Below are 56,319 nucleotides of genomic sequence, written 5' to 3' on the forward strand. Positions count from 1 at the left end.
GCCACCGCATGCATGACCTCCTGCTCCCTGGGTGTCAGGCTGTCGGCAAGCGCCTGGACGCGTTTCAATTCCTCATTCGACTTGCGGCGTTCGTCATCTATCCTGATGGCGTGATCCACGGCGTCGAGAAGAACCTGGTTGATGAAGGGTTTCGTGATGAAGTCGGTCGCGCCCGCCTTCATTGCCCTTACACTGGTCGGAACATCAGCGTGGGCCGTGAGGAATATGAGCGGCAGTTTACTGCCGAGCGCCAGAAGCTGGCTTTGAAGATCAAGCCCCGAGCCCCCTGGCATTCGCATGTCGACGACGATGCAGCCAGGCGCATTGACATCGGCCCCTTTGAGAAATTCCAGACCGTTTGGGAAAGCTGATGTGCGCTTGTTCGTGACCGTGAAAAGATCCACGAGGGCACTGCGCATCTCCGCGTCATCGTCGATGACGTAAACGACCGGCTCGGCGCTCTTGTCCGTTTTCACCTGAGCGTTTTGCATCGAATTACCTCTCTGGCATCTGAGAGATTCCGACCCTTGAATGCGCCCGTATCCCTCTGCTTTACCCTTTGTCGGCTCTCAGTTACCAAACATGCCAGCCGCCAGATCAAAACAGGCTACAGCCGGCCGGCATGATGCGAGCCTGCTCAATGAGACGCCAATCGATAGCATAGGATATGCGCCGGCGGACGATACACCTTGGTTTACCATCGCCCGTTACGGGCATGCGTCGTCGTCAAAGCGAAACAAAACCGGCGGCAAACTCTGCCGGTCTTGCCTGCTCGACGACATAAGCCGGATGGGTTGGACGCTCGGCTGCCATTTCGTTGGCCGCAGGAAGAAACCGGAAAAAGCCCTGCGTTCATCATCCCCATCGTGCCCGGTTAACACGGCTCACGGATACTCAGATACTGCCCGATGCCATGCCAGGCATCCCTAACATTGGTTTGCCAAACCTTGGTTCGGCTTCGGATCTTACGCCGGGTAAATGACATTAATCGCGGGAACATGGGGTTCGAGCGAACACCCGTCGCCCCTGCTTCCGGTCAACCCAAAACTTCGTTTTATCGATCCGCCCCCGGAAACGGCTATCCTTTCAGCATGTGGGTCACTATCCCGAGGGTGTGAGATGAAGATTTTGGTTGTTGGTGCGAGCGGGATGATGGGATCCAAGATCGTTCGCGAATTGGAACGAGCGGGTCAAACCGTCAGTGGCGTGTCGACCAGTACCGGCGTCGACGCCTATTCCGGCCAAGGGCTGAGGGCGGCGCTTGTCGACGCGGACGTGCTGATCGATGTCACCAATTACGGATCATTCGGTGATTCAAACGCGCTCGGCTTCTTCAAGCAGGCAGGCAAGAATCTGCTGGCGGCAGCGAAGGATGCTGGCATCGGGCACTATCTTGCCCTGTCCGTAGTCGCCACGGACCGGCTGGTGGAAAACGACTATTTCCGCGCAAAGATGGTGCAGGAAAATCTCATACGGGCCTCTGGGCTACCTCATACCATTATCAGGTCCGCCCAGTTCTTCGAATTCTTCAACGGCATCATCGATTTGGCAGCCGATGGGAATGGTTTCCGGCTGCCACCCTCTCTGGTCAGACCGATTGCGGCGGACGAGGCTTCGACCTTGATATCGAGGATCATGATCGGCACGCCCCGCAATGACATCATCGAGATCGCCGGCCCGGACCCTGTACAACTGGACCAATTGGCGCGCGAGATCCTGACGGCGACGGAAGATCCACGCTCGATTGCGATCGATCCGACAGCGCCGTTCTTCGGTGTGGAACTTGCCGAAACGACACTCCTTCCGAGAGCCGATGCCCTTGCCGGAACCCTGACGTTCCACGACTGGCTTTCCCGATCGATGATGGCGGCTTAGCGCTTACGCAGATGCTAACCGTCGCAGACGAAAGAAGGAGGCGCCGCAAAGCGCCTCCTTTTTTATGGGTTGAGCACCCGCGCTCTATGCCCGAATGCCTGCAACTCCTTGCCGGCTCGCGGAGGCTGTGGCCTGCTGAATTGCCCAAAGTGTTGCAATGATCCCGAAGATCGCGGGCAGGCTCACCGCCGGGAAGTCGCGCAGGATCACCGACGAAGAGCAGATGCCGACAGCGACTTCCCAAAGATGAAACGTTGCATGGGCGATGAGCCAGAGGGTCGCCCCGGCCCACATCTCGACCCGCCGGCCAGGCTTCCAGGCCCCAAAGGCAAATGCAAGCGCTATGAAGCCCTGGATGATGCCGATATCGCGAATGAAGTGCTGGTTGTACATCCCTGTATCGGTGACGCCGGGAATAAAATAATACCAGCTTTCGGGATCGTAGAGCATGTACAGCGCCAGCCAGCCGGCAAGCAATATGTTGAAGCCGACCATCGCGTAGACAATGAATTTCGTGACCTGCATCGCAACCTCCTTGGATAAGCGGGCCTCAAAATTACCATCCAAACCTGAGGCTTACCTCCCAAACCAAGGTTGGGGAGCCGAACGCGAAAGCGACTGGAACGCAGCCGACGACCTCTTGAGACAGGAGAGAAACTACCTGCTGGCAATCAGCTTGCAGAAAAAGGCCATTCATCATCATCTGCCGGCGATGCACAATTTCAGATTGTTTAGAACTTCGCCCCTACCGCAATAACATCTGGGCTCCGCCGACGAGGACGGAGCCCATTCAGGAGCAAGTCGAAGTTTGAGCGTTACTTGGCGGAAGCCGCCTCTTCGATGATCTTCGCAACCTTGTCAGGATGAGAAACCATTACGACATGGGATGCACCCTTCACGACGACGGTTTCCTTGGAATGGGCACGCTCAGCCATCCAGCCAAGAGCCTTGGCAGGAATATTCTTGTCCGCGTCGCCGTAGATGAACCAGGACGGAATGGTCTGCCACGCCGCGCCGGGGGCTCCCTCCGTCAAGGCCGCCTCGGTGATCGGACGCTGAGTTGCTGCCATCAGCTTGGCGGTCTTTGCCGGCACATCGGCAGCGAACTGCTCATGAAACTTGTCCTGCTGGATATACAGATCCTTTCCGCCATTTTCCAATGCAACGGGCTCGGCAAGCGTCGGTGCCAGGGTACTGCCTGGGAACTTGCCCGAGAGGTCGGCAGCAGACTCGCCCTTCTCGGGGGCGAAGGCAGCGACATAGACCAGTGCCTCGACATTTTTCGCCTCTGTCGCGGCCTCGCTGATGACCGAACCGCCATAGGAATGACCGACGAGAACGACCGGCGTCTTTATTCCTGCGACAACACGACCGACATAATCACCATCCGACTTCACACTGCGCAGCGGATTGGCGACCGCGACAACCGGATAACCATCCTTTTCGAGGCGAGCGATAACATCGTTCCAGCTCGAAGCATCGGCAAACGCGCCGTGCACGAGCACCACCGTCGGCTTTGCAGATTCAGCGGCAGCAGGGACGGCAAGAGCTGCCAGTGCGCCGAGTGCGAATACGGATTTCAGGATTTTATGCATAAGTGGCTTCCTCTTTTTGATTGTGCACAATTTAATATGGCGCAATTATTCAGGTGTCGAGTCTTTTTTGTTCAACTAATCGCGAGCAAATGGATGGGAAAATGGTCGGATGCCACCGGGCGCTGCAATAGCCGACGTGAGCGGCGCTATCATTGTATTGGCCGCGCTCCGCAGCAATCCAAACCTCCGTTCTAGGGCTTTTCGTGCGGTAACGACTGAAGAGTCGCCCACGGGTCGCCCTCAAAACCGGTTTGCCTGGGAGCTACCGGCATTGTGAGGCCCGATCCTGACCGCGTCGGCCATACAGCCCTCGTTCGATAAATCCGACCAATGTCTGATTTTGCGTCGGAGCGCACGTTGTCCTCCACCGCGGGCCGCAGGCGTAACGGGACTAATCCGAGCGAACGCTCGCGCGGCCGGCACGCGATCCGGCCACACGAAATCTCACGCGCCAGTGTCAGGCCACGCACATGCCTCCATCGACGTGAAGTTCGATTCCGTTCACGAAGGTACCAGCCGAAGCGAGGAAGAGCGCGGCCTGAGCCAGTTCTTCGGGGCGCCCGAGACGTCCTGCCGGTATCAGGTCAGCCATCTGCTGCTTGAATTGCGGACGGTTGCTTTCACTGACGCCGAGTTTTCCCAGGATCTCGGTTTCGACCGGACCGGGGCTAAGAATGTTGACACGGATCCGGCGCGATTTGAATTCAATCGCCCAATTGCGGGCAAATGCGGCGAGCGCAGCCTTGGTGCCGGCATAGACAGTGTGGTTCGGCAGAACCTTTGTCCCGGCCAGAGAACTCGTGACGATAATATTTCCGCCATCGCGCATATGCGGAGCGATGGTCTGAACACCGAAGAAGACGCCGCGCGTATTGACCGCAAAGTGCTGGTCGTATTCGGCCTCACTGACCGCCTCTGACGCCGCGAGATTGATAATGCCGGCATTGGCCATATAGATATCGACTACGCCAAAGCGCTCCGCAACCTCAGTCGCGAGCCGGCGATGGAAATCGATGCTGGCAACATCGCCACAAATTCCGATCGCTCCATGGCCAATCTCGCGAACCGCGTCGTCAATAACATCCTGACGACGTCCGGTGATGACGACTTTCGCTCCCTCCTTGGCGAAAAGGAGCGCCGTCGCCTTGCCAATCCCGCTATTGCCGCCGGTGATGACAGCCACTTTATCCTTTAGATCTAGCATCCTAATTCTCCTTGTTGAGACCCAGGAAATAAGCTGTCGCATCGGTCTCCATTAGCCGTGCGCAAGGACAAGGAACTGTGCCCAGAATAGACAAATGAACAGCGCGGGCGGTCATCTGTCTTGAAACCCGGCTGCAGATGAGAGCGCCCACTCGTCATCGACGGGACAACCATTGGGCGGATCGAAGCGATCTGATGCCAAGATACGTTCGCGTATGAATTGCTTCCGTCTTCCACTGTATCGTGGGATAAATCCTGTGCAGGGCATTTCAGCCTGTTGAGACGCGAATGTGTCGCCGGGAGCGGGGGATGATCGTCAGCCGGAGCGCCAGGGCATTGCGCAAACGAGAACGGGCGCTTGCCGAACTCGTCGATAGGGTGCCATCTCACATCTGGCGGCTAACGGCAGACGGCGAGCCAATCTTTTTTAACAAGCAGATGATCGATTACCTCGGCCGGGATATCGCCGATATCCAAAAGCCAGGCATGAGCCGGCTCGAAGCAATGATCGAGATGGCGATCCATCCCGATGATGCCACGGGCTTCAGGGATGCGCTCCGATATTGCTTCGCCACCGGCAAAAGCTTTTCCACGCGATACCGCCTGCGCCGCCATGATGGCGTCTATCACTGGATGTCGAGCCGCGCGGATTCGATACATGACCGGCATGGGCGCATCAGCCAGTGGTATGGCCTTTGCCATGATATCGACGATCAGGTCCACGCCGAAGAGGCGCTGCAGCGAAGTGAACGGCATCTTCAACGGCTCATCGATGCCTTGCCGGTACACATCTGCAGTTGGACGCCTGCGGGAGAGCTCTCCTATGTCAGCAGACGCTACATGCAGGAACTCGGACTTTTCAAAGCAAATTTCGAGGAGTTTGCACGGGCAGCGCAGGAGCTTCTCCATCCCGAGGATGGGCCGGAAGTGAAGCGCAGGATCAGGCATTGCATCCAGGCTGGCGAGGCTTTCATGATGCGATACAGACGGCGCGGGCCGGACGGTACGTTCCATTGGACGGAAGGCCGCTTCGAGCCCCTTCGCGATAAGAACGGCGCAGTCGTGGAATGGTACGGCCTGTCGATCGATGTCGAGGATCAGGTTCGCGTGCAGGAGGCCTTGAGCCTTGCCCAGCTGAACCTTGCGCGTGCAAGCCAGGCAGCAAGCCTGGCCGAGCTTTCCGCTTCGATCGCTCATGAGATCAGCCAGCCTCTCGCGGCCGTCATATCAAGCTCGGATGTCGGCCAGCGCTGGCTCTCAGCGGAACCACCCAATATAGAACGGGCGCAGAAAGCGGTCGAACGTATCTCGGCAAGCGCTCATTCCGCCGTCGAAGTCGTCGGCCGCATCCGTGCTTTATTCAAACGCTCGGAAACATCGAGAGATTATACCGCACTCGATAGCGTGGTCAGAGAAGCGCGCGACCTCATGGCCGAGGAGGCGATGCGGCGGCGCGTGCGCATGGATCTCGAGTTCGAGCGAGACCTTCCGCCGATCGCCTTCGATCGGGTTCAGGTTCAACAGGTCCTGATCAATCTGATCCGCAACGGCCTGGAGGCCATGGATTCTGCCGGCAACGACCGCGTCCTGCGCATTCGCGCCTGCCGCGCCATGGATGCAGTGCAGATCGAGATCAGCGATCGCGGCCCGGGCGTCGAATTCCCCGATAGAATATTCGAACCCTTTTTCACGACGAAAGGACAGGGGATGGGAATGGGGCTGGCGATCAGCCGCTCCATCATCGAATCTCACGGTGGACGGTTGAGCGTGGAGCAGGCCGATCCACACGGAGCGAAGTTCGTTTTTACCCTGCCGTTTGAGATGGAACAGGCCGCTCACGCGTGACAACGCAATTCCGAATGCAGGACCTGCGCACTTCTGCAGGGTATTTTAGCCTCCGCGATAATCCCTGATCGCGCGCTCCAGCCACGACATCAGCAAATCGGCATTGACGGGTTTCTTGAGAAAGGCAACAGCACCTGCCTGAGAGACGGCGGCTTCGACCTCCTTGTCCCCGTGTGCCGTCATGATGATGACAGGCGGATGGGATGGCAGTCTGCCTAATGCCTGGAGCATCTCTACGCCTGACATTCCCGGCATTCTGACATCGGCAAGAATGCAATCAGCAAGCGAATAGCCTTTTTCGCTCAGGAATGTCTCGGCTGACTCATAGAGCTCGCATTCATAACCGGCCGCCTCGAGCAAATCCTTGAGGGATTCCCTGAGATAGCGATGGTCATCAATGACGGCGACTGTCTTGTTGGGGGAACTTGCCATTGCGTAAGTACAATTCTTCTTTTTCGGGCAATGAGCCAGGCGCCACGCAGGTTACTGATACAGTTTGAGATCCGGTTTCAACATGTCAAATTTGCGAACGAGCTCCGCGAGGGAGCCGGCCTGCATCTTTTTCATCATTCGTCCCCGGTGCAGTTTCACCATGATTTCGCTGATCTGCATTTCATGTGCAATCTGCTTGTTCATCAATCCGGCTGCGACATAATGCAAGACTTCCCGCTCGCGCGGAGTAAGCCTGGCCTCGCAAATTTGCAACTGGGCGCGGATAGCAGCCTCTTTCCGGTTCTCGGCATCTCGCCTGATTGCTTCGCCAACGGCGGCGATCACGGCGCTGCCTGCAAACGGCTTGATCAGGAAATCCGTCGCTCCTGCCTTCATTGCCTTTACGGTCAGCGGAACACTTCCGTGACCTGACATGAAGATAATGGGCATGGTGTTGCCGGCGGCGGCGAGCTGGTCCTGAAAGTCCAGGCCACTGATGCCGGGCATCCGCACGTCGAGGAGAATGCAGCCGGCCTGCCTCATATCGCAGCGCTCCAGAAAATCCGAAGCGCTCTCGAATGCGATGGCCTTCATCGCCACCGACTCGAAAAGGTCCACGAGAGAAGCCCTGACAGTGCCCTCGTCGTCGACGATACAGACAACCGGCTCGTCGCTCGTGCTGACTTGATCGATCATCATGGCTTTCCGCGCCTCCAAACGACTGCTTTGCAGAACTCCCCTACCGCCGGACAGCGATCAAGTCTGACACTGCTCCGGTGTGCCGCGTTCACGAAGGGGTTCCCGTCAGCTGAGAGCCACGCCGAAATTTCACCTGGCGACGTGGTCATGTGGCCGCAATAATACCATGCGGCCCTGTTCGCCAAAATACGCCAGGGGGCTAGGTTCGGCTGCAAGATTAATCCGCAAGTCGGTCAAATTCTCTCATCATTGCAAACAGGTAGTCCGCCCATTGCGTCAGGTAAGCCGCGCGGATGCACCCGCGCAGAACCATCGCAAGGCACACCTTCGTTGCCCCCGTCGCACACCTTCGTATAACTGCTTAGCCCGCTAGCCGCCTGTAAGCTGATCACGACCAAGATCGATCAAAGGCGGCTATGATGAGATATGACCCAAGCTCTCGGTACAAGCCTCTCGAGACGCCCAGGCTTCCGCTCCTGATCATCGGCGGCCTGATAATCGCGATACTTGCATATCTCGGCTATGGAGCTACATCGGCGCCCAAGGCGTCCGCAAAAATCTATGTGCCGCTCGCGACATCCTCGTCGTCGCAAGCCGAACCGAATGTCGCATATTTCATCGTGAATGGCGAAACGCTCGCCATGCCACTCGAGCATCGTCCGACGGCGCTCAAGGTTGCGTCCCGCTAGCCGGAGGCGGGCGCATTCCTGCATAGCACCATGCTGGGCCGCAAGAACCCAGACATATAAAAATGTGCTCCGCAATATATACTTGGTTTAGTTGCCCCCTCCTTCAATTTTCTCATCGATGACGGTATTCTCACGCAGTTCGGGGAAGCGGCATGTCTGCTGGCAGTTGGAGGATCATGCATGGGGGTGGCCACCTCCAAGGGGTCGAAAAGTCCGGTCGCGATTTTGGTTGACGACGATGAGACCGTTTGCGCGGCTCTGGAGAACCTGCTGAATTCGGTCGGCATCGACGCAATGACGTTTTTATCGGGCCGGGAATTTCTCGAAGCGAAGCTGCCCGACCGCCCGAGTTGCGTCGTCCTGGATGTTCGTATGCCCGGCATCAGTGGTCTGGACCTGCAGCATCATTTGACCCGTAATGGCGTCACCACGCCCGTGCTTTTTCTGACGGCACACGGGGATATTGCAATGAGCGTGCAGGCAATGAAGGCCGGAGCGCAGGATTTCCTGACCAAACCCGTACGGGACCAGACCTTTCTCGATGCCGTGTCCAGCGCCATCGCAACAGATATCAGCCGCAGGAACGCCTTGTCTGCAGCCGATCGATACGTCTCCCTTTTTGAAACCCTCACGGTACGCGAACGCCAGGTTCTGAAGCTGGTCGTATCCGGCGAAGTCAACAAACAGATAGCCTTCTCCCTCGGGATCAGCGAATTTACGGTGAAGCTTCACCGCAGCAATATGATGAAAAAAATGCAGGTCAGTTCGGTGGCGCAGCTTTTCAATGTCTGGCAGGCGCTGCCGTCGCATGTCCGGATGAACGATGGCTGAAATTATCCACCAGCGTCAGGTCGGGGAAAAGACAACGACAGCGAAGCAAAGAGGACTCCCATGCAGTTGACATCGTCAAAAGTACGGATCGTCACGGCCATGGCTATTGGCGGCAGCGGCATCCTGCTGGCAGGGCTTTTCGCAGACACCTCCGGCATTCTCGTCGCAATGGTCGCCATCTGGCTCTATACAAGCTGGCGCACAGGTCTGGCCGTGCTGCTCATCGGCTGTTTGTTGACGGCGACCATCATTCTCTCCCCCGCCAATTTCGGCGATGATGAACCCGTGCGGGTCGTCATGTTCGCCTGCTCGGCCACTGCGCTCTGGTTTTTCATCAACGTCTTCAAGCCGCAGAGCCTGTTCGACCGCGTTTACAAGAATATCCAGCCCAATATCGAAGACATTCCGGGCTTTGGCTGGTCGGCCTATCCTGACGGCCGCCTGCGCTTCCTGAATCCGAAGGCGCTCGACTTTGTCGGCGTGACTGCCGAGGAAATGAGCAGGATCGCCAAGCTAGACAATCATTCATGGTGGAGCCTCTTCGTGCATCCCGACGATGTCGAGGGATGCAAGCAGCGATGGGAACACAGCCTCAGGACAGGCGAGCCGATCTTCGAAGAGCAGCGTGTGCGACGCGCCGACGGGACCTACCGATGGCTTCGCGATTCCGCCATCGCCTCGCGTGACGAACACGGCCACATTACGGCGTGGTTCGCGACATCGGTCGATATCGACGATCAGCGAAAGGCGGAAGCTGCTCTGCGGGAAAGCCGGGAGCAGCTGCAGCAGATGATCGACACAGTCCCGGCTCTCATCTGGTGCGCCAGCCCGGCCGGCGAAACCTCCTATATCAACAAGCCCCTAATGCACTGGACCGGGATTTCGCTGCAGGGCAATGATCCCGTGGATACAAGGAGGTTCGCGACAGCGATCATCGACACTATCCACCCCGAAGACCAGACGCTGTTTCAGGAGAGCCTTTCACGGGCTTTCAAAACCGGCGAACGCTTCGCCCTGAAATATCGGCAGCGGCGCTGCGATGGCGTCTATCGCTGGATCGACGGGAAAGCCGAGCCGCTTCGCGATGCCGATGGCCAGATCATTCAGTGGTACGGTGTCTGCCTCGACATCCATGACGAGATGGAAGCGCATGAAGCAGCGCGCCAGCGGGAGGCGGAACTGCGCCTCATCGTCGATACGGTACCGTCTCTGATCTGGCTCATGACCCCCGAAGGACTTCCCTGCTATCTCAACAAGCGCTTCTCCGAATGGGCAGGGCTCAACGAAGGCGATATTCATTCGAGGACGACGGAAGAGGTCGCTGCCGAAGCAGAACTTGTCCATCCCGAGGATCGCGCCGCAGTGACGGAGGCGTTCAGACATGCCATTGCGACGGGTCAGCCCATCAATCACAAGGGCCGGCTTCGCCATAAGGACGGGCAGTATCGATGGATGGATTCACGCGTCGAACCCCTGCGCGACGAGAATGGCAAGATCATTCGCTGGTACGGCGTCAATCTCGACATCGACGATGAGGTCCGTGCGCAGGAGGCGCTGCGCCAATCCGACGAGAGATTGGCAAGGGCCCTGCGCGCCGCCAGCATGTCGGAACTTTCCGTCTCGATTGCGCATGAACTCAATCAACCGCTGCAGGCGGTGGTGGCCAATGCGAATGCATTCCGCCGTTGGCTGAGCGCGGAACCGCCGAATCTCGAACGCGCCCTGCGGTCCGCCGACTGGATCGTGCGCGATGCCGATGCGGCCGCCGAAGTGGTCAGCCGCATCAGGGCGCTGTTCGGCAAGACCGCCTACCCCAGAACCACAGTCGATCTGAACAATCTGATCAACGATGCCTGCGAACTGATCGCCGACAGGCTCGCCTCCAACAAGGTGAAGCTCGATGTCAATCTCGATCCTTATCTGCCTTCGACCAGCGCGGACCATGTGCAAATGGAACAGGTGATCCTCAACCTCATCCGCAACGGCATCGAAGCGATGCAGGATATCGAGCCCAGAGCCCGTACACTGAAAATCGAGTCCAGGCTGCGGGACGGCGACACCGTCGAAGTGGAAGTGAGCGACCTGGGCACCGGGATCGGCGACACCGAGAAGATATTCGAGGCGTTCTACACGACGAAGCAGGATGGGATGGGCATGGGCCTTGCGATCTGCCGGTCCATCATCGAATCCCACGGCGGACGACTGTGGGCCGAGAATGGGCTTCGCGGCGGTGCATCGATCACATTCAGCCTGCCGGTGCGCGACCTTCACGCCAAGCCGCCGCCGCGTGAAATCCACATCAGGCCGTCAGTCAAAGAACTCGAGGCCCTGTCAGCATGACTAGCGGCGACAAACGCACCACGCTGGCTCTCGCCATCAGTTGATCATGGCGGGGGCGTAATCCGGCTTAACGGATACCATCTTGAACGGCGCTTTGCGCCGCAAGATCTTGGCGCCATTGGCTGGGTGTCGTTCCGACGAAACGCCGGAACAACCGGCTGAAATGCGCATGATCCGACAAGCCGCAAGCAAAGGCGATATCACCCATTTCATGCTCGGAGGCGAGCAGCAATGTCCGGGCACGCTCGATCCGCTGCTGCATGACAAAAGCATAGGGTGACATGCCGAAGCTGATCGAAAAGGCGCGGCGGAAATGGCCAGGGCTCAGCTTTGCCGCAGCCGCCAGATCCTCAACACGAACCGGCCCTTCCAGTCTCGCATCGACATAGTCGGTGACGCGTTTGACCTGCCAGTTGCTGAGCCCGGTCCTGCGGCGGACATTTGTCTCTGAGACCTGCGACCGATCACGGGACTCGGAGGAACCATCGTAACGGGGCACCGCCAAAACGCCTTCCTTCAACCTGATCTCGTCATCCATCAGACCGCCCCATGCCACAACGGGATCGCCATATCCAGATGAACTCTGATCGCGGCGGAAATCCATAGGGTTGAGGTCTAGCGAACTAGGCCGGAGGGATAGGTTTCGAGAATGCTACAGCTCGATACGCGGATCGGCGAGCGTCTGCAAAATTTCGACGACGATGTTCACGAGGATGTAGAAGGTTCCAAGAACAACTGTGACTCCTAGCACGGCTGGAAGATCGGCGCTGCTCAGGGACTGAACCATATAAAGCCCAAGGCCCGGCCACCCGAACACGAGTTCGACGATCAGCAGGTTGCCGAACAGAAGCCGGATCTGCAGACCAACCATCGCCAATGCCGGAGATGCAGCGTTGCGAAGACCATGGCGCAAGACGACCGCCGCCTCCCGAAGACCCTTTCCCCGCGCAGTTCCGATGTAGGGCTGCTGCATAACTTCGCGCAGCGCACTGTCGAGACTTCGTCCCACAGCCACGGCAATGGGCAGCGCCAGAGCCAGAGCCGGCAGGAGCAGATGTCTGGCGGCATCCAGGCTGAGGTCGCCCCTACCGCCGATCAACGCGTCGATCATGTTGAAGCCAGTCGGGCCGCCTATATCGTCCTCGCTCATCCGGCCCGAACCCGGCAACCAGCCAAGACGGAACCAGAGAAAATAGACCAAAAGCAAGGCCGACATGAACGTCGGAACCGAGCCGGCCGCGATCAAGAGGAATCTCAACCCTCCAGAGCCGCCCAGGATACGGGGCATCACCGCAATGACAGCTGCCAGTACAAGGCCAATGCAGAGAGCCGCTAGTGACAGTTCGAGTGAAGCGGGCAGATATTCTCTTATGTCGGCGGCCACGGGCTGACGGGTTCTGGTCGACGTCCCGAGATCACCTTCAGCGAGGCGCGAGAGAAACCGGCCATACTGGACGATAATAGGATCATCGAGGCCAAGTTGCTGGCGAAGAGCGTTCACACTCGAAAGCGGCGTGAGCGGTCCGGCGATAGCGCGCGCGGGATCTGCCGGAATGATGCTTTGCAGGCAGAACACGGCAAAGCTCATTGCCAAGAGAACGACCACGAGACCCGATAGGCGCCTTAGAAAGTAGACCAGCATATCCTAGGTTCCTCGCAACGCCGTGCGAAGGCCGTCTCCCGCGAGATTGGCGAGAAGACAGATGAGAAAAATGGCCGCCGCCGGCAATATTGGCAGCCACCAATAAATGGACAGACTATCAAGCGCCCTTGATGTCATCGCCCCGAGCTCAGGCGCCGGGGCCGGTTGGCCGAGCCCGATGAAGGACATGAGCGACATCGTCATAATGGCCGTTGCGACATCCAGTGTCGCCGCCACGAGCAGGGCCGGAAGCGCGCCCGGAAGGAGGTAGCGCAGCAGCAGGCGCGGGCCGCTGATACCGGCAATTCTTGCAGCCTCGACATGTGGACGAGCGTTCAGCCGCCGAAGCTCGTCGCGGGATATGCGCGCATACCAGGGCCACCACGCGATACCCATCGCAATCATCGTATTAGTAAGTCCTCCGCCCAGGGTGGCGATTATCGCCAGCGCCACCAGCGTCGATGGCATGACCAGGAAGAACTCGGCTACCCATTGCGCCAGCATGTCGAGCCTGCGGCTGATGAGACGGGGTATCATGCCGACGCATGTGCCGACGACGAGGCTGATGAGGACAAGGGCAAGCGCGGGCAGCCATGTATATTGGATACCGATGACGATACGCGAGAAGAGATCACGCCCAATCTCGTCTGTCCCGAACCAGTGCTCGGCGGAAGGCGGCAGATAGGCCGCCGCGACACGGAGCTGCGGGTCGAATGGCGTGAGCCATGCGGCGAACAACGCGATGATCGTTACGGCAATGACGCCAAAAAGCCCAATCCGGTCGATCCAGCTGGTGCGGCCGAGAACAACGGGCCAGCGCACGAAGCGTTCCTCGGGAAGGAACTCGGGAACGTTCATAGGTCCGGTCCGCTTGTGCTCGCTTGGGTTCTCGGCATCGCTGCGAGAACGGAGCCCATCGATGGTACATTAAAACCGTCAGTGATCTTGTCTGGATCACCCTGCTGCACCACCCGACCTTCATCCAGCACAGCGATACGATCGGCGATTATTCTTGCGGCAGCCAGATCATGGGTAACGAAAAGCACGGCCATGTCTAGGCGGCGCCTGATCTCGCCGAGAAGGTTCAACGTGGTGGCAGCAAGCGATACATCGAGCGCGCTGATCGGCTCGTCGCAGAGCAGAAGTTTCGGCGGCACGATGATCGCGCGGGCGATGACGGCACGCTGGCATTGACCGATGGACAGACCGGCCGGCAGTGAAGACATGAGGCTCTCATCAAGACCGACCATTTCAAGCGCCCTGCCAACCTTTTGAAGGCGCTCTGCCTTGCTAAGACCGAGATACCGTAACCGATCACCGATCTGTTCGCCGACGGAAAGCCAAGGCGTGAGGGATGCCGCAGCATCCTGAAAGACAATTTGTGGCGCATTGTCGATACGGAAAATCTCTCCACCATCAGGCAGCAGAAGTCCGGCCGCGAGCCTGATAATCGTCGATTTGCCGGCACCGCTTTTCCCAAGCAGGGCCACGCACTCACCAAGCGCGACCGAAAGATTGACCGATTCCAGCACCTGCTGAGATCTGCGGCGACCAAAGGGGCCGGTGGATGTGAAGCTCTTCCTGACATTAGACAGCCGCAGCGCTTCCACGGGCTTCGCCGCTGTGACCATCGGCCAGACTTCCGTAGAACGAAGTTGATCTGCGCTGGATTTGACCAGGTCGGTGAAGAAGCACGCCGCGGTGTGGCCGCTGACAGAAAGCTGTGTTGGTTGGGGCCGGCTGTTTAAGCACTTGTCCCGGACGATGAGGCAACGGGAGGCATAACAACAAACGTTTTCCGGATCAGCAAGCCTCATCCGCTCGACCGGCAGAGTAGGCAGAAGGTGCATGCGATCCGTGTCAAAATCGAATCGAGTGGCAAGCAGACCGGCGAGATAAGGATGGCCGGGATTTGTCAAAACATCTGCCGTTCTACCCAATTCCAGAATCCGCCCGCCATAGATTACAAGCACGCGATCCGCGAGCGATGCAGCTGCGACAAGATTATGGGTGATGAAAAGAATTGTAGTCTGCTGCTCCCGAGCGATCTTGCGTAGCAGTTCGAGAACCTTACTTCGCAAGGTTAAGTCGAGTGAGGTAATTGACTCATCGGCAATCAGAACTTTTGGCTGTGCCATCAATGCCATCGCGATCAGGACGCGCTGGCGCTGCCCACCAGACAGGCGATGCGGAAATGTGTCGAGTATGGCTTTCGTGTTCTCGAGTCCGACCCTGCCAAGCCAATCCCCGATGAAGCTGTCGTCTCCATCGGCCGATTCCCGGAGTTGATGGCGGATCGTCATCGTCGGGTTGAGGGCACCCATCGGATCCTGGGGAATGGCACGCACAAGCGAGTGACGTGCCGCACGAAGAACCCGCGGCTCTGCCCCCACTATCTCCAAACCGGCAAGATCGATCGAGCCGCTGACCTTCGGCTCGCTAGAGGCCGGCAGAAGACCCTGAATTGTTGCTCCAAGCGTAGATTTGCCCGAGCCGCTCTCTCCGACGACCGCAATGATCTCACCCGGGAGCGCCTCGAAATTGATCCCATCGAGCACAAGGTGATCACGATCGCTTCGCCGCAGGACGACACTGAGATTGGCGATGGAGAGGACTGCCTTGCTCACAGCCATCATGCCTCACAGGCTGAGTTAGAGCCACGAACTCCATCTGAGGCCGGCACCCCGGCCATCAGCGTCTCACGCTCGAAAAATCGATGCTGCCTCTTGGAAAGACCGGCCGCAGACCCAGATCCTTCAGCCCCGTGCGATGAACTACAACGTCGTCGACATCGACGAGCGGGATGAAATGGCCTGCATCGAAATACATCTGGCCGGCTTTTTCATAAAGCGCGTTGCGCGCGCCGATATCCGCTTTGGACGCGCCTTCCGCGACAAGCGCATCCGCATCCGGAAGCGCCCTGCCGTAAAGATTGAGCGGCGCATCCTTGGTGAAGAAGGCCTTCGCCTGATTGTCGGGATGAGCCGCGTCCGGTGAAGCGATGATCAGCAGCATGTCCGGAGCTGCAGGGTCGCCCTTCATGGCATAGGCCGCCCCCGGCGGCATGATATGGGAGGTGGCCTGGACACCGATGAGAGATAGCCCGGCGATCATCAGGTCGGCAATACGCCCGTAGCTCGGATTGGCGCTGTAGAGTCCGATGCTGAGGGTGACCGCTCCGTGCCTGGCGATGGCAGATTTCGCTGCCTCGATATCCGCCGGAAACTGTACTGGCTGACCCGGATCCAGCATGATGTTCGGATAGAGCGATTTCGAAACATGCGCATATTGCCCGAAAGCATCGCTCGCCCACAAATTCGGGTTGATCGCGGTCAGAACCGCCTTGCGAACCTCGGCATCGTCGAGCGGCGATCCCGGCTTAATGAAGGCCTCGTATTGTGTCATGCTGGGAGCCGACGTTATTTGCAGATCGGCTGGCAGGCTACTGAGCTGCGCGAACGGGAAATTGGCAGGTACGGCATCGATCTCACCGGCTTTCAATTTGAGAATCTGCTGGCCGATATCAGGAATGACCAAGAACTCCACCTTGCCGAAAAAAGTTTTTGCCCCCCAATAGTTTGCGTTCCGCTCGAGCACATATCGCTCACCTCGCTTGAATTCGGCGAGCTTGAAGGGCCCGGTTCCAACCGCATGATCGGTCAGCCATCCCGTGGCAAGGTCGCCCTTGGCATGATCGGAAAGGGCTCCCGGGCTGATGACTTTCGGTCCCCACGGGCTTGCGAGACTATCCATGAAGGAAGGCTGTGTATGGTGCAGCGTGATGACGACGGTGGAAGCATCCGGTGCTGCGATATCTGCCATGTTGGCGAGCGTATAGTTCTGGACAAGACCGCCGTCGCGACGGCGCTTGAATGAGGTGACAACCGCATCCGCGTTCAAGTCCGTACCGTCATGAAACTTGACGCCGTCGACAAGGTGAAACGTATAGGCCAGACCGTCCCCCGATACCTCCCAGCTCTTTGCCAGCAAGCCGGCGATCTTCGTTGAGCCGGCTTCATATTTGACGAGACCCTCGTAGACGCTGTCGAGCGTCGTCAATCCGGCAACCTCAAAACCGTTGTCGGGGTCGAGACTGCCTATATCGGACGAATAGGGAATGCGCAGGACATCTTCAGCATGACCCGTAACAACGAAAATCAGCAGTCCAAGTGAAAGGGCAAGCAGGCGAAGACCGATAGCTCGGCTGGTGCGTGCGAATATCGAAGCGAACAGGAATTTCGGCATGAGTGATCCGTTATTGTGTCATACCGGTCGCAGGCGACGGAAGCACAAGGCGGCCAAATGCCCGATGCGCAACCGTTGCCAACGCCGTTGTCATCACAATCATAGCGGCACGTTGCTGAAAATCCTTGAAGATTCCGCGCCATAAATATTTGCGGATTCGCTGCCGGACATATCGCGGAAGCATGTTTCAATGCGTTACCGTTGCACCTGCCTGCAATCCGACAGACCGAAGATAGGTTTCCAATGCTGCCACTTCGGGCTGCGATACGATCGCGCCGATATAACCATCGGGACGGACAAGGATCCACTCGCCCGACGCGATGTCATAGGTTTCGCGGAACCGGTTTTCGCTGTCCATGAGATCGCCGCCTTGTCCAATCCTATGAATATGCAGGCCCTTGCGCGGCTGAATGGAAATGACTGCCGCCTCAAATCCAAGAAGTGTCCAATGCGGACCTTTGAAGAGCTCAAACAGCCGGGTAGCCTGACCTGCGGCACCCTTCAGCAGCGCGTCGGGAGCGCGGTCCCCGGCGAGGATACGAGCCTGACGCAGCGGATCGTCGAGCGACAGGCTGGATCCGCCATAGCCGATGTCAAGCTGGTGAACCTCGCGGCCACGCCGTATCTCGCCGCGTTTCGCTTCGTCGAGCAGCCTGGTGGCGAGCCCTAGCATACCGGCTGCGATCGGACGGCGTTCTTCCTCATAGGTGTCAAGCAGCCCCTCTGGAGCACCCGACAGGACGGCGGCCAGTTTCCAGCCAAGATTATAGGCGTCCTGAACGCTGGTGTTCAGGCCCTGGCCACCTGTCGGCGGGTGGATATGGGCTGCGTCGCCGGCGAGAAAGACACGGCCAACGCGATAGCTGTCGGCAAGCCGGGCGTTCATATTGAATGCCGAAGCCCAGGAAACCGATCGAATATTGATATCGGTGCGGCCTGTGCGCTCAACCGTGAGGGCCGAAAGCCCCTCGGCGGAGAGATCGATTTCACCCTCAAGGGGTATCGGCCCCTGCATCTGGAAAAGGCCTGTCTCGGCCAAGGGGCAAAAGGAGATCTGCGTTTCCATTGATCCCTCGTTGAATCGATGCCAGACGTCACTGCTCAAACCTGCCAGCGTCACATCGGCGACGATCGCGCGAACGCCGAGCGTCTTTCCCGGAAAGTTGATGGAAAGTGCATGGCGGACGAAGCTTCGACCACCGTCGGTGCCAACGAGGTAAAGCGCCCGCACAATTTGCTCCTCCCCATCCTTAGCGATCCTTGCGGTGACACCTTGCCGGTCCTGTTCGAAGGCAATCAGTGTGCAACCGAATTCCGGAGAATGACCGAGTTCTGCGAGGCGTTCGCGCATTGCTGCCTCCGTTAGAAATTGGGGGACGAGAAGCGGCGTGCCGTAGGGCTCGGCCGGGATCGGTTCACCGACCTCGAAAAGCGCAACATCCTTCACGCTACCGTCGCCATGATATTCGCGCTGGTGCGGATAGAGGCTGCCGGAAGCGGCAATCCTGTCGACGATACCGAGATCCTCAAAGACTTCCAGGGTTCGCGGCTGGAGGCCCTTGCCGCGTGAGCCGCGAAACGGATCATCCATTTTCTCGATCAGCCGGAAGGATATGCCGCGCCGCGCCAGATCGATCGCCAGTGTCAGGCCGGCAGCGCCGGCGCCACAAATCAAAACATCGATTGCATCTTCATCTGTCATTGCCGTAGCTCCTCATTTATGTGTATTATGCACATAATAGGAGAATAGGAATGCCGTCAACAAAAAATGTGCAAAATACACATATCTCAAACTGTATCCGTGACCTTCATGGATCACTCCTTGAAATCGTCAGCGTCATGAACCGTCCGCAACGGGACGAAGCAATGGTCAGGGAGGCTGGAATTTCGCTCGACCGTGCGCTCTTTCCCCTGCTGGTGGGTATCGAGAGACTGGGGCCAATCGGCGTGGTCGAGCTGGCCGACCGTGCCGGCCGTGACTACACGACGGTCAGCCGTCAGGTCGCCAAGCTGGAGAGCCTCGGCCTAATCCAACGTCAGGCCAGCGCGACGGACCGGCGCGTCAGCGAAGCAATCGTGACCCCGCAAGGCAAATCGATGACGGATCGTGTCGATGCCGCGCGCGAGCGCATGGGGATCGAGATATTCAAGACCTGGGATCCCGATGATCTCGACAATCTGGTCCGCCTGATGCGCAAGTTCGCCGATGCCGTGAGGGACGACCCGGCTCGGAGTTGAACCTGATGGAATGCAGGCGCCTGCGGACACAGCGCCTGCGAACTATATTGCATCTACCAGCAGGTGAAACCTGCGTCGACGCTGACGATTGCACCCGTCATCAGGCTTGCTGCACCGGATGCAAGGAAGAGAACGGCGCTGGCAACCTCCTCCGGCGTGCCCATTCGTCCCATCGGCGTATCGTTGAGCCAGATCGGAATCCGTTCACGATTGGCTTCGACTGCCGCCACCATCGGCGTTTCGATGTAAGTCGGCGCGACGGCATTGACCCTGACGCCGTGCTGGGCCCACTCGGCGGCCATCGAGCGCGTTATGTGATGCACAGCCGCCTTCGAAACATTATAAGGCGTCTGCGCCTGCGGCCGGTTGCAGATGATGCCCGACATCGAACCGAGATTGACGATTGCACCGCGTTTCATCGCAACCATGTGACGGCCGAAGGAACGCGAGCACCAGAAGACGCCATTGACATTGACGTCCATCATCCGCAGCCAGTCGGCGTCGGTGACGTCCTCCGACGGGATGCCGTTCTTGCCGATCCCTGCATTGTTCACCAGGATCGATGCCGGCCGGCCACCATCGGCAAGCTCATTGGCAATGGCCTCCATGCGCGCGGAATCAGTGACGTCACCCAACCGTACCTCGATGTCATATCCCTTGCCCCGAAGCGCCAGCGCTTCCTCTGCGTCGGCTTCGTTACGCTCGATCACGATGACGGCGGCACCAGCCTCGGCGAGCGCATGGGCGCAGCAAAGTCCAATGGCGCGTCCGCCGCCGGTAACGACAGCCCGTTCGCCGTCGAGGCGGAATTTTTCCTGATAGCTCATAGCTCGGCTCCTCAGATGTCGAATGCGCTTGGTAGAACGACGATGTCGCGGATCGTGACGTTACGCGGACGCGTCAGCATGAACATGATGGCGTCAGCCACCTCCTTGGGTTCGATCAGGGCCCCAGCTTCCTTCGCCTTGCGGAGGTTTTCCTCCGGCCAGTCGGCAAGCAGCGCGCTGATGACAGGACCGGGCGAGACGGAGCCGACACGAATACCGCTTTTCAGAAGCTGGCGGCGCATGGTCTGGACGAAGCAATGCATCGCCCATTTCGACGGCGAATAGACCGGCTCCCAGGGAACGGGCGCATGGCCCGCGACGGAGCTTGTGACGACGATGTCGCCGGTGCCACGTTCGATCATGTGCGGAATGACGGTCCGGACGTTCTTGATGACGACATTGACGTTCAGGTTCAGCATCCGGTCGATGGCATCGAGATTGGCGTCCGCGAGGTCACCGCCGATATAGGTGCCGGCATTGGCATGAAAGATATCGAGCTGGCTTACCTTGGACAGCACGCGATCGAGAAGCCCGGCGCATGCCTCGGGATCCAGGAGATCCAAAGCGAGAGGTATCGCCTGTGCACCGAGGCGCTCGCAGGCAGACTTCAACGCTTTCTCGTCACGGTCAACAAGAACGACCGTGGCACCCGCCGCGATCATCGCCTCCGTCGACGCCATACCGATACCGGAGGCCGCGCCCGTGATCGCAGCAACCTTCCCTTTCAACTCGTTCATTCCTTCCTCCTCTGTTGGGCGGCCTCATCTCGCTCCGCCGCATGCTGCATGATATTCGGCAAGGCTTTTCGTCACCCGCCAGACCAACACCTCTTCCGGATCGAGTGGCGCATCGGAAAACAGTGCGGCTGCCGGCATGTGCTGCCAGAAAAGCGGCAGTGGCACGGCTTTCCCTGCAAGCGCACCGTAAAGGCGCGCGACCGCGGATTGAGCCGGCTCAGACGTCCAATAGTATCGGATGCGATCAGACAGCGAATAATGACGAAGCCAGCGCTGCTCGTCCTCCGTACCATGATAGTGACGGCTCCAGTTTTCCGGATGCGCCAGCATCAGAGCCTCCATCGCAGCGTATAGCGGACGTTCGCCATAATCAGGCCCGAGGTCGGATGCGATCAGATCCAGCCCGTAGAGGGCCTCGCGCAGGACAAAGGTCAGTTCCGGTCCAACCTTGAGGATCGGAAAACCGTCTTCGACGAGTGCAGTCAGCGGACGAGTGCCCTGATAATCGGTGGAATGCGCTTCGAACACGAATTGCGGCTCGTCCTCGAGCACCTGCTTCAACGCGTCGATCCTGCCGCGATCATAGCTGATGACATTATGGTTGCCGAACTCGACGCCCGGCTGCACTACGAGGCCGATGGCACGCGCAAACGCCTCAGCAAGGCCGGCCTCTGCGAAGATACGACGATGGATATCGATCGTCCGTCTGGCGGCCGAAGCCTCGGTCGGCTCGATCGTGGTCAGCGCGTGATCGGCGCCACCGGGAGGAGGAACCTCCGTGCCGATTACATAGACGGGCATGGCGCCTCCTGCCCGCCTTGCCGCGGTCTCCGCGACGGCGGCAAGCCGTGCAGCGCGATAAGCGGTCGTCTCGTCGTCCAATGCGGCGGGTTCGCCCAGGCAGCCCATCGACGCGTCCAGATGGATCTTGCGGAAGCCGGCATCGACATAGGCCGCGACCATCCTCTCGGCTTCCACCATGGCCTCTTCGGCCGCACGATCCCGCCAGGGATTTGGCCCGAGATGATCGCCTCCCAGCACGATGAGATTCTCTGGGCACCCCTCCTCTTTGGCGACGCGCAGGACGAGGGCCGCAAAGTCCGCAGGGGTCATGCCTGTATAGCCGCCCAGGTGGTTGACCTGATTGCAGGTGGCCTCGATCAGAACCGTGCTCGAATGATCCCGCCCATGACGCAACGCCGCTCTCAAGACGATCGGATGGGCCGAGCAGACAGAGGTGACACCAAGGGGATGACCCTCAGCTCTGAGCGTGGCCAGTTGATTGAGCGCAATCTGCATCAGGAACGCCTTTCCGTTGAGGCGATGAACGCGTCGAGCTCCTGACGTGTGCCGGCACCCTCCATCGGGCCACGGATCGCAACATTACGCGCACCTGCAGCCGAACCATATGTGAGAGCCTCGCCCGGAGACATTCCGAGCCGCCGGCAGGTGAGGTAAGCGCCGCCGAAGCAATCGCCGGCACCGGTCGGATCGACCTCGTCGACAAGGAACGCAGGGGCATCGATACGGCCTCCATCCTTGCCGAAATAGGTCGCGCCTTCGGCACCGCGCTTCAGCACGATCTCCTTCACGCCAATTTCGAAAAGGCGGCGGATCGCTTCGGCTTCGCCTGGCACACCTGCCGCCCTCTCAAGCTCCTCACCCGACGGCAAGAGAAGATCGGCGGCAACGACGAGCCGGGAAAATCGGCGCTCGGTGTCCTCATCGAGCTGCAATTCCTTGCGGATGTTCGGATCGACCGACAGCGTACCGCCCCGCGCCTTCACGATGTCGACCGCCTTGTCGATCACCTCCCGAGCACTCCGGACGGAAAGTGCCGAACCCATCACGTGAAGATGCCCGCTGCGGCTGATGAGATCGCTGACATCCTGAGACCAGCCGAAGCGTGCGGCCGCGGACCTTGCGATATTATAGACGAAGTCGCGGGAACCGTCGTTGCGGTAGCGGACGAAGGCGCTTCCCGTCGGATAGTCAGGATCGACGGCAATGGTAGAGACATCGACGCCGTCACGCCTGAGGCGGTCAACGTTGACACGACCGAAATCGTCATTGCCGACGGCTCCCACCATCGCCGCCGAGCCGCCGAGCCGGCCGCATTGCGAGATGAAGATCGCCGGCGCCCCGCTGGCGAACGGGCCGACAAGAGACTGAGCCTCAAGGAATCCGTCTCCGACGGTCGTGGCGACGATCTCCACGAGGATCTCACCGACGCAAACCGTGGGACCAAGACTGTCCGGAGCCAGCACTGAAGTCATTGCAATCCTGCTTTCGATAGGTGTCGCTAAGTCGCTGTTGATCGTTGTAAGGCACCGTCTTCACCGCCGAATTCCTCGTTTTCGAGAGAGAGGAAGCGCTGGTGCAGCATGCACGCCGCGCCGAAGGCGGACCCGAATTCCGCATCGTCATCAACGACGATCTCGGGTGTCGGAAAAGGAATGTTCTGGCCCTCCGCCATGTGGACTGCCACACGGGCAGCCACCATCGGATAGAGTGAGGCCACGGAGCCGCCGAGGACAATCCGGATCGGATCGAGCAGACGGCAGGCCTGCAGCAACGCATAGGCAAGATGCCGCGACCACATCTCCGCTATGTTCACCGCGTCCGGAACACGGTCGCGAACGTCGGTGAGGAAATCCTGCAGATCGACGTCGGTACGGCCGGTCGCTTCCCGGTACTGCCGGATCAGCACCTCGCGGCCGATCAGCTGCTCGAATTTCTGTCCGCCGCTTCCCGGTACGAGGGTATGGCCGATTTCGCCCGCAAGGCCATGACCGCCACGAAACAGCTTCCCGTCGATCATGATCCCTCCACCGACGCCGGTCTCCATGAGCAGGAAGAGCGTCACCCCGGAAATCCCGCGGCGATAGCTGTCACCGATGGCGAAGGCGTTGGCATCGTTCTCCACCGAAATCGGCACCTCGGCCGGAAAGGCGCTGCGGCCGATCTCCCTCAATGGCACCTCTCGCCAGCCGATGATCGGCGCAAGCGTGACAATTCCTTCCGGCCGAATATGCGCCGGCGCGGATATGCCGAGCCCCCTGCAGCGCTCAACCATTTCCTTCGACATGGCGTTCATGAGGAGCTCGACGCCCCGCGCCACAGCTTCCTCCACGGTCGAGGACTGCGCCTGGAAGGCCAGCCTGCGACAGGCACGGACGTCTGCCGAAAGATCCACGACGACAGCAGATATGTGCTCGACACCAAGTTCGAGCCCGGCGAAGAATGCCGCATCCGGCACCAGTTCGAGCATGATCCCCGGCCGGCCGGCGCGCGATTGCTCCGAACGCTGCTTGCTGTTCTCCTCCGACTCCTGGACCAACCCGCTTTCCGTCAACTCGGCAACGATCTCGCCCGACGACGAGCGGTTCATTCCAAGCTTCCGCGCCAGATCGGCCCGACTCAGGCGGCGATGGCCGTAGATCGTCTGCAGGGCAGCGACGATGTTGTTCTGCCTGATCCTGCGTGGCGAGCTTCCGATGGAGACGGTGTCGTTCATCTTCATTTCTCTTCAAATCGACTGCTCCAGCCTACACTTTCGAAGCAGATCGGCAGAAGGATTATCAAGGGCGCGCGTTCGTGACGCGGCGGCGTTTCGCTTCTTCATATTTCAGCTCGATATAGCGCTTGGCATGTGCCGCCAGCGGGTCATTTTCGGTCCAGGTGTCACGCCAGATAGCGCAGGCGAGCGAGAGGCCTTCGTCGACGACGGCGGTTGAAAAGCTCTCGAACACGATGTCGCGCTTGTAGTCGATATCGAGCAACGCATCGAAGATCAGGTCGAAGTTGATCACGCCGTCACCGAGATAGCCGCGGTTGCTTTCGCCGATATGGAAGTAGCCGATCTTGTCGCCGGCGAGCCGGATCGCAGCCGCCGGATTTGCTTCCTCGATATTCATGTGGAAGGTATCGAGATGCAGGCGGACATGGTCCGATCCAGTCTCGGAAATGAACTTCAGTCCCTGGGCCGTCGTATTCAAAAGGTTCGTTTCGAAGCGGTTCACAACCTCAAGGACGAGATCGACGCCGGCATCCCTTGCAATACCCGCAGTCGCAGCGATCGCGGCGACGCTGTTGTCCCAGCCCTTCTTCGTGGGCTGTCGATTATATTTGGTATGGGCAGAATAGAGGATGCCACCGAGCTTGTTGCCGCCGATGTCGCGCACGGCATGCACTGCATCGGCCAGCATCTGCCTGCCGGCGGCGATGGCCGCCGCATCCTCGCTTGAGATATCCTTGTCGACGGGCAGGCCCATCGTCACGCCGATCTCGAGGCCGAGAGATTGCGCGAGCTTCGCCAGACGATCGAGATTGAATTTCTCCGGGCGCAGATAGGCGAATTCGATCGTGCGATATCCGTGCTCGGCCGACTTGTTGAGGGCCATTTCGAGGCCCTCCTGGGTTTGGCCGCCTGTCCATACAAATGAATGGATACCCAATCGACGCATGGCCATTTTCCTCCGCTGGATGCCTGCCTTCGCGCAACAGCTATGTTATTTAGTATGGCAAAGCAACAAATAAATTCGAGGATCGTAATTTTGCCTTTGCGAGGTAAATCGTTGCGATGCAGCAATGTTATTCCGGCATCCTATCTTCATCTCTCTCTCGTAAATTACTTTCTACCGAAAACAATAACATAGCCTGCATATTTGCAGGTTTAGACAACAAATATTGCGCAGACGGCATTTTTCCTCTACACAAAGGTCCGGCGACATGATCTCGCTGCTATCTGGGAGGATTGAAATGAACTACGCTTTGAAGGCCAGCGCGCTCGCGCTGACGCTCAGTCTCGCCACCGCTGCCTCGCCGGCCTGGGCAGATTTCTGGTCCGACGCCGGCGCCAAATTCAAGGGCGTGACGCTGCACGGAGTGACCGAAAGCACGCCGCCGTCCAACTACATCAAGGATGTGCTGGCGCCGGAATTCGAGAAGAAGACGGGCATCAAGGTCGAGATCGAGACGACGTCCTGGGATCAGATGTACGACAAGGCCATCAAGGACATGGAGGCCAAGACCGGCATCTATGACATGGTCTATATCGAACAGGACATCATCTATTCGTATCTGTCCCGGGATTTCCTCGTCGACATTACGCAGACGCTGAAGGATCAGGCGGATCTGAAGGCGCCGACCTACGACGACGCAAACTTCACCAGCTTTGCCGACTACTTCAAGGACAAGAAGGGCGATCTCTTTGGCGTGCCGATGGAAGCCTTCCTGAAGACCTACCTCTATCGCAAGGACCTTTTCGACGATCCGAAGATCAAGGAAGCCTTCAAGAAGGAGACTGGCAAGGACCTGAAGCCGGCGACCACGCATGAGGACTACACGCAGATCGCCGAGTTCTTCACCAAATACGGCAAGGATAACGGCATTGAACTCTGGGGCACCACTGCGCAGGCCCATACAGGCCACGCCGCGTCCTGGTATGAATATTTCGAATCCATCGCTCCGACCTTCGGTGTCTACAACTGGGGCATCGACGCCAGCAACAACTATGCTGCAACCGTCGAACATGGCGGCGCAATGAACAGCGACAAGGCGAAAGCCGCGCTGAAATACTGGCTGCATCTGCGCGACATCGCCCCGCCGGAATCGACCCAGTCCACGTGGACGGAAACCGCCACGACCTTCGCTGCCGGCCGTGTCGCTCAAGGATTGATCTACGGTGAGAACGCCGCATGGATCGCGAGTGATCCTGCACAGTCGAAGGTCGTCGACAAAGTGGGCTTTGCCCTGCCGCCGCTGGAACCGGGCGTTCTGGAAGACGCGAAAACCGGAAAGGGCTATATCGGCTATTATGACGGCGGCGCCTTCGGCCTGCCGGTTACATCCAAGAACAAGGAAGCAGCCCTGCTCTTCCTCCAATTCATGGGTCAGAACGACGTGCAGCCCGATTGGGCGATCGCGGCACCCCGCATTACCAACAAGGCGACCTTCGACGATCCGAAGGTCAAGGCGATGGATGTCAAACTCGGCGGTTTCTACACGATGCTGAAGGATGAGGGCAAACTCTTCGCCGGCGCCCCTCCGTATCCGTTCCATGCCCAGCTGCGTGAAGCAACCCTGCCGATCTTCTTCGACATCCTGACCGGCAAGATCGCGCCCGACGAAGGGCTCGACCAGATGGCGGCCAAGACGGAAGAAGAGCTCACGTCGCTCGGCTATCGCAAATAGGTCATCCTCCCCAACTTGGCGGGTCGTCTTCGCTTGGCGACCCGCTCCTTTCTTGACTTGAGAGGCCGCCCCCGTTGGGTGCCGAAGAGGATGAGGCGATGCATTCACAAAAACTTGGATGGCTGCTGCTGTCACCGACGATCCTGATCCTCGGGCTCTTCGGCATCTTTCCTTTCATCTACGTTGTCTGGGTTTCGTTTCACCAGTGGAACCCTTTCGCCGCAAATCCGCTGATGGTCTTCAACTGGGCTTCGAACTACCGGACCCTCGTTTTCGACAAGCAGTTCCTTGCTTCGCTCGGCATCACCATCGCCTTCGTGTTCTTCGCAGTCGTTTCCGAACTGATCCTCGGATACATACTCGCGCAGGCGCTGATGAAGGACTTTCCGGGAAAAGCGTTCTTCCGCACCATCCACACCCTTCCTCTGATAATGGCGCCCATCATTGTCGGATCGGTCTGGAAGCTGATGACGACACCGTCGATCGGCATCATCCCATATCTGCTGCGAAGCTGGTTCGGTTACGATCTGAACATCGGCCAGAGTGCGCTCGCGGCATTCACTATCACCGTCATCATGGACGTCTGGCACTGGACGCCGCTGGTCACCCTGTCCCTGATTGCTGCCTTGGTCTCGCTTCCGCCAGATCCCTTCGAGCAGGCGCAGATCGATGGCGCCGGCAAGAGCCAAATCTTCTGGCATATCACGCTCCCTCTGATCCGCCCTGCCCTGCTGGCCACGGTGTTCATCAGACTCATGGACGCGCTGCGCACGGTCGACGAAGTCCTGATGCTGACCGGAGGCGGTCCCGGGTCGTCGACACGCTATATCGGCGTTCACATCTTCAGAGAGGTTTTTCCGAAAACGAACTACGGCTACGGCTCAGCGATCTCGGTCGTCGTGCTTTATCTCACCATCGTCGTCTGCTGGCTGCTCTATGTTGGCCTGATTGCTCCCCGCGCGAAGAAAGGCTGAAGCGATGAGAAGACAGAACCCCTGGCTTTCGGTTCTCTTGTGGACGCTGATAAGCTTCGCAACTCTCTTCCCGATCTACTGGCTCTTCGTCATCTCGCTGAAGCAGCCCTTTGACCTGTTTTCCACGCCTGACGTCGTCCTTCGGAGCTTCTTCTGGAAGAACTACCAGGACGTGCTGACGAACGAGACCTTGCGGCGATACATGATCAACTCGCTGGTCATTTCGTCGGGGAACGCGATCCTGGTGACGACCCTCGGCTTTCTTGCCTGCTACGCGCTGACGCGTTTCGATCTCGCAGGCAAGGAAAGCATCTTCTTCTGGACGATCACCAACCGCATGGCGCCACCGGCGGTCTTCCTGCTGCCGCTCTTCCTGCTGCTGACGCAAGTCTACAGGATCGGCGACTTTTCGCTGGCTGATACCAGGCTCGGCATGATCCTGGTCTACTGCTCCTTCAACCTCCCTTTTGCCATCTGGACACTGCGTCCGACCGTAGAGAGCATTCCGAAGGAACTGGACGAGGCCGCCTATATGGACGGTGCAAGCCCGTGGATGGTGCTCTACGACATCGTCTTTCCCTTAGCGCGTCCGGGCCTTGCAGTGACGCTCATCCTCACCTGGGTGTTCGCGTGGAACGAATATCTGCTCGCCGCGACGCTCACCAACTTCAACGCCCGGACGCTGACAACGGGACTGTCGGAATACGTGACGACCACCGGGACAGCCTGGGGCATCATGGCAGCGATCTCGATGCTGACCTTGATCCCGGCCCTCATCGTCTTTTCGGTGGTGCAGCGTCACATCGTTGCCGGGCTGACCTTCGGCGCAGTGAAAGGATAGCGGGATGGCCTCGAATTCTCGGAACAATGAAAGACAGCCAGGCTTCCTGCCGATCGAGACGAACTGGTTCGACAGGCTGTTCATTTCGGTCGTAATCTGGGTCGCTCTCTCCCTGCTCTGGATGCGGTTCATCGAACCGTTCGGGCTTTCGGTGTGGTTTGCGGCAGCAATTTCTGCCGTGCTCGGCGCCTACATCATCTGGAAGGGGTGAGCCGATGAATTATTTGCACATTACCAAGACGCAAGCCGAGCTGGATTAGGGAGAAACGACTTTGGCAAACGTACAGGTCAGCGACGTCACCAAGAGATATGGCGCGCTTCAGGTCATGCACGGCGTCAGCGTCGATATCGAGGATGGTGAATTCGTCGTTCTGGTCGGCCCCTCCGGTTGCGGTAAATCCACGCTGCTGCGCATGATCGCCGGTCTGGAGACCGTCAGCAGCGGCGACATCAGGATCGGCGGGCGGGTGGTCACCAATGCTCCGCCGAAGGAACGCGACATTGCCATGGTCTTCCAGAGCTACGCGCTCTATCCTCACAAGACAGTCGCCGAGAACATGGGCTTTCCGCTGAAAATGGCGAAGCGTCCGAAATCGGAAATCGCCGAGAAGGTCGGCAAGGCGGCCGAGATCCTTGATCTGACGCGTTATCTGGACCGTTATCCGAAGCAGCTGTCGGGCGGTCAGCGACAGCGCGTCGCCATGGGCCGGGCGATCGTCCGCGACCCTCAGGTCTTTCTGTTCGATGAACCGCTTTCCAACCTCGATGCCAAGCTTCGCGTTACCATGCGCGTCGAAATCAAGGAGCTGCACCAGCGCCTGAAGACGACGACCGTCTATGTGACGCATGACCAGATCGAAGCGATGACCATGGCGAACAAGATCGTCGTCATGCGCGACGGAAGGGTGGAGCAGGTCGGCAAGCCACTCGATCTCTATGACTTTCCGGCCAATCTCTTCGTAGCCGGTTTCATCGGCAGCCCGTCAATGAACTTTCTTCAAGGCAAGGTCGCAACCCGGGAAGGCAAACAGGTCGTCGTCACCGATCAGGGCGTTGTCCTTCCCGTCGGAAGCCTAAATGCCGAAGATGGAAAGCCCGTAACCTATGGCATTCGTCCCGAGCACATCACCATCGCCGAAGACGGTATTCCGGTTGAGGTGTCGGTCTACGAGCCAACAGGTTCCGAAACGCTGATCTTCGGCCGCGTCGGCGGAGTACCGATCGATGCCCTCATCCGCGAGCGTATCGAAGTCACACCCGGCAAGGTGCTGCATTTTCATATTGATCCCCGCCGCGTTCACATCTTTGATCAGGCAACGGGACAGCGATTGTAAGGCGAGGAGCATATGAATTTCGAAGGTAAGAAAGTAATCGTCACCGGCGCCGGCAAGGGTATCGGCCGCGTTGTCGCAGAGATATTGGTCAAACGCGGCGCCAAGGTCGCGGCACTGACAAGAAGTGCTGATGACGTCGTTTCGCTCCGTGAGGACTTAGGCTGCCAGGCCATTCAGGTTGATCTTGCCGACGCAAACGCCACTCGGGAGGCGGCGCGCGCCGCACTTCCAGCGGACTTCCTCATCAGTTGCGCGGGAACGACCGAACTGCAGTCCTTCCTCGAAACCACAGTCGAGGCGTTTGACCACCTGATTGCAGTCAACACACGCGCTCCAATGATCGTGGCACAGGAATATGCACGATCCTTGATCGAAGACGGTCGCCACGGCGCCATCGTCAACGTGTCCTCCGTCGCGGCCTTCGTCGGCATCCCCGATCATGCGGCCTATTGCGCTTCGAAGGGCGGCCTGGACGGCCTGACGCGTGTCATGGCCAAGGAGCTTGCGCCACAAGGGATCCGGGTAAATGGCGTGCACCCCACGGTGACCTTGACGCCAATGGCGATCAAGGCCTGGAGCGATCCCGAAAAGGCGGCGGGAATGCAACAGCGCATCCCGGTCGGCAGGTTCGCGGAGCCCGAGGACGTGGCCGAGGTGATCCTGTTCCTACTGTCGGACGAAGCCGCGATGGTCAACGGCATCTCGATGCCTATCGATGGCGGTTACATGATCGCCTAACGCCGATATTGCGTGGCCGAGCGCGGGCTGGGCAATAAGCCGGCAACGTCTAACGATATGCAACATGCCAACTCCGTTGGGGTTTCGGAGGGTCAACCGGCGGAAGCAATCTTCCTGGCCGCGTTGATCGCCCTGCGCGCACCGGATCGCAATTGAGCGGTTTCCGCTCCGGCGATGACGAAGGCGAAGCCGAATTTCAGAAGCTCGCCTGCACGCTCGCCGTCACCGGCAAAAGCGCAGGCGAATTTTCCATGCGCGCGGCAACGCGCAACTGCGTGCTGCATGGCGCTGTCGATCTCAGCCGCATTCGGTGCGACCTGATCGCCATGGGAGAGCGCGATGGAAAGGTCCGAGGGACCGATGAAGATGCCGTCGACGCCGGCGACGCCGAGGATATCATCGATTGCATCCAGCGCCGCGCGCGTCTCGATCATGGCGATTGCGACCGTCAGGTCATTGGCGTTCTTGAGATAGTCGTCCGCCGAGAGGCCGGTATGATTGAGCGCCAAAGAGGGACCCCAGCTGCGCTCGCCGGCCGGCGGGTATTTTGTGGTCTTAACGAAGGCCTTCGCATCCTCGGCCGAATTGATCATCGGCGCGATGATGCCGGACGCGCCGGCATCGAGCAGGCGCGAGGCAGAGGCGAAATCGCCGACCGGAATACGGGCGAGCGCCGGCTTGCCGGCAATACGCACATGGCTGACTGCAGCCGCTGCAGACGGCAGGTCCCACATGCCGTGCTGCATGTCGAGGACGACGGCATCGAAGGCTTCCTGTGCCAGGTGATTGACCAGCAGCGGATCGGGAATGCCCACCCAGGCGGAGATCATCCGGCTTTCATGGTTCCGGATCCGGGCTGCAAAGCCTTCGATGTCAGCTGCACTCATGGCATTCTCCTCAGTTCGCCAGACCACCAATAGCCGTATATTTGACTTCGAGGAACTCTTCGACGCCGCATTTCGAACTTTCCCGGTGGATGCCGGACTGCTTCACGTCGCCGAAAGGAGCGACCGCCATCGAAATGAGTCCCTCATCGATACCGATGAATGCCGAATTCGAGAGCCACGGCAACCCGGAAGATGCGGCCGACGCGGATCAGACGGTCGGGATAGTCTCGTCACCAGGGGCGAAATTCGATCCTCGCACAGCCTCGCAAACGGCGCGTGTCACATCCGCCGTGGTGGCCCTGCCACCGAGGTCTGGTGTGAGAATGCCAGCGGCACAGACCTGTTCCACCGCCGAGATCAGTATCTTTGCCGCGGCCGCTTCGCCGAGATGTTCCAGCATCAGCGATGCCGTCCAGAAACTTCCGACCGGATTGGCGATACCCTTGCCGGTAATATCGAAAGCCGAACCGTGAATCGGCTCGAACATCGACGGAAAGCGGCGCTCGGGATCGACATTGCCGGTCGGTGCGATACCAAGCGAGCCGGCAAGTGCGGCCGCAAGGTCGGATAAGATGTCGGCATGCAGGTTGGTTGCAACGACTGTGTCGATGCTCTTTGGTTTTGCGACCATGCGGAAGGTCATGGCATCAACCAGTTCCTTATCCCAGGTCACGTCGGGAAAGTCCCCGGCTACCTCGGCGGCGATCTCATCCCACAGCACCAAACCGTGACGCTGGGCGTTTGACTTTGTGACGACGGTCAGAAGCTTGCGCGGACGCTTCTGCGCCTCGCCGAAGGCAAAACGCATGATGCGCTCGACGCCCCGGCGCGTGAAAATCGAGGTTTCGGTCGCCACTTCCTCCGGCAGGCCGATATGCGCACGGCCGCCATGGCCGGAATATTCCCCCTCGGAATTTTCGCGCACGATCAGCCAGTCGAGATCGCCTTCCTCCACGCCCCTCAGCGGGCTTTTCACGCCCGGAAAGATGCGCGTCGGGCGGATATTGGCATATTGGTCCAGACGCTGGCAGATTGGCAGGCGCAAACCCCAGAGCGTGATGTGGTCCGGCACGTCGGGTGCGCCGACGGCGCCGAAATAAATCGCGTCAGTCTCTTTCAACAGAGACAAAGCATTGTCCGGCATGAACGCGCCGGTCCTGCGATAGCGTTCGCTGCCCCAGTCATGGTGATCGACGTCGAGCGCAAAGGCACCGCTGCGGGCGGCCAGCACTTCAAGCACTTCAAGGCCGGCAGCGATGACTTCGGGGCCGATACCGTCGCCGGGAACGGAGGCGATGCGATAGCGTCGTAGCTGCGTATTGGTATCGGCGTTCATGCGACCCCCATTAATCGTCAAATCGGGCCAGCAGCATCTGCTTGGCAATCATCCGGGTTGCAGCTTCAGCCTGTTGGCGATCCTGCTTTCTTGGCTGTTGATTTCTTGCACAGATAACCAGGATTCTCGACGATATTTTGCGGTATTTTCAATCCGCGTGTGGCGCGGAATGACGCTTCACTCAGAGCACCATGCGGCAGGCAATGGGCCTTCACGTGCCCGTCAGAACGGCAATCCGACATAGTTTTCCGCAAGCGCTGTCGAGGCGGCACGCGAATGGGTCAGATAGTCGAGTTCCGCCTCCTGGATCTTCTGATCGAAATCGCCAGTATCGGGAAAACGATGCATCATCGTCGTCATCCACCAAGAAAAGCGTACAGCCTTCCAGATGCGGGCAAGCGCTCTCCGCGAATATGCTTCGAGACCGGCTCCCGAACGATCGTCGTAGAATTCCATCAGTCCTTCGAACAGGTAATGCACGTCGCTCGCAGCAAGGTTCAGCCCCTTGGCGCCGGTCGGCGGCACGATATGGGCGGCATCGCCGACAAGGAACAGGTGGCCGAAGCGCATAGGCTCGGCAACGAAGGAGCGCAGCGGCGCGATCGACTTTTCGAAGGATGGAGCGGTCTTCAGGGCCTCGGCGTGATGGGCCGGCAAACGTCGGCGTAACTCGTCCCAGAAGCGCTCGTCGCTCCAGTCTTCGACCTTCTCGTCCAGGGAACACTGGATGTAATAGCGGCTGCGCGTCGCAGAGCGCATGGAACAGAGCGCGAAACCGCGCGGATGATTAGCGTAGATCAGTTCGTGATTGACCGGGGAGACATCGGCGAGCAGACCGAGCCAGCCGAAGGGGTAGATCTTTTCGAAGGTGGTGATCGCTTTCTCCGGAACCGCCTTGCGGCTTGGGCCGTGGAAGCCGTCGCAGCCGGCGATGAAATCACAGTTGACACGGTGAGTGACACCATCCTTCTCGTAGCTTACGAAGGAAGAACCACCCGCGAAATCGTGTGGCACGACATTGGCGGCGTCATAAATCGTCGCAGCACCACTTGCCTCGCGCCGCTCCATCAGGTCACGGGTCACCTCGGTCTGGCCGTAGACCGTGACGCGCTTGCCGCCGGTCAGGCCATAGAGATCGATGCGGTGATCGCGTCCGTCGAAAGCCAGTGAAAAGCCGTCATGCGGCAAGCCTTCAGCATGCAGCCTGGCAGCCGAGCGGGCCTCATCAAGAAGACGGACGGTGCCCTCTTCCAACACCCCTGCCCGAACGCGGCCGAGAATGTAGTCCTTGCCGACCCGATCGAGAATGATGTTGTCGATGCCGGCTTCCGTCAGCAGCTGACCCAGCAGCAGGCCCGAGGGGCCTGAACCAATGATGGCGATTTGGGTGCGCAATTGTTTCCTCCACGCAATTGGCTTTTGGCAAACTGTGACCTTTAGCCCTTCCCGCAGCAATGGACTTTCCCACCGAATAATTGCACAAAACGAACATGGGAACGGAAGGAAACCCATGACGAGACATGTGCCGACCTATGAGCTCTACGGCGAGATATCGGGCAAGGAACCCGACTTCTGGCTTCACTGCGAAACGATTCCCTCGCGCAGCAGTCTGCACCGTTGGGAGATCAAATTGCACCGGCACGCGAGCTTCTTTCAGATATTGTACATCGACGCTGGCGAAGGCGATGCTATTTTCGGCGAGCAGAGCCACGCCATCCAGCCGCCTGCGGTTGTCACGGTTCCTCCCGGTCTCGACCATGGCTTTCGTTTTTCGCGTGATATCGATGGTCTTGTCGTCACCATGCTGAGCGCCAATCTCAGCCACCTTCCCGGCGACCGCAGCCTGCTCGGCGAGTGGCTCGCCGTCCCGCATCTCACGGCGCTCGATCCTCAAGATCCCGACGCAGCTTATCTCATGCAGAGCTTGAAGCGGCTCGGCGAAGAATATCGACACGACCGCAGCGGCCGCAGCGAACTTCTCGCCTCCTATGTCGCGATCGCGCTACGGCTAACGGCCAGGATTTCCCATCAGGAGAATGTCAGCCGGTTTCCCGCTGATGAAAACGAACGGCGGATGGAGCAGTTGACAGGCCTCATCCAGCAGCATTTCCGCTCACACAGACCCGCTTCATTCTATGCCAGGGAAATCGCCGTCTCGCCGACCCATCTCAATCGCATCGTTCGCTCGATGACCGGAAAGACGGCTCACGACCTGATCGCCAACAAGCTCATCGACGAGGCCAAGCGTGAACTCGTCTTCACGCTCGCAAACGTCCGGGAGGTCGGCTATCGACTTGGCTTTGCAGACCCGGCCTATTTCTCCCGCTTCTTCCTCAAGCATGCGGGCGAGACGCCCAAGGATTGGCGCAAGCGGGAGAAGAACAGGCTGGAGCGAAACTAGGCGGTTCGACGCGCGGGAGCGTCGGCAAGGAATTCCTCGATGAACTTCTTCTGCAGCAGGATGCCGTCCCACTCATCCGCAAAGAACGGTGAATCGTAGATCAGCGTGTAGGGCCCGGCATAGCCGGCCTTCTCGCACATTTCCAGGCAATGGCGGTAGTCTGCAGCATCAAGCCCGGAAGCGTTGTAGTCGGCCTTGGCATGGCAGATTTCGGCGCGGCGCATGATATTGGCCAGCCCTTCGTATTTGGCGGGTGCCGCCCAGTTTCCGAGATCACCGTTGAGGCCGACCTTGCCGTCGAGTTCGTCGAGCAGCCAGTTCATTTCCTTCGGCGAGGGCAGCAGCGCGAACCAGTTTTCGGTGACAACACGCACGCCGCTTCCCGTCGCCTGCCCGGCCAGCCATTTCAGGTGCCGCGCGGACCGCGCCAGATTCTCCTCGTTCGGCGCCTGCTTGCCGGCGATAACGCGAATGCGCTCGGCGCCGAGAGACTTGGCGATTTCGATCCAGCCGGCAATCCAGCCTATGTCGCGCTCCGCCGTCTCGGGATTGCTGGGGTCGCCGTCTTCCACGAGCAGTGTCTGGAAGAGAATGTTGGAGGCCTTCAGCGCATCACGGAATTCCGAGAGGTAGCCAGCATCAAGGCTCGGCAGATGGAACGAGCAGACCTCCAGCCGACCAAGTCCGCGCTCGGCGAGCATGCCGGGTACTTCGAGCAGGCTGACAGTGCCCTGCCCATAGGGTTCCTGGCGTGCTGCACTTTTCTGCGGATCGGGACCATAGGGGTAGGTTGCACCCAGCATCCGATGAAGCGACCACGTGGAAACCGCAAACCGGCCGTTCTGCAAAGCCTGCATCTTTCAACTCCTCCCATTTCCTCGGGACGACATTGGCAAGAATGATGCGCGGCTTCAAGCCCGCAATCACCTAGATTCGGTCACCGCGAATGATAGCTTCCGCCGCCAGCGAAACCGCGAGAAGTGCATCGTCGCGATTAGCCGGAGCCGAGAGAAGGAAGCCGGCCGGCATATCCGCCTCGCCCTTGCCGCAGGGGATGGAAACGCCGCACCAATCCAGGAAATTGCCGAGCGCCGTATTGCGCAGTGTCTTGCCATTGGTGGCAACGAAAAGCTCGTCGTCACGCTCCAGTGCGGCAATCGGCGGCGCGACATGGGCAACCGAAGGGAAGGCGACCAGGCGATTGCCGATCAGTCGCTCGGTATCGGCGATCAACCGGGCGCGTGCAGCAAGAATGGCGATATAGTCGGGCATGCTGGTCTTTTCGCCGAGACGGGTGCGCATGACGACGCGATGATCCATGCGCGCGGCCTCCGGCCCTGCAAGCCTTTCGCGATGGAGAGCGAAGGCTTCAGCAGTCACGAGCGCGCCATGTTTTGCCATCAGCGAGATGATTTCGTCGAAAGCCGGGATTTCGATCGAACTGATAAGCGCGCCGGCAGAACGCAGTCGCTCGACACCGCCTTCGAAGGCTTCGGCGACATCAGGCCCCAGACCATCGAGCACGACATTCCTGGGTATGACGATATCGATGCCTTTCAGCGACTGCCGGGTAATGATCGGGGCGGTCAGACCACGCATGGCGGCATCGATCCATATCGCGTCCTGGACGGACCGGCAGAGCGGGCCGAGCGAATCGAGGCTCGTCGCCAGCGGATAGACGCCTTCCATGGCATAGCGCCCGCGCGTTGCCTTGTAACCGACGATGCCGTTCAGGGCGGCGGGAATACGCACCGAGCCGCCCGTATCCGTGCCCATCGCAACCGGTACAAGGCCTGCGGCCACCGCCACGCCCGCACCGGAGGACGACCCGCCGGGAATGCGCGGTTCATCCTTGCTATGGGGATTTTCCGGCGTACCGTAGTGCGGATTGATGCCGAGTCCGGAGAAAGCGAATTCGCTCATATTGGTGCGACCGACCGCCAGCATGCCGGCATTCTTGAGCAGCGTGACGATGGCCGCGTCGTGCTTCGCGGGTGCGTCGTCTGTCAGGACCACCGAACCGGCCGTGGTCGGCATGCCCTCGATATCGAAAAGATCTTTCCAGGCAATCGGAATCCCGTCGAGTGCACCGAGCGAGCGGCCGTCACGTATACGCCTGGAGGAAGCATGAGCCTCCCGCATCGCCCGCTCGCGCAACAATACCGTAAAGACCGCCTTGTCGGCATATTGCTCGATCCCGTCGAAAATCGCGTCCGCGACATCCACAGGATCGACCTCGCCGCTCTGAATGAGTAGGGAAAGCTGAGCGATAGACATCGCACCGAAAGCAGGGGTCATGGGGAAAGTCCTGTGGATATCGAACAGGATTTACCTCCTATCATTTGGCAGGACCAGCCCTTGCACGGCTTTTCACGATGATTAGTACGATTTTGTGAACACTGAGTTTGATTTAGCGCTCTTCAATTTACTGCAGTTAAGACACACATGCGGTGCTGCACGCGGGAGCCGGATCGGCATGCCATTAGCTTGCCTTCCCAAGCCGTATCCCGGTGCATTGCAGGAGACTTGAAATGACACAATCTGAAACTTGGACCTCCGGTCACCAGGATATGGTGCACCAGCATGTGAAGGAGGACGTGAGTTACGGCGAAGCTGAACGCGATTACGCCGACCACGTCAGCGCACAGAAGCTGTCGGTCCTGGAGCGGATCGTGGTCGTGGGCGCCCTCGTACTGCTGAGCTTTGTAGGCTTCACAGCACCGTCGGCACAGACATCAGCGACCGATCCGATGACGACTTCGGCTATTGAAGAGCAAGCGCCTCCGGGTGATAGTCTGGTGCCACACCACCAGCGCTACGGCCATTGCCGTGAAACGAGCCCCTACGCAGACAAGGTCTGCTAAGGGCAGGCGATTTTCGCCGGGCATGGAATCTTTCGTCTGACGTGCATTTCAAGCATAGGAAAGGAAAGAACCATGGCCGGCGACTTGGATTACGACCTTCACCGCTTCATCGAAGCGCAGAACGGCATATACAAGCAGGCTCTTGCGGAGCTGGAAGCCGGTCGCAAGCGCTCCCACTGGATGTGGTTCATCTTCCCGCAGATCGCCGGTCTTGGAACGTCTTCAATGGCGGAGAAATATGCCATTCGCTCGGCAGAAGAAGCCTCGGCCTACCTCGCTGACCCCATCCTCGGCAGCCGCCTTTTGCGCTGCGTCGAGGCAATCCTCTCCGTCAAGGATCGCAGCGCGCACGATATCATGGGCTCCCCGGATGATCTGAAGCTTCGCTCCTCCATGACGCTGTTTGCCGCGGTCAGCGATCACGGCTCGCCCTTTCACAAGGCGATCGATCATTTCTACGACGGAAAATTCGACGAACGGACAATTTCCGTCCTGAGTGCCGGCAACGGCTAACCTGGAGTATGCTCCAGCGCCGCGATCTCCTCAGAGATTTCCTCGATACGCTGCCTCAGATCGATTTGCGTACCGTCGTCCACTTCCTCTTCGCCAAAGCAATAGCGTGCATCGTGCAGTTCGAGTTTGGCTTCAAGCTCGGCGCGTCTGGCATATAGGTGCCGGAGATAGGTGTAATTCATCTCTGCCTCCAGATTGCCCCCAGATCAGCAGAACGGCCATGCAACCCCTAAGGTTCCCTGGCTGCGACAATATCAGCCGAAAGCGGAGATCGCCACGTTGCAGGCTTTTTCAAAATGGCAAGAGCAGCCGCCATCCGCCATGGCCTGACGGGTAACACGCGCACCCTCAAGCAGCAGTGTCAGCGTATCGGCGAGCAGTTCCGGCTCGCGCGAACCGGCAGCCATACAAAGGGCCGCAAGACGGTTGCGCTGCATCGCCTTGTGACGCTCGATCAACTCGTGCGCCGGATGGCCTTCGCCCTTCAATTCGATGGCAGCGTTGGCGAGATCGCAACCGGCGGGCTCGCCGTTCAGACAGTGAGCTCTGTCCTCGACCCAGGCAAGCAACTGGCCGCGTGCGTCGCCCGGGTGTGCGGCCTCGAGATCGCGCCAGATCTTCTCGGCCTTTTCGGAGGCGCGGCGCAGTGTCTCGCAGACCAGCTCATCCTTGGAGCCGAAATGCCTGTAGAGCGTCATCTTGTTGGTTGCAGCCGCATCCGCAATGGCATCGACGCCAATGCCGCGAATGCCGCGCTCACGGAAAAGCTCCGACGCTGTCGAGACGATACGTTCCCTGGGAGGGATTCGATCATCTGAAGCAGCTACGGAGATTTCATTCAATGATTCTGATTTTTTCGCGGACGAAGTCCTTGACATCGATGTGACCGATCGGTAACAAATGCATTGTTACTTACCGGTAACACCACTCTTCGCAGAAGTCAATGCCAGGAGCACTTGGCAACGGGAGTGGAACACGGGCGACCGCCCACGAAAGGAGGACCGTACCATGAGAAAGACCAGAGAAGATTTGACCATTTCCGAAGCCCTTCGCGACCCGCTGATCGCCATGGTGCTCCGCGCCGACGGCGTGAAGCTTGAAGATTTCAAGCAACTCCTTGAGACGGCCGCACACAAACGCGAGCCGCGTCCCTCCACGGTGAGCGAAATGATCGGGTCCTTTGCCAGCCGCGCCAATCTGCCGGCGATGCCCTGCTTCGGCTGACCTGACCACTGGCCCCACAAGGCCCGATCGGCACTGGGGATAAGCCCTGTTCCCAGACGGGCTGCCGCTATCAGGCGGCAGCCCTTGCGATGTCGTGATTGCTCACATCTAAATCGATTCTCAGTAATTCATCCCGCGACCTTGAGACGCTCGCCGCCGGGGGCGCCATTCTCTGACAACGCCCACCGGCGGTGGCTCGGCAAGCCGCAAAAGGGGCGTCGGCTTGCCACTGCTGACCGCGATGTCTGGCAGGAGACTTGGCCGACATCCGATCAGCCGGTATCGCTGATGGGACGAAAACTCAAGCTGCGGCTTGTTGTTCCGTCTGCGGCACCGCCGATGCGTGATGGGGCGCCCGCAGATGGATCTGTCGCCTGCAATTACAGCACGTCCCATGACGGCACCCGATGCCCGTCTGCGGCAGCCACCGAAGATTTCATATCCAGAAATTTTGCGATTTGCTTCGCGGACGGCTATGCCATAGTAATGTAACAGGTTCGCATGATATCAGAGGTATGTTGAATTGGACGGAAAGACATCCCCCGCAATCCACTCCGAAGATGAAGACCCGGCCGAAGGGACCGGCGCCAAGGGCGCGCGCCGTGCACGCGTCAGCGGCATCGATCGCGCGCTGCAGGTGATCGACCATCTCTACGAGACGGGATCGCCGGCCGGCGTCTACGCCATCGCCAAGGCAGTAAAGGCACCGCTTTCTACCGTCTATGTCATCGTCGACGATCTGGTCGAAAAGAATATGCTGACGCGGCAGTCCGACGGGTCGATCTGGCTCGGCTCGCGGCTCTACCATTACGGCCTCGCCTATGCGCGGTCGCTCGATTTCATGAGTGTCGCGACGCATGAGATGCATGACCTTTGCCGCCAGGCCGGCGAAACCGTTCAGGTCTGCGGCCGTGACGGCGATTTCATGCTGGTTCTGGCCATGGCCGATGGCCCCAGTCATTTCCAGGTCGCCTCCCGCGTCGGTACTCGTGTGCCGCTCAACTGGACTGCATCTGGCCGTCTGTTGGTCGGGCACCTGCAGGAAGACGAGCGGGTCGAGCTCTTTAAGCGCTGTGCCCGCTCCTCGCCAACGGGCCGCGCAGAGATCGATCCCGCAACACTATCGGAATCCGCCGGAAAAGCCTTTGAATCGCGCCTCTCGATCCAGGCAGGCGAATCCGATTATGCGGTTGCCTGCATCGCCTCGCCGATTTGCGATCGTGAAGGTCAATGCGTCGCCACCATTTCCATCGTGCTGCCGGAGCAGAAAGCCTTTTCCGACGAAAGCCACTATACCGCACAGGTACGCAGTTCCGCCGAGCGCATCGAAAAGTTGATGGGCTGGCGCAGCCATTAAGCACTATTCGGACGGGTCATTCGGCCGCCATCGGACGGGTCATTCGGCCGCCAGTGGCTCCTTATTGGCATAGTATTGGGCTGCCTGGTCGATTTCCTCCGGCGTCATAGCGCGAGCGACATTGCGCATCTGGCTGCTGATGTCGTTCTGCCGTGAGCCGGATATAAAGGCCAGAAGCTGGGTCTTCAGATACAGTTCCGACTGACCCTCGAGCCAAGGGCTGCCGAGCTTGTTCTCGATGCTGCCATGGCAAGAACCGCAAGGCGCAATGCCGCGCGTCGGCGCGCCGCTCGCGACGATCCGCGGCACAGGATTGCTGCCTGACGGATGAAAGCCTGGAAGGCGCGGCAGGTAGGAATAATAGGCCGCCAGATCCTGCATGTCCTGCTCGGTCAGCTTCACGGCAAACGGACTCATGACGGCGTTGACACGCACACCGTCCTTGAAGTCACGAAGCTGCTTGTAGACGACGCTTGCGTATTGTCCCGCAAGGTTGGGAGAGTCGGCACGACTGACGCCCGTGGGGCCGTGACAGATCGCGCATTGCTGGGCCAGTGTAGCGCCCCGCCCGATCGCCTCTTCGTCCCGCTTTCTCGGCACCGCCGTCGCGATCTTGACCAGGGATGTCTTATAATCCGGCGTGATCGTTTCGGAAGGCGTTCCCGGCCGCGGCAATCCCGCGGCCCGACAGATGGAATCCCAGATGCCCGCTACCTGACCTCCTGCCTCCAGGCGCGGCAGCAGCACAAAGCCCAAACCTGCTGCTACGACAAAGATGCCCGCGGTGACGGTCACGCTCGTGACCGTCCAGCGATTGCGGAAGCTGATCATCTTTTCGCGAGGCATCATCGTTCTCCCACATAGACTGCGGGCACAGATGTATCGTCACGCACGGCGAGCTGAAGGATTGGATATCCGTAATTCGTAATGGTCAGCCCGATCATCAGAGCGATCCAGAGACCGTAGCTGTTGAGCGCAGCGGGCACCCTGGTCAGCGGATGGACGGCGACCGCGAAGCGATATTCCTCGGGCTCTTGCCGCACCGAAAACTGCGTGCGGACCAGAATGGCAATGAAGAGAATTCCCGCCGCGACAAGAATGAACCCGCCGAAGACAGAGAACACGACCGATAGGGCCTCGTTGGCGAGCGCCGGATCGGTATAGTCGAAGAAAGACATTCGACGTGGCATGCCGAGAATGCCGACATAGTGCCAGGGAAATGTCGTCACGATCATCCCGATGAACCAGAGCCAGAGCTGCAGCCTGACGAGCCCGAGGCTGACGATCTGTCGACCGGTCAAATGGGGCCAGAGATCATAGGCGATCGCAAAATACATGATGACGATGGCGCCGCCGAAGATGAGGTGGAAGTGCCCTGTTATCCACTGCGTATTGTGGATCGACGCGTCGAGCTGGTAGCTCATGTTGATGAGCCCGCCCGCCCCGCCGAAACCGAGCATGATGAAGGAGAATGTCACAGCCAGCATCATGGGGTTGCGCCACGGCAGGACCTTCAGCCAGCCGAACATGCCACGGCCGCCGCGCGCGCGGGCGGCGATCTCTATCGACGCGCAGATGGTAAAGACGGTCAAGAGTGTCGGAAGCGCAACGAGCGCGGTGAAAGCGGAGTGGATGAACTTGAAGCCTGCGCCGACCTGCGGATCGGCAAACGCGTGGTGGATGCCGATCGGCATTGCGACGACCAGGAACAGGATGAAGGAAATCCGCGCCATCGTATCGCTGTAGATCCGCCCGCCGATCGACCGCGGCACGATCGTGTAATAGGCGATATAGGTCGGCATCAGCCAGAAGTAGACGATGGCGTGCAATGTCCACGAGAAGAACACGCGAGCAAGACCTGCATCGATCGTCGACTTGAAGCCCAACGCTACGGGAATGATCTGCAGCAGAAGTTCGAGCGCCGCACCGACCGCAGTCCAGCCCCAAAGATAGGAGCCTGCGACATTGGCAAACATCGCCAGCGGGACCGGAGCGCCCGGATTGGCCTTTTTCCAGATGCCCAGATTGACGGACATCAATGCCACCCAGATCCAGGAACCGACGACGACCATCACGACGCCGATATAGTAGAACGGATTGCCGATCAGCGGCGGATAGAATGTATAAAGAACGGAAGCCATGCCCAGGGCTACCGGAATCATCGCGATGACGGAGCCGACGGCAATCAGCCAGAACCCTGCCCATGCCCAGCGCACACCAACCAGGTTCTGCTTCAGGGAAGACTCGCTGATCGCATAACCGAAGGCCATCGCCACAAGGGTCGGGAATACATAACCCATGACAGTGCCATGCGCCGTCAGCGAGCGATAATACCATTCCGGATTGTTGACCCAGGGAGACAACGGGCTGCGGACATACATCTGCCAGGCACCGAGCAACAGCGCCAATCCGAAAACCGCAAAGGCGAGCCAGAAATGCGCAAGGATCAATCTGCGATTATGGAGCACAGGAAAGCCTCCTCTTGTCCGCCATTTCCGAGAGGAACTGTTGCTTGTCCACGACCTTCACCCTTGCCCACATGCCCTCATGACCGACACTGCAGAACTCCTGGCAGGGCATCAGGTGGTCGCCGGGGGCTGCAAAGCTTGCCTTCTGGATCGACACGTAACCCGGTACGAGCATCGTATTGATGTTGGTGCCCTGAATGAGGAAGCCGTGCACGACGTCGGCGCTGGTGGCGCGGAAGGTGATCGGCGTCGCGGCCGGCACGACGATACAGGGCGGCGAGAAGGAATATTGCTGGCCGATCGCCCGAACCGTCACCGAGCCGTCAGGCTCGACAGCGCTCCCGAGATTGGACTCGATGAATTCGCCTGCGAGATGGATCGTCGTGGGATCGATGGTCTCGACGGTCGCCTGCGGCATCGTTGCATTGTGAATGCCTGCGAAAGCTGCCATTCCCGCGAGAAAGACGATGATGAGGACTGCAACTGTCGCCCAGCGCCGTTCGACACGCTCCGAGACTGCCGCTGCCTGATTATGCATATCGGTCATCAGCCGCTCCTGGGCACGAACACGAGCAGATAGAAAAGTATCCACATGAGGACGACGATCGCGGTCGCTATCCCCGCTACGGCAAGGGCGCCGTGTGGTCCCTCGGCGACGATCTGTTCGACCAAGGCGTTGTCAGGAGCGTCTGCTGGATCTTCCGAATTGATCATGGCGTCCTCATTGAAGTGGAGCAGAACGAAGTTTGTTCGCCTCGGCGGCAGTGACCGGCGTGCCGCGATTACCCCATGCGGTCCGGATGTAGGAGACGACGGCCGCCACCTCGTCGTCCGAAAGTGTTACCGCAAAGGGCGGCATGCCGTGCGGCATGGGGTTCTTTTCGGTCGCAGGCGGATAGCCGCCATTGAGCACCATGCGGATGCCGTTGACTGCCGATTCCATCTGGATCGACTGATTGCCGGCGAGCAGCGGATAATGCGGCGGTCGGCCTTCGCCCTGGGCGCCATGACAGCTGGCGCACTGCTTGTCATAGACTGATTTGCCGAGACTGATCAGAAGACTCGCCTCTTCCGTCCTGACGGAGGAGCGAGGCGGTGTGGGTTGGTCCTGCGCGATGCTCTTCAGGTAGACGGCCATGGCGCGGATGTCTTCGTCCGTCATGTACTGGAGACTATTGAAGACCACCTCCGCCATCGGGCCGTAGACAGCGCCCCGCGTCGAGATACCTTTCTGCAGGAGATCGGAGATCTCCTCGATCGACCAGTCGCCAAGCCCGGCCTCCTTGTTGGAGGTCAGCGATGGCGCATACCAGTCCTGCATCGGAATTAGTCCGCCCTGGAAGGCTTCCGATTCACGGCTTCCGCCAAGCGCGTTGATCGGCGTATGGCACATGCCGCAATGTCCGAGCCCTTCGACCAGATAGGCCCCCCGGTTCCACTCCTCTGACTGTTTGGCATCCGGCGTGAACTCGCCTTCCTTGAAGAACAGCGTCCGCCACCCGAGAATGAGAGAGCGGTTGTTATAGGGAAAGTCGAGCTCATGCGGACGGTTCGGTTGATGCACCGGCGTGATCGTCTTCAGATAGGCGAAGATCGCATCACTGTCTTCGCGGGTAACCTTGGTATAGGAGGCAAACGGCATCGCGGGATAAAGCAGCCCCCCGTCCGGATAACGGCCATGATGCATCGTGTTGTAGAAGTCGTCGGCAGACCATCGGCCGATGCCCGTCTCGTCCGGCGTGATGTTCGATGTATAAAGCGTGCCGAACGGCGTCGGCATGGCGCGCCCGCCTGAAAAGAGCTTTCCGTCGGGCGCCGTATGGCATGCAACGCAGTCTCCGGCGCGCGCGAGATATTCCCCCTTTTTGACCACATCGGAGGAAGCGTCCTGCGGGGACTGTGCTGCGACCGGGGAAAGCGCCGCGACGAACGCCACCATCGACGACAGGGCAAGGGCGGGCAAAATTCTCGGATGCGCGCTCATGGCTTATTGCCCTCCGGCTGGCTGCCGCATGCAAAAGGCAGAGAATAGGATCCGGCAGGAGACGGCGCGGGATCTGCTGGCTGGGGCTGATTGGCGAGATAGGCGGCGACGGCACGCACATCGTCCTCCGTAAGGTGCCCGGCCACAAGCTGCATGCAGTCAGGCGCGATTGCCGTTCGCGTACCGTAGCGCCATCCGCCGAGTTGTGCGCTTATATAGCTGGCCCGCAATCCGAGAAGTCCGGGGATCCCGGGTGACTGCCCCGTCAGGGCACCGCCGTGACAGCTGACGCAGGCCGGAATCGAGCGGTCGAGGTCGCCCTGCGTGACAAGCGCATGCCCGTGATCGAGCACCGCCTGACTGACGTCAGGTGGGGACTTTTCGGGCAGAGCCGGCCGCTGGTCGGCGAAATACTCGGCAAACTGCCGCAGGTAGTCGTCCGTCAAATAGGCGAGCAGATAGTTCATCGGCGGGTACTTGCGCCTGCCCGATTTGAAGGCTTCCAGCTGGTTATGGAGATATCCCGCAGGCTTACCCGCAAGTCGCGGGAAATAGGGGTCGTTCGTGCCCTTCCCTTCCACACCGTGGCACGGGGTACAGGCTTGAACGCGCTCCGCCATGTCATCCGGATAGGCCTTGGCTTCCTGGGCAGGGGCCATGCTTGCTCCCAGGAAGAAAAGACAGCATGCCAGGAAGGTCTCTCGTATGAGCACTACGTTTCCTCCGGAGCACAAACCACAGGTGAAAAATCTTGATGGGCGAAAACCCGGAAAGGCATGATATCGACGGGACAGATTCGATCCGGTCCGCGCCGAATAAGTAGCCGTATTCGACAATCCTCGCCTTGACAGAAATCAAGGAATAACGCGAACCGCTTGATATTGGCGATTTATTATATGGACGGAATCGCCCTCTTTCGATCTGCTTTCGGGACTGGCGACCGGCCTTCGCCCCCTTGTGGGAAAGACTTAGCGATGTGATCGTCAGCCTTCGAAGATCGAATAGCCGATATCGCGCAGATGATCCGGATCGGCGATCGCATCGACCGTCGAGATCCTGTCGCCCTCGAAGCCCAGCGCCAGCACAACGCGCAACTGCCCGTGGATGAAGACAACAAGACCGATTTCGCCATCGACAAGTGCAGCTTTCGCTGACGTCGCCCGTCCCTTGAAGTTTTCGGCGACGGCTTGCGCGCCGCGAAGCGGAGTGACATCCCCGAGCTGGATCGCAGCCGCATCCGGCCGGAAGACCGCATCCGGCGTGAGCACTGCAATCAGCCCTGCCAGATCGCCGTTGCGCGAGGCGAGGAGGAAAGCCTCGGCAATGCTCCGCTTGCGCGTAAGGTCGACATCAGGCGTTTCCGGTTGCCCCTGCACCCTGCGCCGGGCGCGGCTGGCAAGCTGCCGGGTGGCGGCAGCACTTCGCCCGATGACTGCAGCAATTTCTTCGAACGGGAGATCGAACATGTCGTGCAGCACGAAGGCGACGCGTTCAGCCGGCGAAAGCGTTTGCAGGACCACGAGCAAGGCGATGCCGACGGAATCGGCGAAGGCTGCCTCCCGTTCCGGATTGCTGGCAATATCGACAATCGCGCCATGCGCCGGCAGGTCGAGCGGCTCTTCATGGCGTGTCTTGCGCGAGCGCAGCATGTCGAGACAAATGCGCGCCACGACTGTCGTCAACCAGCCGCCGAGATTATCGACACTGCCTCTGTCCGATCTTGTCAGGCGCAACCATGCCTCTTGCACTGCATCCTCCGCCTCCGCCCGGGAGCCGAGCATGCGGAAGGCGACGGCCCGCAGATGCCCACGGTTCGCCTCGAATTCCTCGGCCAGCCATCTTTTCTCGTCCATCGATCCATTCCTTATCCTGTTGCATCAAAGACCATGACGAACGGAAGCGGGACGATGTGACAGGAGCGGAATCACATCAAGCCCATGAAATTCTACTGGCGACTTGACCTGCCGCATTTTTCATTGGCTGATGGCGCGTATATCCCTCCCAATGGTGTTTCCCGATGTCCTCCCGATTTGATAGTTCCAGACAATATGCCGCCTTCCTGTTCGACATGGATGGCACGATCCTGAGCTCGACGGAGTCAGCAGAGCGCGTCTGGGGACGCTGGGCGGAGCGGCACGGGCTGGATGTAGAAAAATTCCTGCCGATTATGCACGGATCACGAGGTATCGACACGATCCGGCGGCTGAACCTTCCCGGCGTTGATGCAGAAGCAGAAGCTGCGCAGATCACCGAAGAGGAAATCCAGGATGTCGAAGGCGTCATCGCGCTGCCGGGTGCCGCCGATTTTTTGGCTTCGCTGCCGCCAAACCGGTGGACGATCGTCACCTCTTCACCGCGCCGCCTTGCTGAGCGACGGCTCGAGGCAGCCGGCCTCCCGATGCCGCAGGCGATCGTGACGGCGGAAGATGTGACCGTCGGCAAGCCCGATCCGCAATGCTATATCCTCGGCGCAGAGAAGCTCGGCTTTGCAACGCATGAATGCCTGGTCTTTGAAGACGTCGAAGCCGGCGTAAAGGCAGGAGCGGCAGCCGGCGCCGATGTCATGGTCATCACGGCCGCCGGTCACAAGCATTCGCTGAAAGGTTATCCGGAGATCGAACATTATGCCGATGCGACCGTTGTCATTGCTGACAGCGGCCACCTTTCGATCAAGTTCTGAGTGCCTGCCGCAGAGCCGAAAGGAATTCCCATGAAGCCGGAAATTGTCTGCCTGATGATGTCGTCGCTCGACGGTGGCCTGCATCCGAGCAAATGGACCGAAAGCCCCGATGGCGGACGCAAGGAATGGTCGGCGCTCTATCAGCAGATCCATGAAGAGCTGCAGGGCGACGCCTGGATTGTCGGGCGCGTGACGATGGCCGAAATGGCGAAGGGAGAGCTGCACGCGCCACAATCTGCCGGCTCTGTCGAACGGCCGAACCATTTTGCCGATCGCAAGGCAAACAATTACGCGATCGCACTCGACACGTCGGGCAAGCTGCATTTTACGCGAGCAGATATTGAAGGCGACCATATCGTCGTCATCCTCGGCAATACCGTGCCGGACACCCATCTCGCAGAACTCGCTGCCGACGGCATCTCCTACATCGTTTCGCCATCAGCAGATATCGACCTGCCCGCAGCGCTCGATGTGCTGGAGAAGGAACTCGGCATCCGCAAACTTCTGCTCGAAGGCGGAGCCGCGATTAACGGAGCCTTCTTTGCCGCTGATCTTATCGACGAACTCTATCTGCTTGTCGCGCCGGCTCTCGACGGTAGCGGCGGCCAGCCTATCGTCACCTTCGAAGGCGGATTGGCGGGCAAGACACAACTCTCGCTCATTTCGGCCGAGACGAAAGACAACGGCGCCGTTGCCCTGCGATATAAAGTCCGCACACGATAGCGATTGCGGATAGCCACAGGTACGAGGCCGCTAGAGCCACACCGCCAACCACCTCTGAGCCTGATATCGTTGTCGCCGGCGCAGGAGCCGGGATTGGAACTTCACGGCGTTTGAGAGCCTGTGAGCTGCTGGCGAAACGGCCTTGACGATGGCCGTTCATTCCTGACGTAGCAGATGCTCATGCGTCTCATCTTTTTACGCTGCCCTCGTCACACTCTCTGCCCCTGGTCCGTCAAATCCATGACGAACGAAACCGGCAACTGCCCGGCTTTGCGTCAAACGGAACACGTCATCAGGAGACTGAACATGCAAGAGAGAATGGGAAATCCAGCCCTCGTCATCCCCGACGCCATGCAGGCACTGAATGCCCTCGGCAAACTGCCGGTTACGGTCGGCCTTGCGCCGGGATTTCTGGAGATCATCTATCTGCGCGCCAGCCAGATCAACGGCTGCAGCGTCTGCATCGATGGACATTGGCGCATTGCCCGCAAGCACGGCGAGACTGATGAGCGGCTGTTTGCCGTGGCCGGCTGGCGCGAAGCCCCCTACTACAGCGACGCCGAACGCGCCGCACTGGCACTGGCCGAAGCCGTCACCCGCCTCAGCGACCGAGCCGATCCGGTGCCGGATGAGGTCTGGGAGGAATGCACGCGCCATTACGATGGCAAGAGCCTTGCGGCCCTCGTCATCGCAATTGCCAATATCAATGTCTGGAACCGGCTGAACGTCGCCACCCGGCAGGTCGCGGGACAGTGGAAGCCGTGATGGACGGCTTCCAACCGATTAGATGATACCACCGCCGCCGGAGACGGAGGCGGGACGCTCAGCGGCTACCTTTTTGCGGTAGCCGCTGGTGCGGTAGGCAGCGATCGGGTCGATCGCCCCGCCCGCACGGCGGCGCGCTTCGGCCAAAATCGGCTCGACATCGGCGCGGTAGGCGCGCTTCAGCGTTTCCGACGCCATCAGCGCGTCATTGTCCTGCTGATAACCTTCGAGCGCCTTGCGATCAACGATCAGGGCCTGCGCATAGGCACGGCGGATTTCGTTGGCGCTGTTGATCAGGCTTTCGATCGGATCCGTCACATTATGCGACTGGTCGATCATATGGGCCGGATGGAAATCGTTGACGCCGCGCTGTTCGGCATCGACGAGCTCGTTGAAAACGAGGAACAGGCGATAGGGCTCGATCGAACCAGCATCGAGATCGTCGTCACCATATTTCGAGTCATTGAAATGGAAGCCGCCGAGCTTGCCGAACTGGATAAGACGGGCGACGATCATTTCGATATTGGTGTTCGGTGCGTGATGACCGAGGTCGACAAGACAATAGGCCTTGGGACCGAGCGTCTGGGCGATCAGATAGTTGGTGCCCCAATCCTGCACGATCGTCGAGTAGAAGGCTGGCTCGTACATCTTGTGTTCGGAAAAGAGCCGCCAATCGTCCGGCAGCGCCTTGTAAATATCAGCCATCGAGGCGAGATAACGCTCAAACGCCTTGGTGAAGTTGCTCTGGCCGGGAAAGTTGGAACCGTCGCCGATCCAGACGGTGAGCGCCTTGGAGCCGATCGCCTTGCCGATCTCGATGCATTCGATGTTATGTTCGATCGCCTGTTGCCGGGTCGCCGCATCCGTGTGGCTGAGCGAACCATATTTATAGGTCAGCTTCTGGCCGGGCGCATCGGAGAAGGTGTTGGAGTTCATCGCGTCGAAACCGAGGCCGAGCGCATCGCCCTTCGCCTTCAGATCCTTAACATCGGTCTTGTCCCAGGGAATATGCAGGGAAACGGTCGGCGTTGCCTGCGTTAGCTGGTTGATGACGGCGCAATCGTCGAGCTTGTCGAAGATACAGCGCGGCTCGCCGGTGCCCGGGAATCGTGCAAAGCGCGTGCCCCCGGTGCCCACGCCCCAGGAGGGCACGGCCACGGTGAATTCCGAAACCTTGCGGGTGATCGCCTCGATATCGACGCCGCGACGGGCGAGTGTGGCGCCAAGCGCTTCGTAGTCAGCCTTCAGCGCGCCAGCGCGCTTGTCGTTTTCCGTTGCGACCAGATCCGGCGCAATCCTGAATTCAGCCATGTCTTCCTCCCAGAGATTGTGTTGCGGCGGGCAACGCCCGCCGCTCGCGATCAGCGCGTGAAGCTTTGAACATTGCCGGCATCGACATTGATGATATTGCCGGTCGACTTGGCCGAAAGATCGGATGCCAGGAAGTAGACGGCTTCGGCGATGTCTTCCGGGAAGACGTTGAGCTTCAGCATGGAACGCTTGCGGTAATGTTCCTCGAGATCGTCCACTTCGATCTTCGAAGAAGCCGCGCGCTGTTCACGCCATTCGCCGCTCCAGATCTTCGAGCCGCGGAGCACCGCATCCGGATTGACTGTGTTGACGCGGATGCCGGCCTCTGCGCCTTCGAGCGCCAGGCAACGGGCAAGGTGGATTTCGGCAGCCTTTGCCGTGCAATAGGCCGCCGCATTCGGCGAAGCGGCAAGACCATTCTTCGATGCAATGAAGACGACGTTGCCGCCAAGCGCCTGACGGCGGAAGAGACGGAAAGCCTCGCGCGAAACGAGGAAATAGCCGGTCGCCAGAATGTCGATATTGCGATTCCACGTCGAAAGCTCTGTCGTCTCGATCGGCGCCGAAGACGCGATGCCGGCATTCGAAACGAGGATATCGATGCCGCCGAACTCGACGCAGGATTCGGCGAAGGAAGAGATGACTCCGTCTTCCTTGGTAACGTCGAGCTTCAGAGTGCGCACCGCATCCGCGCCGTACTTCTTCACGAATTCGGCTTCAGTCGATTCAAGTGCGGCCTGATCGATATCGGCAAGCACCACGCAGGCGCCCTCGCCGACGAGGCGAGCAGCCGTGGCGCGGCCGATACCGCCGGCGCCGCCGGTCACGAAGGCGACCTTGCCTGCCAGGCTCTTCGGCTTCGGCATGCGCTGCAGCTTGGCTTCTTCAAGCAGCCAGTATTCGATATCGAAGGCTTCCTGCTCCGGCAGGCCCTGATATTCTGACACCGTCGAGGAACCGCGCATCACGTTGATTGCGTTGACATAGAATTCGCTGGCGATACGAGCCGTCGCCTTGTCCCGGGCAAAGGACAGCATGCCGACGCCCGGCACCAGGAAGATGACCGGATTGGCGTCACGCATGGCAGGCGAATTGGCGTGCTTGCAGGCATTGTAGTAGCGCGCGTAATCGGCGCGATAATCTTCAAGCGCCTTGTCGAGGCCGGCGATGATGGCATCGACATCAGGCTTTGCCGGATCGAGATCGACGATCAGCGGGCGGATCTTGGTACGCAGGAAGTGGTCAGGGCAGCTGGTGCCGAGCGCACCAAGCGGGCGCAGGTCCTTCGAATTGACGAATTCAAGCACGGCGTCCTGATCATCGAAGTGTCCGAGCTTGCGCTCCTGCTTGCCGATACGGCCGCGGATTTCCGGCATCAGGCGGGCTGCAATGGCGCGGCGCTCTGCTACCGGCAGGCTCTGCACGACGGCACCGCCGAAGATCGTCTTGCCTTCGGTCTGGCCGGCGAACCATTCGATCGCCTTGTTGATGATATCGAGCGTCAGTTCGTAGCAGGCCTTGGCATCGTTTGCCCAGGTGAAGAGGCCGTGGCTCTCGAGCACGACACCCTTAGCGGTGGGGTTCGCCTTGACGAAAGCTTCAAGGTCGAGGCCGAGTTGGAAGCCCGGGCGGCGCCACGGTAGCCAGCCGATCGCGTCACCGAAGATCTGCTTGGTCAATTCCTTGGAGTTTTTGGAGGCCGCGATGGCGATGATCGCGTCCGGATGCATGTGGTCGACATGCGTAAAGGGCACGAAACCATGCAGCGGCGTGTCGATCGAAGCGGCGCGGGCATTGAGGTTGAAAGTGCAATGCGGCAGGAAGCCCACCATGCGGTCTTCGTCTTCGACGCCCTTGTAGATGCCTTTCAGCGATTCCAGCTTGTCCTGATAAAGTGTCGCGAAACCGTCGAGCTTGATCGTGCCGACATCGCCGCCCGAGCCCTTGACCCAGAGAACCTGAACCTTGCCGCCGCTTAGCGGGTCGGTTTCCATGACCTTGGCCGACGTGTTGCCGCCACCATAATTGGTGATGCGCTTGTCGGCGCCGAGCAGATTCGAGCGATAGAGAAGCTTGCCGGGCTCATCGAGGCCCGCCGCATAAGCATCATCCCACCGGTTCTCGAGAAGTCGAACCTTTGCCGCCATGTCATCCTCCCATATAGGCTTGTGTATAGGCCTGCGGGCGCCGCGATAAGCACGCCCTTTCGCTCACGGTATCGCGCATCAAAATGGCGCTTGTCAATCGAAAACGATCAAATTCGATTATGCTGCATCGCAATATGAAAATTTATGATCGTTTCTGATTGACAGGCTTTAACGGATACGAAATAAATATGACAAGAGGAGGAGCCCAATGCACGAACGCGAACGCCATCGCATTATCTTAAGCGCTGTCCAGGAAAAGTCCGTCGTTACGATTCAGGACATTTCCGAGCTGACGGACGCTTCTGAAGCGACGATCAGGCGCGACATTGCGGCTCTTCACGTGCAGGGTAAGATCCGGCGCGTTCGTGGCGGCGCGGAGGCGGTGCACCCGCCGCAGCTTGGAAATCTTGCAGGACGCCCGTTCAGGGTTTCAGAATCGGTCAACATCGATAAAAAGCGCTCAATCGCGCGCGCAGCCGTCGACCTCTGTGAGGCGGGCGACGCCATCATCATCAATGGCGGCACGACGACCTTCCAGATGGTGCATTACATGGCCGGCCATCGCATGCAGGTCATGACCAATTCCTTCGCCATCGCCGAACATCTGGTGAAGCATTCCAAGAACAGTGTGACGGTGCCGGGCGGCGCGATCTATCGCGAGCAGAGCCTGATCCTGTCGCCCTTCGACAATGATGCGATCCGCAATTTCTATGCGCGGCGCATGTTCATCGGCGCCCAGGGCGTCGGCCCGCTCGGCATCATGGAGGCGGATGCCCTCATCATCCAGAGCGAGCAGAAACTGATGCACCAGGCCGATGAACTCATCGTCATGGTCGATTCAAGCAAATTCAATCGCCGGTCGAGCCTCATTCTTTGTCCGCTCGACCGCGTATCTGTGGTTATCACCGATGACGGCATCTCGGAGGAAGCGGCTCGCATGATCGAGAATGCCGGCGTCCGGCTCGTCGTGGCAAGCGCGGTGGCCCAGGCTGTGAAGGAGGATTCCTCGTCGGTCGCATGAGGCGTCGGCGAGGTGTGGAAGTCTAAATCTTAGTGGGAGGACATGACATGAAACTTGCAAAGACACTTGCAATCGGTGTGGCTTTTGCCGTCGCCATGATGGCTGGCGCCGCAAGCGCCAAGGACATCAAGATCGGCCTCGTCGTAAAGTCGCTCGGCAACGGCTTCTTCGACGCCGCCAACAAGGGTGCCCAGGAAGCAGCCAAGGAACTCGGCGGCGTGGAAGTCATCTACACCGGCCCGACGAGCACGACGGCCGAAGGCCAGATCGAAGTGATCAACTCGCTGATCGCTCAGGGCGTCGATGCCATCGCGATCTCGGCGAATGACCCCGACGCCGTCGTTCCGGCGCTGAAGAAGGCTACCCAGCGCGGTATCAAGGTTATTTCCTGGGACTCCGGCGTTGCTCCGGAAGGCCGCATCCTGCAGCTCAACCCGTCTTCGAACGAGCTGATCGGCAAGATGTGCCTGACGCTCGCCAAGGATCATCTTGATGGCGGCAAGGGTGACTTCGCCATCCTGTCTGCAACGACGACCTCGACCAACCAGAACATCTGGATCGACCAGATGAAGAAGCAGCTCAAGGACTTCCCGGGCCTGAACCTCGTCACCACCGTCTACGGCGACGACCTCTCGGACAAGTCCTATCGTGAAGCCGAAGGTCTCCTGAAGTCCAACCCGAACGTCAAGGTCATCGTCGCTCCGACGACGGTCGGCGTTCTCGCTGCCTCCAAGGTTGTCGAAGACAAGGGTCTGGTCGGCAAGGTCTACGTGACCGGTCTCGGCCTGCCCTCTGAAATGGCTGGAGCGATCAAGTCGGGTGCCACGAAGGAATTCGCCATCTGGAACCCGATCGATCTCGGCTACTCTGCAACGCAGATCGCCTATCACCTTGCAAAGGGTGATGCCGACGGCAAGCCGGGCAGCGAAATCGAAGCCGGCCGCATGGGCAAGATCAAGATCGGCGACAATGGCGAAGCCGCTATGGCCGACCCCTTCGTCTACAATGCCTCGAACATCGACCAGTTCTCCAAGGTCTTCTGATTTCAGAGATCATGAACGGACACCCGGCGGCTCTGCCGCCGGGCTTCTCTTTCGATGGTGGTAAGCTTGCTGATGTCCCCTGCCCTTCAACACCCCGTCGCGGATCAAAAAACCGATGACGCATCCGCCATTCTGGAAATGCGCGGCATCTCGCAGATCTTTCCGGGCGTGAAGGCGCTCGATAATGTCAGCATCGCGCTTTATCCCGGCAAGGTGACGGCACTTATCGGCGAAAATGGCGCCGGCAAGTCGACGCTCGTCAAGATCCTGACCGGTATCTATCGCCCCAATGAGGGCGAGATCATTGTCGACGGC

At 59.3% G+C, this 56,319-nt stretch carries 57 protein-coding genes (2 of these 57 only partly in view); 23 read left to right on the forward strand and 34 right to left on the reverse strand.

The features are described from left to right. Positions 1-491, reverse strand: partial view of a response regulator gene (locus FHT93_RS27715; RefSeq protein WP_113014391.1) — the 5' portion only. It extends 148 nt beyond the left edge of the window; 491 of the gene's 639 nt are visible here — the first part of the coding sequence; its start codon is at positions 489-491; the stop codon falls past the left edge of the window. Between the two features lie 628 nt (positions 492-1,119). Between FHT93_RS27715 and FHT93_RS27720 the strand changes: the two genes are divergently transcribed. Continuing rightward, the gene (locus tag FHT93_RS27720; RefSeq protein ID WP_183850451.1) at positions 1,120-1,875 is read left to right on the forward strand and encodes an NmrA family NAD(P)-binding protein; all 756 of its coding nucleotides are present in this window, start codon (positions 1,120-1,122) and stop codon (positions 1,873-1,875) included. Between the two features lie 84 nt (positions 1,876-1,959). On the opposite strand, the gene FHT93_RS27725 is transcribed toward FHT93_RS27720, so the two are convergent. The 3 genes from FHT93_RS27725 to FHT93_RS27735 all read right to left on the reverse strand — a co-directional run bounded on the left by FHT93_RS27725 (position 1,960) and on the right by FHT93_RS27735 (position 4,674). Next, complete coding sequence (locus FHT93_RS27725) at positions 1,960-2,400, reverse strand: hypothetical protein (protein WP_112969111.1); 441 nt, start codon at positions 2,398-2,400, stop codon at positions 1,960-1,962. Positions 2,401-2,690: 290 nt separating this feature from the next. Further along, positions 2,691-3,470, reverse strand: a complete 780-nt coding sequence (locus FHT93_RS27730) for an alpha/beta hydrolase (RefSeq protein WP_183850453.1) — start codon at positions 3,468-3,470, stop codon at positions 2,691-2,693. A 457-nt stretch (positions 3,471-3,927) separates the two neighbouring features. Then, entirely contained in the window at positions 3,928-4,674 is a 747-nt protein-coding gene (locus tag FHT93_RS27735) for an SDR family oxidoreductase (RefSeq protein ID WP_183850455.1), read from the reverse strand. Between the two features lie 308 nt (positions 4,675-4,982). On the opposite strand from FHT93_RS27735, the gene FHT93_RS27740 reads away from it, so the two are divergent. Beyond that, positions 4,983-6,518: a PAS domain-containing protein gene (locus FHT93_RS27740; RefSeq protein ID WP_183850457.1), complete on the forward strand. Its 1,536-nt coding sequence runs from the start codon at positions 4,983-4,985 to the stop codon at positions 6,516-6,518. A 45-nt stretch (positions 6,519-6,563) separates the two neighbouring features. Here the strand turns inward: FHT93_RS27740 and FHT93_RS27745 are convergent, their stop codons facing one another. Beyond that, the gene (locus FHT93_RS27745; RefSeq protein ID WP_112969107.1) at positions 6,564-6,950 is read right to left on the reverse strand and encodes a response regulator; all 387 of its coding nucleotides are present in this window, start codon (positions 6,948-6,950) and stop codon (positions 6,564-6,566) included. A 51-nt stretch (positions 6,951-7,001) separates the two neighbouring features. Next, on the reverse strand, positions 7,002-7,649 hold the full coding sequence (locus tag FHT93_RS27750) for a response regulator (protein WP_183850459.1): 648 nt from the start codon (positions 7,647-7,649) through the stop codon (positions 7,002-7,004). Positions 7,650-8,068: 419 nt separating this feature from the next. Here FHT93_RS27750 and FHT93_RS27755 point away from each other — a divergent pair, with 419 nt between their 5' ends. The 3 genes from FHT93_RS27755 to FHT93_RS27765 all read left to right on the forward strand — a co-directional run bounded on the left by FHT93_RS27755 (position 8,069) and on the right by FHT93_RS27765 (position 11,509). After that, on the forward strand, positions 8,069-8,338 hold the full coding sequence (locus FHT93_RS27755) for a hypothetical protein (RefSeq protein WP_183850461.1): 270 nt from the start codon (positions 8,069-8,071) through the stop codon (positions 8,336-8,338). 180 nt (positions 8,339-8,518) lie between these two features. Further along, positions 8,519-9,169: a response regulator transcription factor gene (locus tag FHT93_RS27760; protein WP_112546294.1), complete on the forward strand. Its 651-nt coding sequence runs from the start codon at positions 8,519-8,521 to the stop codon at positions 9,167-9,169. Positions 9,170-9,229: 60 nt separating this feature from the next. Continuing rightward, the gene (locus FHT93_RS27765; RefSeq protein WP_183850468.1) at positions 9,230-11,509 is read left to right on the forward strand and encodes a PAS domain-containing protein; all 2,280 of its coding nucleotides are present in this window, start codon (positions 9,230-9,232) and stop codon (positions 11,507-11,509) included. A 67-nt stretch (positions 11,510-11,576) separates the two neighbouring features. On the opposite strand, the gene FHT93_RS27770 is transcribed toward FHT93_RS27765, so the two are convergent. The 6 genes from FHT93_RS27770 to FHT93_RS27795 form a co-directional block, all read right to left on the reverse strand. Then, positions 11,577-12,047 carry an AraC family transcriptional regulator gene (locus FHT93_RS27770; RefSeq protein WP_183850470.1) on the reverse strand — a complete coding sequence of 157 codons (471 nt, stop codon included), beginning with the start codon at positions 12,045-12,047 and terminating at the stop codon, positions 11,577-11,579. Between the two features lie 114 nt (positions 12,048-12,161). Further along, entirely contained in the window at positions 12,162-13,151 is a 990-nt protein-coding gene (locus tag FHT93_RS27775; RefSeq protein ID WP_183850472.1) for an ABC transporter permease, read from the reverse strand. A 3-nt stretch (positions 13,152-13,154) separates the two neighbouring features. After that, a complete protein-coding gene (locus tag FHT93_RS27780; RefSeq protein WP_183850474.1) occupies positions 13,155-14,009 on the reverse strand; it encodes an ABC transporter permease in 855 nt (284 codons plus the stop codon). Further along, positions 14,006-15,709 carry an ABC transporter ATP-binding protein gene (locus tag FHT93_RS27785; RefSeq protein WP_348649810.1) on the reverse strand — a complete coding sequence of 568 codons (1,704 nt, stop codon included), beginning with the start codon at positions 15,707-15,709 and terminating at the stop codon, positions 14,006-14,008. The genes FHT93_RS27780 and FHT93_RS27785 overlap by 4 nt, the downstream gene beginning before the upstream one ends. 133 nt (positions 15,710-15,842) lie before the next feature. Continuing rightward, positions 15,843-17,396: an ABC transporter substrate-binding protein gene (locus FHT93_RS27790; protein WP_183850478.1), complete on the reverse strand. Its 1,554-nt coding sequence runs from the start codon at positions 17,394-17,396 to the stop codon at positions 15,843-15,845. A gap of 187 nt (positions 17,397-17,583) precedes the next feature. Then, the gene (locus tag FHT93_RS27795) at positions 17,584-19,098 is read right to left on the reverse strand and encodes an FAD-dependent oxidoreductase (protein ID WP_183850480.1); all 1,515 of its coding nucleotides are present in this window, start codon (positions 19,096-19,098) and stop codon (positions 17,584-17,586) included. 50 nt (positions 19,099-19,148) lie between these two features. Between FHT93_RS27795 and FHT93_RS27800 the strand changes: the two genes are divergently transcribed. Then, a complete protein-coding gene (locus FHT93_RS27800) occupies positions 19,149-19,634 on the forward strand; it encodes a MarR family winged helix-turn-helix transcriptional regulator (protein ID WP_112546286.1) in 486 nt (161 codons plus the stop codon). 53 nt (positions 19,635-19,687) lie between these two features. Here the strand turns inward: FHT93_RS27800 and FHT93_RS27805 are convergent, their stop codons facing one another. From FHT93_RS27805 to FHT93_RS27830, 6 genes are all read right to left on the reverse strand, one after another. Continuing rightward, positions 19,688-20,461, reverse strand: coding sequence for an SDR family oxidoreductase (locus tag FHT93_RS27805; protein WP_183850482.1), 774 nt, complete (start codon positions 20,459-20,461; stop codon positions 19,688-19,690). Positions 20,462-20,472: 11 nt separating this feature from the next. Further along, positions 20,473-21,198, reverse strand: a complete 726-nt coding sequence (locus tag FHT93_RS27810) for an SDR family oxidoreductase (RefSeq protein WP_112546284.1) — start codon at positions 21,196-21,198, stop codon at positions 20,473-20,475. Positions 21,199-21,222: 24 nt separating this feature from the next. Then, on the reverse strand, positions 21,223-22,497 hold the full coding sequence (locus tag FHT93_RS27815; protein WP_183850484.1) for a D-tagatose-bisphosphate aldolase, class II, non-catalytic subunit: 1,275 nt from the start codon (positions 22,495-22,497) through the stop codon (positions 21,223-21,225). Beyond that, the gene (locus FHT93_RS27820) at positions 22,497-23,474 is read right to left on the reverse strand and encodes a sugar kinase (protein WP_183850486.1); all 978 of its coding nucleotides are present in this window, start codon (positions 23,472-23,474) and stop codon (positions 22,497-22,499) included. Before FHT93_RS27820 ends, FHT93_RS27815 begins: the two co-directional genes overlap by 1 nt. Before the next feature lie 26 nt (positions 23,475-23,500). Continuing rightward, complete coding sequence (locus FHT93_RS27825; RefSeq protein ID WP_183850488.1) at positions 23,501-24,715, reverse strand: ROK family transcriptional regulator; 1,215 nt, start codon at positions 24,713-24,715, stop codon at positions 23,501-23,503. 64 nt (positions 24,716-24,779) lie between these two features. After that, positions 24,780-25,664, reverse strand: a complete 885-nt coding sequence (locus tag FHT93_RS27830; RefSeq protein ID WP_112969096.1) for a sugar phosphate isomerase/epimerase — start codon at positions 25,662-25,664, stop codon at positions 24,780-24,782. A gap of 295 nt (positions 25,665-25,959) precedes the next feature. Between FHT93_RS27830 and FHT93_RS27835 the strand changes: the two genes are divergently transcribed. The 6 genes from FHT93_RS27835 to FHT93_RS27860 all read left to right on the forward strand — a co-directional run bounded on the left by FHT93_RS27835 (position 25,960) and on the right by FHT93_RS27860 (position 31,280). Continuing rightward, positions 25,960-27,393: an extracellular solute-binding protein gene (locus tag FHT93_RS27835; protein WP_112546280.1), complete on the forward strand. Its 1,434-nt coding sequence runs from the start codon at positions 25,960-25,962 to the stop codon at positions 27,391-27,393. A gap of 98 nt (positions 27,394-27,491) precedes the next feature. Beyond that, entirely contained in the window at positions 27,492-28,367 is an 876-nt protein-coding gene (locus FHT93_RS27840; protein ID WP_112546353.1) for a sugar ABC transporter permease, read from the forward strand. Positions 28,368-28,371: 4 nt separating this feature from the next. Continuing rightward, a complete protein-coding gene (locus FHT93_RS27845) occupies positions 28,372-29,208 on the forward strand; it encodes a carbohydrate ABC transporter permease (RefSeq protein WP_112546279.1) in 837 nt (278 codons plus the stop codon). Between the two features lie 4 nt (positions 29,209-29,212). Next, entirely contained in the window at positions 29,213-29,419 is a 207-nt protein-coding gene (locus FHT93_RS27850; protein WP_112546278.1) for a DUF2160 family membrane protein, read from the forward strand. A gap of 61 nt (positions 29,420-29,480) precedes the next feature. Then, complete coding sequence (gene ugpC, locus FHT93_RS27855; protein ID WP_183850490.1) at positions 29,481-30,542, forward strand: sn-glycerol-3-phosphate ABC transporter ATP-binding protein UgpC; 1,062 nt, start codon at positions 29,481-29,483, stop codon at positions 30,540-30,542. A 12-nt stretch (positions 30,543-30,554) separates the two neighbouring features. Then, positions 30,555-31,280: an SDR family oxidoreductase gene (locus FHT93_RS27860; protein ID WP_113114414.1), complete on the forward strand. Its 726-nt coding sequence runs from the start codon at positions 30,555-30,557 to the stop codon at positions 31,278-31,280. Positions 31,281-31,372: 92 nt separating this feature from the next. Here the strand turns inward: FHT93_RS27860 and FHT93_RS27865 are convergent, their stop codons facing one another. The 3 genes from FHT93_RS27865 to pobA form a co-directional block, all read right to left on the reverse strand. Then, on the reverse strand, positions 31,373-32,167 hold the full coding sequence (locus FHT93_RS27865) for an aldolase/citrate lyase family protein (RefSeq protein ID WP_183850491.1): 795 nt from the start codon (positions 32,165-32,167) through the stop codon (positions 31,373-31,375). Positions 32,168-32,375: 208 nt separating this feature from the next. Then, a complete protein-coding gene (locus FHT93_RS27870; RefSeq protein ID WP_183850493.1) occupies positions 32,376-33,503 on the reverse strand; it encodes a tartrate dehydrogenase in 1,128 nt (375 codons plus the stop codon). Between the two features lie 222 nt (positions 33,504-33,725). Then, positions 33,726-34,898: a 4-hydroxybenzoate 3-monooxygenase gene (pobA, locus tag FHT93_RS27875; protein WP_183850495.1), complete on the reverse strand. Its 1,173-nt coding sequence runs from the start codon at positions 34,896-34,898 to the stop codon at positions 33,726-33,728. A gap of 115 nt (positions 34,899-35,013) precedes the next feature. Between pobA and FHT93_RS27880 the strand changes: the two genes are divergently transcribed. Continuing rightward, positions 35,014-35,904, forward strand: coding sequence for a helix-turn-helix domain-containing protein (locus FHT93_RS27880; RefSeq protein WP_183850497.1), 891 nt, complete (start codon positions 35,014-35,016; stop codon positions 35,902-35,904). Here FHT93_RS27880 and FHT93_RS27885 read toward each other — a convergent pair. Together FHT93_RS27885 and FHT93_RS27890 are read right to left on the reverse strand one after the other, a co-directional pair. Next, positions 35,901-36,761 carry a TIM barrel protein gene (locus FHT93_RS27885; protein ID WP_183850498.1) on the reverse strand — a complete coding sequence of 287 codons (861 nt, stop codon included), beginning with the start codon at positions 36,759-36,761 and terminating at the stop codon, positions 35,901-35,903. The genes FHT93_RS27880 and FHT93_RS27885 overlap by 4 nt on opposite strands. A gap of 70 nt (positions 36,762-36,831) precedes the next feature. Beyond that, positions 36,832-38,202: an amidase gene (locus FHT93_RS27890; protein ID WP_183850500.1), complete on the reverse strand. Its 1,371-nt coding sequence runs from the start codon at positions 38,200-38,202 to the stop codon at positions 36,832-36,834. 272 nt (positions 38,203-38,474) lie between these two features. On the opposite strand from FHT93_RS27890, the gene FHT93_RS27895 reads away from it, so the two are divergent. Further along, the gene (locus FHT93_RS27895; RefSeq protein WP_081493320.1) at positions 38,475-38,768 is read left to right on the forward strand and encodes a hypothetical protein; all 294 of its coding nucleotides are present in this window, start codon (positions 38,475-38,477) and stop codon (positions 38,766-38,768) included. A gap of 72 nt (positions 38,769-38,840) precedes the next feature. After that, positions 38,841-39,281: a DUF1810 domain-containing protein gene (locus FHT93_RS27900; RefSeq protein WP_112546269.1), complete on the forward strand. Its 441-nt coding sequence runs from the start codon at positions 38,841-38,843 to the stop codon at positions 39,279-39,281. Here the strand turns inward: FHT93_RS27900 and FHT93_RS27905 are convergent. Both FHT93_RS27905 and FHT93_RS27910 read right to left on the reverse strand, forming a co-directional pair. Next, positions 39,278-39,463 carry a hypothetical protein gene (locus tag FHT93_RS27905; RefSeq protein WP_112546352.1) on the reverse strand — a complete coding sequence of 62 codons (186 nt, stop codon included), beginning with the start codon at positions 39,461-39,463 and terminating at the stop codon, positions 39,278-39,280. The two genes, FHT93_RS27900 and FHT93_RS27905, sit on opposite strands and share 4 nt — an antisense overlap. Positions 39,464-39,535: 72 nt before the next feature. Next, positions 39,536-40,159 carry a TetR/AcrR family transcriptional regulator gene (locus FHT93_RS27910; protein WP_112546268.1) on the reverse strand — a complete coding sequence of 208 codons (624 nt, stop codon included), beginning with the start codon at positions 40,157-40,159 and terminating at the stop codon, positions 39,536-39,538. Positions 40,160-40,289: 130 nt separating this feature from the next. Here FHT93_RS27910 and FHT93_RS27915 point away from each other — a divergent pair, with 130 nt between their 5' ends. Next, positions 40,290-40,505, forward strand: a complete 216-nt coding sequence (locus FHT93_RS27915; protein WP_007825758.1) for a hypothetical protein — start codon at positions 40,290-40,292, stop codon at positions 40,503-40,505. Between the two features lie 523 nt (positions 40,506-41,028). Continuing rightward, positions 41,029-41,862 carry an IclR family transcriptional regulator gene (locus FHT93_RS27920; protein ID WP_112546267.1) on the forward strand — a complete coding sequence of 278 codons (834 nt, stop codon included), beginning with the start codon at positions 41,029-41,031 and terminating at the stop codon, positions 41,860-41,862. Between the two features lie 39 nt (positions 41,863-41,901). Here the strand turns inward: FHT93_RS27920 and FHT93_RS27925 are convergent, their stop codons facing one another. From FHT93_RS27925 to FHT93_RS27955, 7 genes are all read right to left on the reverse strand, one after another. After that, positions 41,902-42,708 (reverse strand): c-type cytochrome, encoded by an 807-nt coding sequence (locus FHT93_RS27925; RefSeq protein WP_112546266.1) that lies wholly within the window; start codon positions 42,706-42,708, stop codon positions 41,902-41,904. After that, complete coding sequence (locus FHT93_RS27930) at positions 42,708-44,330, reverse strand: b(o/a)3-type cytochrome-c oxidase subunit 1 (RefSeq protein ID WP_183850502.1); 1,623 nt, start codon at positions 44,328-44,330, stop codon at positions 42,708-42,710. Before FHT93_RS27930 ends, FHT93_RS27925 begins: the two co-directional genes overlap by 1 nt. After that, positions 44,320-44,877, reverse strand: coding sequence for a cytochrome C oxidase subunit II (locus FHT93_RS27935; RefSeq protein WP_112546264.1), 558 nt, complete (start codon positions 44,875-44,877; stop codon positions 44,320-44,322). The genes FHT93_RS27930 and FHT93_RS27935 overlap by 11 nt, the downstream gene beginning before the upstream one ends. Beyond that, on the reverse strand, positions 44,877-45,044 hold the full coding sequence (locus tag FHT93_RS27940) for a hypothetical protein (RefSeq protein WP_183850504.1): 168 nt from the start codon (positions 45,042-45,044) through the stop codon (positions 44,877-44,879). Before FHT93_RS27940 ends, FHT93_RS27935 begins: the two co-directional genes overlap by 1 nt. Positions 45,045-45,051: 7 nt before the next feature. Continuing rightward, the gene (locus FHT93_RS27945) at positions 45,052-46,314 is read right to left on the reverse strand and encodes a cytochrome c (protein ID WP_113208372.1); all 1,263 of its coding nucleotides are present in this window, start codon (positions 46,312-46,314) and stop codon (positions 45,052-45,054) included. After that, the gene (locus FHT93_RS27950) at positions 46,311-46,973 is read right to left on the reverse strand and encodes a c-type cytochrome (RefSeq protein WP_112546262.1); all 663 of its coding nucleotides are present in this window, start codon (positions 46,971-46,973) and stop codon (positions 46,311-46,313) included. Before FHT93_RS27950 ends, FHT93_RS27945 begins: the two co-directional genes overlap by 4 nt. 324 nt (positions 46,974-47,297) lie before the next feature. Next, positions 47,298-48,167, reverse strand: coding sequence for a sigma-70 family RNA polymerase sigma factor (locus FHT93_RS27955; RefSeq protein ID WP_112546261.1), 870 nt, complete (start codon positions 48,165-48,167; stop codon positions 47,298-47,300). 164 nt (positions 48,168-48,331) lie between these two features. On the opposite strand from FHT93_RS27955, the gene FHT93_RS27960 reads away from it, so the two are divergent. The 3 genes from FHT93_RS27960 (at position 48,332) to FHT93_RS27970 (ending at position 50,482) form a co-directional block, all read left to right on the forward strand. Beyond that, positions 48,332-48,994: an HAD-IA family hydrolase gene (locus tag FHT93_RS27960; RefSeq protein ID WP_183850506.1), complete on the forward strand. Its 663-nt coding sequence runs from the start codon at positions 48,332-48,334 to the stop codon at positions 48,992-48,994. Between the two features lie 30 nt (positions 48,995-49,024). Then, positions 49,025-49,717, forward strand: a complete 693-nt coding sequence (locus FHT93_RS27965) for a RibD family protein (protein ID WP_112546259.1) — start codon at positions 49,025-49,027, stop codon at positions 49,715-49,717. A 306-nt stretch (positions 49,718-50,023) separates the two neighbouring features. Next, the gene (locus FHT93_RS27970) at positions 50,024-50,482 is read left to right on the forward strand and encodes a carboxymuconolactone decarboxylase family protein (RefSeq protein ID WP_112546258.1); all 459 of its coding nucleotides are present in this window, start codon (positions 50,024-50,026) and stop codon (positions 50,480-50,482) included. Between the two features lie 18 nt (positions 50,483-50,500). On the opposite strand, the gene rhaI is transcribed toward FHT93_RS27970, so the two are convergent. Together rhaI and FHT93_RS27980 are read right to left on the reverse strand one after the other, a co-directional pair. Next, positions 50,501-51,793, reverse strand: coding sequence for an L-rhamnose catabolism isomerase (gene rhaI, locus FHT93_RS27975; RefSeq protein WP_183850508.1), 1,293 nt, complete (start codon positions 51,791-51,793; stop codon positions 50,501-50,503). A 50-nt stretch (positions 51,794-51,843) separates the two neighbouring features. Next, positions 51,844-53,940 carry a bifunctional rhamnulose-1-phosphate aldolase/short-chain dehydrogenase gene (locus tag FHT93_RS27980; protein WP_018114482.1) on the reverse strand — a complete coding sequence of 699 codons (2,097 nt, stop codon included), beginning with the start codon at positions 53,938-53,940 and terminating at the stop codon, positions 51,844-51,846. A 208-nt stretch (positions 53,941-54,148) separates the two neighbouring features. Between FHT93_RS27980 and FHT93_RS27985 the strand changes: the two genes are divergently transcribed. The 3 genes from FHT93_RS27985 to FHT93_RS27995 all read left to right on the forward strand — a co-directional run. After that, a complete protein-coding gene (locus tag FHT93_RS27985; protein ID WP_018114481.1) occupies positions 54,149-54,961 on the forward strand; it encodes a DeoR/GlpR family DNA-binding transcription regulator in 813 nt (270 codons plus the stop codon). A gap of 47 nt (positions 54,962-55,008) precedes the next feature. Continuing rightward, complete coding sequence (gene rhaS / locus FHT93_RS27990; protein WP_007825786.1) at positions 55,009-56,004, forward strand: rhamnose ABC transporter substrate-binding protein; 996 nt, start codon at positions 55,009-55,011, stop codon at positions 56,002-56,004. Positions 56,005-56,076: 72 nt separating this feature from the next. Next, positions 56,077-56,319, forward strand: partial view of a sugar ABC transporter ATP-binding protein gene (locus tag FHT93_RS27995; RefSeq protein WP_112969179.1) — the 5' portion only. The gene runs 1,293 nt beyond the window's last position; 243 of the gene's 1,536 nt are visible here — the first part of the coding sequence; it begins with the start codon at positions 56,077-56,079; the stop codon falls past the right edge of the window.

Origin of the sequence: Rhizobium sp. BK379, assembly GCF_014193955.1 — a bacterium.
Classification (GTDB): Bacteria; Pseudomonadota; Alphaproteobacteria; order Rhizobiales; family Rhizobiaceae; genus Rhizobium.

Coding starts and splice junctions, on each gene's coding strand:
- FHT93_RS27720 (WP_183850451.1), top strand. CDS start 1,120: ATGAAGATTTTGGTTGTTGGTGCGAGCGGGATGATGGGATCCAAGATC.
- FHT93_RS27725 (WP_112969111.1), bottom strand. CDS start 2,400: ATGCAGGTCACGAAATTCATTGTCTACGCGATGGTCGGCTTCAACATA.
- FHT93_RS27730 (WP_183850453.1), bottom strand. CDS start 3,470: ATGCATAAAATCCTGAAATCCGTATTCGCACTCGGCGCACTGGCAGCT.
- FHT93_RS27735 (WP_183850455.1), bottom strand. CDS start 4,674: ATGCTAGATCTAAAGGATAAAGTGGCTGTCATCACCGGCGGCAATAGC.
- FHT93_RS27740 (WP_183850457.1), top strand. CDS start 4,983: ATGATCGTCAGCCGGAGCGCCAGGGCATTGCGCAAACGAGAACGGGCG.
- FHT93_RS27745 (WP_112969107.1), bottom strand. CDS start 6,950: ATGGCAAGTTCCCCCAACAAGACAGTCGCCGTCATTGATGACCATCGC.
- FHT93_RS27750 (WP_183850459.1), bottom strand. CDS start 7,649: ATGATGATCGATCAAGTCAGCACGAGCGACGAGCCGGTTGTCTGTATC.
- FHT93_RS27755 (WP_183850461.1), top strand. CDS start 8,069: ATGAGATATGACCCAAGCTCTCGGTACAAGCCTCTCGAGACGCCCAGG.
- FHT93_RS27760 (WP_112546294.1), top strand. CDS start 8,519: ATGGGGGTGGCCACCTCCAAGGGGTCGAAAAGTCCGGTCGCGATTTTG.
- FHT93_RS27765 (WP_183850468.1), top strand. CDS start 9,230: ATGCAGTTGACATCGTCAAAAGTACGGATCGTCACGGCCATGGCTATT.
- FHT93_RS27770 (WP_183850470.1), bottom strand. CDS start 12,047: ATGGATGACGAGATCAGGTTGAAGGAAGGCGTTTTGGCGGTGCCCCGT.
- FHT93_RS27775 (WP_183850472.1), bottom strand. CDS start 13,151: ATGCTGGTCTACTTTCTAAGGCGCCTATCGGGTCTCGTGGTCGTTCTC.
- FHT93_RS27780 (WP_183850474.1), bottom strand. CDS start 14,009: ATGAACGTTCCCGAGTTCCTTCCCGAGGAACGCTTCGTGCGCTGGCCC.
- FHT93_RS27790 (WP_183850478.1), bottom strand. CDS start 17,396: ATGCCGAAATTCCTGTTCGCTTCGATATTCGCACGCACCAGCCGAGCT.
- FHT93_RS27795 (WP_183850480.1), bottom strand. CDS start 19,098: ATGACAGATGAAGATGCAATCGATGTTTTGATTTGTGGCGCCGGCGCT.
- FHT93_RS27800 (WP_112546286.1), top strand. CDS start 19,149: ATGCCGTCAACAAAAAATGTGCAAAATACACATATCTCAAACTGTATC.
- FHT93_RS27805 (WP_183850482.1), bottom strand. CDS start 20,461: ATGAGCTATCAGGAAAAATTCCGCCTCGACGGCGAACGGGCTGTCGTT.
- FHT93_RS27810 (WP_112546284.1), bottom strand. CDS start 21,198: ATGAACGAGTTGAAAGGGAAGGTTGCTGCGATCACGGGCGCGGCCTCC.
- FHT93_RS27815 (WP_183850484.1), bottom strand. CDS start 22,497: ATGCAGATTGCGCTCAATCAACTGGCCACGCTCAGAGCTGAGGGTCAT.
- FHT93_RS27820 (WP_183850486.1), bottom strand. CDS start 23,474: ATGACTTCAGTGCTGGCTCCGGACAGTCTTGGTCCCACGGTTTGCGTC.
- FHT93_RS27825 (WP_183850488.1), bottom strand. CDS start 24,715: ATGAACGACACCGTCTCCATCGGAAGCTCGCCACGCAGGATCAGGCAG.
- FHT93_RS27830 (WP_112969096.1), bottom strand. CDS start 25,664: ATGCGTCGATTGGGTATCCATTCATTTGTATGGACAGGCGGCCAAACC.
- FHT93_RS27835 (WP_112546280.1), top strand. CDS start 25,960: ATGAACTACGCTTTGAAGGCCAGCGCGCTCGCGCTGACGCTCAGTCTC.
- FHT93_RS27840 (WP_112546353.1), top strand. CDS start 27,492: ATGCATTCACAAAAACTTGGATGGCTGCTGCTGTCACCGACGATCCTG.
- FHT93_RS27845 (WP_112546279.1), top strand. CDS start 28,372: ATGAGAAGACAGAACCCCTGGCTTTCGGTTCTCTTGTGGACGCTGATA.
- FHT93_RS27850 (WP_112546278.1), top strand. CDS start 29,213: ATGGCCTCGAATTCTCGGAACAATGAAAGACAGCCAGGCTTCCTGCCG.
- FHT93_RS27860 (WP_113114414.1), top strand. CDS start 30,555: ATGAATTTCGAAGGTAAGAAAGTAATCGTCACCGGCGCCGGCAAGGGT.
- FHT93_RS27865 (WP_183850491.1), bottom strand. CDS start 32,167: ATGAGTGCAGCTGACATCGAAGGCTTTGCAGCCCGGATCCGGAACCAT.
- FHT93_RS27870 (WP_183850493.1), bottom strand. CDS start 33,503: ATGAACGCCGATACCAATACGCAGCTACGACGCTATCGCATCGCCTCC.
- FHT93_RS27880 (WP_183850497.1), top strand. CDS start 35,014: ATGACGAGACATGTGCCGACCTATGAGCTCTACGGCGAGATATCGGGC.
- FHT93_RS27885 (WP_183850498.1), bottom strand. CDS start 36,761: ATGCAGGCTTTGCAGAACGGCCGGTTTGCGGTTTCCACGTGGTCGCTT.
- FHT93_RS27890 (WP_183850500.1), bottom strand. CDS start 38,202: ATGACCCCTGCTTTCGGTGCGATGTCTATCGCTCAGCTTTCCCTACTC.
- FHT93_RS27895 (WP_081493320.1), top strand. CDS start 38,475: ATGGTGCACCAGCATGTGAAGGAGGACGTGAGTTACGGCGAAGCTGAA.
- FHT93_RS27900 (WP_112546269.1), top strand. CDS start 38,841: ATGGCCGGCGACTTGGATTACGACCTTCACCGCTTCATCGAAGCGCAG.
- FHT93_RS27905 (WP_112546352.1), bottom strand. CDS start 39,463: ATGAATTACACCTATCTCCGGCACCTATATGCCAGACGCGCCGAGCTT.
- FHT93_RS27910 (WP_112546268.1), bottom strand. CDS start 40,159: ATGTCAAGGACTTCGTCCGCGAAAAAATCAGAATCATTGAATGAAATC.
- FHT93_RS27915 (WP_007825758.1), top strand. CDS start 40,290: ATGAGAAAGACCAGAGAAGATTTGACCATTTCCGAAGCCCTTCGCGAC.
- FHT93_RS27925 (WP_112546266.1), bottom strand. CDS start 42,708: ATGCCTCGCGAAAAGATGATCAGCTTCCGCAATCGCTGGACGGTCACG.
- FHT93_RS27935 (WP_112546264.1), bottom strand. CDS start 44,877: ATGACCGATATGCATAATCAGGCAGCGGCAGTCTCGGAGCGTGTCGAA.
- FHT93_RS27940 (WP_183850504.1), bottom strand. CDS start 45,044: ATGATCAATTCGGAAGATCCAGCAGACGCTCCTGACAACGCCTTGGTC.
- FHT93_RS27945 (WP_113208372.1), bottom strand. CDS start 46,314: ATGAGCGCGCATCCGAGAATTTTGCCCGCCCTTGCCCTGTCGTCGATG.
- FHT93_RS27950 (WP_112546262.1), bottom strand. CDS start 46,973: ATGGCCCCTGCCCAGGAAGCCAAGGCCTATCCGGATGACATGGCGGAG.
- FHT93_RS27955 (WP_112546261.1), bottom strand. CDS start 48,167: ATGGACGAGAAAAGATGGCTGGCCGAGGAATTCGAGGCGAACCGTGGG.
- FHT93_RS27960 (WP_183850506.1), top strand. CDS start 48,332: ATGTCCTCCCGATTTGATAGTTCCAGACAATATGCCGCCTTCCTGTTC.
- FHT93_RS27965 (WP_112546259.1), top strand. CDS start 49,025: ATGAAGCCGGAAATTGTCTGCCTGATGATGTCGTCGCTCGACGGTGGC.
- FHT93_RS27970 (WP_112546258.1), top strand. CDS start 50,024: ATGCAAGAGAGAATGGGAAATCCAGCCCTCGTCATCCCCGACGCCATG.
- rhaI (WP_183850508.1), bottom strand. CDS start 51,793: ATGGCTGAATTCAGGATTGCGCCGGATCTGGTCGCAACGGAAAACGAC.
- FHT93_RS27980 (WP_018114482.1), bottom strand. CDS start 53,940: ATGGCGGCAAAGGTTCGACTTCTCGAGAACCGGTGGGATGATGCTTAT.
- FHT93_RS27985 (WP_018114481.1), top strand. CDS start 54,149: ATGCACGAACGCGAACGCCATCGCATTATCTTAAGCGCTGTCCAGGAA.
- rhaS (WP_007825786.1), top strand. CDS start 55,009: ATGAAACTTGCAAAGACACTTGCAATCGGTGTGGCTTTTGCCGTCGCC.